A 57671-nucleotide genomic window follows, 5' to 3' on the forward strand; every position below is an offset into this window, starting at 1 on the left:
AATGCTTTTAAACTTTCTCTTAAACCATCTCTAATCAAGTAATGTCTGTGAATGGTATTGTTAAATCCTTCTTTTTTAATAAGTGCAGCATAAGCGTTAACCGCTCTAAATAATCCAACATTTGGTGTGAATGGAGTAGAATTTTGTTCAATAGAATCAAAGTACTTATTTAAATTTAAATAAAAACGTGGTGTTTTAACTGCTTTAAATCGCTCTTGTGCACGATGATTATAAGCAACAAAAGATAGGCCAGGCGGTAACATTAAAGCTTTCTGGCTACCTGACACGAGTACATCAATATTGTCTCTTTCTAAATCGACATCAACGGCACCAATACAACTTACGCCATCGACAACGAAGTAAATGTCTTGATTGAATGCTTTAATCACTTTTCCTAATTTGTGTATAGGGTGAAGTACAGCAGTAGAAGTCTCGCAAAATTGGGTGAATACAGCAGTAATATCATGTTTAAGTGAATGTAAATATGTTTCAAATGCTTCAATGTCGACCGCTTTTCCCCATTCAACATCATAAACATGTACATTCTTATAATATGTTTCAGCAATTTGTTTAAAACGATTGCCAAATGCACCTGATACAATGACTACAAAATGATCCTCGGGATTGACTATATTTAACATACTAGCTTCTAAGACGCTAGTACCACTTGAAGTAAGAATCATTACTTTATTTTTAGTTCCAAAAATAGGTTTTAAATGATTAAATGCTTCTTCTGCGATAGCTTCAAAATCTGAAGAACGATGGCCTACCATTGATAAATTAAGTGCATGTGTGATTTCATCAGGTACAGGGGTTGGTCCAGGTGTTAATAATAAGGGTTCATAATAATACATCGTAAATCTTCCTCCTGATATAAGATTTTTTAATTTTACCAAATATTCTGAAAATTTAAAAGTCTAAAATAAAAAGCGGCAGTTAAATCGACCGCTTTTAGTTCTAATCTTGAATGGTTGCTTGAATTTCTATTTTAACGTTGTTTCGAATTGAGTTAGATATCATACAATGATGATCAGCAATATCTAATAGTTTAGGAAGTCGTTTATTAAGATGCGTTTTTTCTTCTTCTGTAAGAGATATTGTTGGATAATGAGTGATTTTTTCCATTTTAAATTTTCCATTTTCAAACACTGCGCTTCCAATTGACTTAATTTCTAAATGAATATTAGTAAATTTAGCTCTTTCAAGTGTAGCAGCTAAAGAGATAATATAACATGATGAGGCTGCTGCAACTAACATTTCATCGGGATTTGTCCCAGTTCCATTACCACCAAGTGAAGAGGGAATAGAAATTTGCTCAGAAATTACATCGCCATTAACTTTACCGATTTCTTCACGACCTCCACGCCATGACGTATGAACTACAAAATCGTGTTTAACCATTATTATTGACCTCCTATATCATTATGGTAATTTAAGTGTAGTTGAACATATAATTAATTTAAAGGATGGTATTTAAAAATGAAAATACAAAAGCCTAATACATCATTTCAAATCGTTGCACACCGTGGATTATCGCAGAAATATCCTGAAAATACGGTAGAAGGTTTTAAAGCAGCCCTTATGCAACATATTGATATGTTAGAAATTGATGTACATTTTACAAAAGATAAACAATTAGTAGTCATTCATGACGATTCCATTGACCGCACATCGAATCAAAAGGGTAAAGTAAAAGATTTTACTTTAGAAGAATTAAAACAATTTGATTTTGGAATCAGACATGGTGAAACTTTTAAAAATACTCGTATTTCTACTTTTAGCGAAGTACTTTCTTTATTTAAAAATTACTCTAAAACATTACTTATTGAAATAAAAAAACCAGAACAGTATCCTGGCATTGAAAAAGCGTTACTTGAGGAACTCGATAAATTTCAAATTCCCTCTCATAGAGTCATTATTCAGTCATTTGATGTGGAAAGTGTTAAAAGAATGTCTGAATACACAAAGAAATATGCACTGGGTGTTTTAATAAGTAAAAAGCAATACTGGTACAAACAACCTGATTTTGAAAATATAGCTTCTTTTGCACAATTTATAAATCCTAACTATAAATTAATAAATAAAAAATTTATCAAGCGTGCTCATGAACATCATCTTAAAGTAATACCTTATACAGTAAATAACATGAAAGATGTGAAAAAATTGATTCATTTAGGAGTAGATGGAATTATCTCAGATATACCAGATGATATATTTAAATTATAAATAAAAAACCACCCTGACCAAAATGGAAAGGGTGGTAGAATATTAATCAACTTATCTTGAGTAGTACTCAACGATTAATTGTTCATTAATTTCAGCTGGTAATTCACTACGTTCTGGTAAGCGAACGAAAGTACCTTTTAAGCTGTCAGCATCGAAATCTAAATATTCTGGTACGAAATTGTTGATTTCAACAGATTCTTTAATGATATCTAAGTTTTGTGATTTTTCACGAACTGAGATAACTTGACCAGGTTTTAAAGTGTATGATGGGATGTCAACACGTTTACCATCAACTTCAATGTGACCATGGCCAACTAATTGACGAGCTTGACGACGTGTACGTGCTAAACCTAATGAGTAAACTACTGCATCTAAACGGCTAGCTAATAAAATCATGAAGTTTTCACCGTGTACACCGTGTTGTTTACCAGCAATATCAAATGTGTTACGGAATTGTCTTTCAGTCATTCCATATAAATAACGTAATTTTTGTTTTTCACGTAATTGTAAACCATATTCTGATAATTTTTTACGTTGATTTGGACCATGTTGTCCTGGTGCGTAAGGACGTTTTTCTAATTCTTTACCAGTACCACTTAATGAGATACCTAAACGACGAGATTTTTTCCAGTTAGAACCTCTGAAACGAGCCATAATAAGACTCCTCCTTTTTCTTTTTTGTTGGAATGAATAAACAAAAAAGAGTGTTGTATGCTCATTAAGATATATTGTTTTATGTGTCTTCACCTTATAGCTACAGTTACATGACACGTCCACATCGGGAACAACATAGAGCTTAATAATATACAACTGCTATTTTCGTTAATTCACACAAAATTCATTGTACCATTATTTTTTAAAGTGTCAAGGAATCATTTAAATTTATTATTTTGATAATTGGTGTTCTAAGATAGAAACTATCTCTTCAAGTCCTTGTTGATCGCCTTTACTAAATCGTTGTGTAATAGGCGCATCTATATCTAACACGCCGATTATTTCATTATCAACATGAATTGGAACGACAATTTCAGATTTACTATTAGCATCGCAAGCGATGTGACCAGGAAATGTATTTACATCATCGACAAGTTGTGTTTGGTTATTTGCAACAGCAGTTCCACATACACCTTTTCCTATAGAGATATGCACGCAAGCAGGATGCCCTTGGAAAGGACCTAAAATAAGTTCATTATTTTCAATTAAATAAAATCCTACCCAATTGATTTGATCTAAGTTGTCATTGAGTAAAGCTGAAGTATTACTTAAAATTGCAATTAGATTTGTTTCATCTTCAATAAGACTTGCAAGTTGTTTACCTAATAAGTTGTAATTTGTTTCTTTAATTGTCGTCATATAAAAACCTCTCTATGTAATATTTTGATTATTAGTATAAATGTAAAAATTTTTTCAATCAATTCTTTGAATTTTATTTTAATGACGGGATAAGATACGTTATAATAATGATAATATAGGAGGAGAATGAGATGGTTTTATACATTATATTAGCAATTATTATTATTATATTGATTGCTGTCGGTATTATGTTTTATTTACGTTCTAACAAACGTAAAATGGTTGAGCAAGCAGAAGAACGTAAATTAAAAGTTCAACAGTTACCTTTTGAAGATAATTTAGAAAAGTTATCAGCTTTAAACCTTAAAGGTGAAACGAGAACAAAATACGACGCGTTAAAACAAGATACATTAGATCACACTAATAACTATTTAGCACCAGTAGAAGAAAAAATTCATGACGCTGAGCTTCAACTTGATAAATTCCAATTTGCAGGAGCTCAAACTGAAATTGATGACGCTCATGAATTAATGGATAGATATGAAGCTGGTTATCAGTCACAAGTAGATGAAGTAAATGAAATTCTTTCTCTACATAAAGATAACGAAGCAATCTATGAAAAATGTAAAACAGAGTATCGTGAAATGAAAAGAGATGTTTTAGCAAATAGACATCAATTTGGAGAAGCGGCAGCTCCTCTTGAAAAACGTATTGAGGCTTTTGAACCAGAACTTGATCAGTATGACATGCTGAAAGAAGAAGGTAACTATGTACAAGCTCATAATCATATTAATGGATTAAATGACTCTATTAATGAAACAAAAGGATACATGGATGAAATTCCAGATTTAATTAGAGAAACTCAAAAAGAGTTACCAGGACAATTCCAAGATTTAAAATATGGTTGTAGAGATTTAAAAGTAAATGGTTATGACTTGGATCATGTAAAAATTGATGGAACATTACAAAGCTTAAAAACTGAATTAAATTTTGTAGAACCTATGATTAGTCGTCTTGAATTACAGGAAGCTAATGATAAATTGCAACAAATTAATGATAAGCTTGATGAAATGTATGATTTAATTGAGCATGAAGTAAAAGCTAAAAATGAAGTTGAAGAAACAAAAGAAGATATTACAAATGAATTATTCAAAGCGAGAGAAATGAACTATACGCTTAGAACAGAAATCGACTATATACGAGAAAACTATTTCATTAATGAAAGTGATGTTCATAGTATTAGACAACATGAAAATGAAATTCAAAATCTAGTTGTAGTATATGATGATATTTTAAAAGAAATGTCTAAATCTGCTGTGAGATACAGTGAAGTAAAAGATAATTTAGAATACTTAGATGAACATGTAAAAGTGATTAATGAAGAACAAGAAAAATTACAAAATCATCTGATTCAACTTCGAGAAGATGAAGCTGAGGCTGAAGATAATCTATTAAAAATTCAATCGAAAAAAGAAGAGATTTATCGTCGACTTCTTGCTTCAAACCTAACAAGTGTGCCAGAGCGATTTGTTATTATGAAAAATGAAATCGACCATGAAGTAAGAGCGGTCAGCGAACAATTTAACGAACGTCCACTTCATGTTAAACAACTTAAAGATAAAGTTTCAAAAATCGTAATTCAAATGAATACGTTTGAAGATGAAGCGAATGATATATTAGTCAATGCAGTCTATGCAGAACGATTAATTCAATATGGAAACAGATATCGTAAAGATCATCATAGTGTAGATAAAAGTTTAAACGAAGCAGAACGTTTATTTAAAAATAACCGTTATAAGCGCTCAATTGAAGTATCAGAGCAAGCACTTGAAAGTGTAGAACCTGGTATAACAAAACATATTGAAAATGAAGTGATTAAAGGATAATACATTTTTATAGTTAGAGAATGACCTAGACATCCACATATTTCTAGGTTGTTCTCTTTTATTTTTTTAAAAAAATAGTATAATGCTTGAGTGTCTATTTTTAAGTCGAGAAATCTAAAATATGTTTTAGATATGTTATTGATGAAAGTGAGTGTTCTATATATGATTTATTTAGATAATGCTGCCACAACAAAACCGAACCAAGCGGTTTTAGATTCATTTCTAAAAGTAAGTGAGAAAGCTTATTATAATGCTAATAGTCCTCATCAAATGGGTTTACAATCAGAAAAAATATTATTACAGGCTAAGTCGCGTGTAAAAGAGATGTTAAACCTCAATAAAAATGCTGATATCATTTTCACAAGTGGTGCTACTGAGTCTAATAATATTGCACTCAAAGGTATTGCATTAAGAAAAAAACAGTTTGCGAATGTAATCATTACCTCAGTCTTAGAACATCCATCAGTATTAGAAGTGATGCGTTATTTAGAAACACAAGGATTTATATTGAAATATGTGAATGTGACTCCAAATGGTCAAATAGATATTAATCATTTAGAACAATTAATGACGGATAATGTGGGCTTAGTTACATGTATGTATGTCAATAATGTTATGGGACAAATACAACCGATAAAAGAAATTGGATCATTATTAAAACAATATCCTAAGGCACATTTTCACGTAGATGGCGTACAGGCTTTAGGGAAAATTCCAATGCAATTAGAGAATGTAAATAGTGTAAGTTTTAGTGGTCATAAATTTAATGGTTTAAAAGGTCAAGGCATATTAATTATCGATAATAAGGAAAAAATTGAACCGACAGTATTTGGCGGTGGCCAGGAATATGGAATTAGAAGTGGCACTGTAAATTTAGCAATGAATGTTTCACTTGTGAAAGCAATGGAAATTGCAATTCAAAATTTAAATGAGCTTAATCATCGTCTATCACGTTATAATAAAGTAATTAGAGAAAGTTTAAGTCAATATAAAGGAGTGTATATTAATTCTCCAGAAAATAGTGCTCCGCATATTTTAAATATTGCTTTTCCAGGAGTAAAAGGAGAAGTGCTTGTTAATGCGTTCTCAAAATTGGATATTATGGTGTCGACTACAAGTGCATGTTCGTCTAAAAGAGAAAAATTAAATGAAGTTTTGTTAGCAATGGACATCGAGGACAACAGAATAGAGGGAAGCGTTCGCTTATCCATGGGTGAAACTACAACAGAAAAAGATATCGAACAATTTAAAGATAAATTTAAATTAATCTATGCTCAAATAAAGGAGTTGTTGAAATAAATGAAATATGATCATATTTTGGTAAGATATGGAGAACTTACGTTAAAAGGAACAAATAGAAAAAGATTCACAAATGTATTAAAAGAAAATGTGATTCAGTCATTACGTTCATTAGAAGGTACACGAGTTAAATGCGAGAGAGATCGCATGTTTATCTCGCTTTTTGAGGAAGCAAATGTAAATGAAGTCATGAATCGTTTAACAAAGATATTTGGCATAAAATCTATTAGTCCAGTATTTAAAACAACACAAAATCTTGAAGATATAAAACAACTTTGTGTTTCGTTAGCTAAAGACTTTGCAAATGGAGATACTTTTAAAATTGATGTAAAACGTGTAGATAAATCATTTTCATTAGATACGTATCAACTACAAAGAGAACTAGGTGGCGTCATTTTAAAATCAGTTGATCATTTAAAAGTAGATGTTAAACGTCCGACACATAATATTAAAGTGGAAGTACGTAAAGAAGGCGTATATATCTATACTAAAGTTATCGATGGTGCTGGCGGATTACCTACAGGTACAGGTGGTAAAACACTTCTTCAGTTATCAGGTGGGATTGATTCACCAGTAGCTGGTATGGAAATGATGAAACGTGGCGTAAAAATAGAAGCTATTCATTTTCACAGTCCACCATTTACAAGTGAAAAAGCGAAAGACAAAGTGATTGAATTGACACGCATACTATCTGAACGTGTAGGACCCATTAAATTACACATTGTTCCTTTCACAGCACTTCAAAAACAAATCAATAAGTCTGTGCATCCACGATATACCATGACTACTACTAGACGCATGATGTTACGAGTGACAGATATTATCTTAGAACGTATTGGAGCGAACGCCATCGTAAATGGTGAAAATTTAGGTCAAGTAGCTAGTCAAACATTAAAGAGCATGTACGCAATCAATGATGTTACATCTACTCCTATTTTAAGACCACTTATTTCTTTAGATAAAGAAGACATTATAAAAAAAGCAAAAGAAATAGGAACATTTGAAGTTTCAATACAGCCTTATGAGGATTGCTGTACGATTTTTACCCCTAAAAACCCTGTAACTGAACCAGATTTTGATAAAGTTGTTAAATATGAAAGTGTGTTTAACTTTGATGATCTTGTTCAAGAAGCAGCAGACAATGTAGAAACAATAGAGATTAATAAAGATTATAAAACTGAAAAAGATAAAAGTACTGATGCACTCATTGATGAATTATTTTAATATGAAAGTATTAAAGTAATTTAATAAGGGGTGGGCGTTATAGAACTAAGTTTTCATATTATTTTCATTATTATTAGTTTTGGTTTCTTGGCAGCATTTATAGATGCTGTTGTAGGTGGCGGTGGCTTAATATCAATTCCTGCACTCTTAGCTATAGGAATGCCGCCATCATTAGCATTAGGTACAAACAAATTAGCAAGTGCGTTTGGCTCCTTAACGAGTGCAATCAAATTTTTAAAATCTGGAAATGTGGATAAAAAAATAGTATTTAGATTATTTCCGTTTGTATTTATATTTGCAGTTGGTGGAGCAAGTTTAGCAACTTTCTTACCATCAGAAGTTTTGAAACCACTCGTTATAGTCATATTGACACTTGTTTTAATTTACACCATTTTTAAGAAAGATTGGGGTAATGTCAGAACGTTTTCTAAACTTACTATTAGTAAAGCGATTGCCTTTATATCACTCCTGCTTTTAATTGGATTTTATGACGGATTTTTAGGCGGTGGTACTGGATCATTTATGTTATTTGTATTATTAATGTTTGGATTTGATTTTTTAAGTGCAGCTGGAAATGCAAAAGTACTAAACTTTGCTTCAAACGTTGGTGCATTAACATTATTTATTATTCTTGGCCAAGTAAATATAACATATGGATTAATTATGGCAGTCAGTATGGTGATTGGGTCGTATACTGGTGCACATTTTGCAATCAAAAAAGGTGTAGGATATGTCAAAATTGTATTTATAATAGTCACCATTTTACTCATTTTAAAAAATACCTTTGATTATATTATGCAAATCATTTCAAATTAAAATAATAGTTAGCGTTTTAAATGATTGAAATAAGTTTAAATACTATCGTATCATTAAACTATAATTTAAATAACTAATGGGAGGTCATATAATATGACAGAAATTACTTTTAAAAATAACCCTATACATTTAGAAGGAACTGAGGTTTCAAAAGGAGATGTGGCTCCTAATTTTAAAGTTTTGGATAATAGTTTAAATGAAGTTACTTTAGATAATTTTAAAGGGCAAAAGAAATTGATTAGTGTCGTTCCTTCTATTGATACTGGTGTATGTGATCAACAAACTCGCAAATTTAATGAAGAGGCTTCTCAAGAAAATGGTGTAGTACTTACAATTTCAGCGGATTTACCTTTCGCTCAAAAAAGATGGTGTGCATCAAATGGTCTAGAAAATGTAATTACGTTAAGTGACCATAAAGATTTATCATTTGGTGAACATTATGGTGTTGTTATGAAAGAAATGAGATTATTAGCGCGTTCTGTTTTCGTATTGGATGAAAACAATCATGTAGTTTATAAAGAGTTAGTTCAAGAAGGTACTGATTTTCCAAATTTCGAGGCTGCTTTAGAAGCATATCGTAATATTTAAGTCACTACTAAACGATTAAATTAAAGATATAATACTAATATTGTCCATATGTATTTTAAAATGAATGATTTCGTTTTAAGACATTTGCATTATGGACATTTTTTTATTGGAAAGGAATTGAATATGGCAGAAGAACAAACTATTATGGAAAGATTATTCCGAACTTTAGATGATAAAGCTAAGTCGTTAAATGAAGAAAATGGTCAAAGCTTTATAGAAAATTTAGGCTTAGCAATGGAAGATGTATATCGTAATCAACGTACACTGTTAGAACAAGCAACGTTCCAAGATCGTCGAAAAGCATTTCAATTTGCTTACTTGAGCTTATTACAAGAAGAAAATATTCAAGCAAATCATCAAATTACACCAGATTCTATTGGTTTGATTTTAGGTTTTTTAGTACAAAAATTTACAGAAAATAATAAAGAATTACAGATTGTTGATATTGCAAGTGGAGCAGGTCATTTAAGCGCTACAGTGAATGAAGTATTAAAAGATAGCGAAGTTATGCATCACTTAATTGAAGTAGATCCCGTTTTATCGAGAGTTAGTGTGCATCTAGCGAATTTTTTAGAAATACCATTCGATGTGTATCCTCAAGATGCAATTATGCCATTACCATTGGAAGAAGCTGATGTTGTTATTGGAGATTTTCCTATTGGATATTATCCTTTAGATGGACGTAGTAAAGAAATGAAACTTGGATTTGAAGAAGGTCATAGTTATTCACACTTTTTACTTATCGAACAAGCTGTCTATGCTTTAAAACAAAGTGGCTATGCTTTTTTAGTAGTACCTAGTAATATTTTTGAAGATGAACATGTGAAACAGCTACAAAATTTTATTACTACAGAAACTGAAATGCAAGCATTTTTAAACCTTCCTAAAACATTGTTTAAAAATGAAAATGCACGTAAATCAATTTTAATACTACAAAAGAAAAAAGCAAATGAAACTAAGCCTGTAGAAGTGTTATTAGCTAATATTCCGGATTTTAAAAATCCTAATCAATTCCATGGTTTTATTAACGAATTAAATGAATGGATGGACGCAAATCATTCACAAAAATAAACTGTGATATTCTTGAATTACTTCTGTATTAGTGGTTAAATAGATATGGATATTTAATATATAAATTGGAGGACAATGAATCATGTCTAAATTAGTTTTAGCGATTAATGCGGGAAGTTCTTCTTTAAAGTTCCAACTTATCAGAATGCCTGAAGAAGAATTAGTTACAAAGGGCTTAATTGAGCGTATTGGTATTAAAGATTCAATATTTACTATTGAAGTAAATGGTGAAAAAATAAAAAGAGTTAAAGATATTAAAGATCATGAAGAAGCAATTAATATCATGTTAGATAGCTTCAAAAAACATGGTATTATTAATGATATTAATGATATTGCTGGTACAGGGCATCGCGTTGTTCATGGTGGAGAATTATTCCCTAAATCTGCTTTAGTCACTGATGAAGTAGAAGAAAAAATTGAGTCATTAAGTGAATTAGCGCCATTACATAATCCTGCAAACTTAATGGGAGTTCGTGCCTTTAGAAAGTTATTACCTAATATTCCACATGTTGTAGTTTTTGATACTTCATTCCATCAAACTATGCCAGAAAGTTCTTATTTGTATAGTTTACCATATAACTATTACGAAGATTTTGGTATTCGTAAATATGGTTTCCATGGTACAAGCCATAAATATGTATCACGACGTGCGGCTGATATTTTAGAAAAACCTATTGAAGAATTACGTATTATTTCTTGTCATATTGGTAATGGTGCGTCAATTGCTGCAATTGATGGTGGGAAATCTATCGATACATCAATGGGCTTCACTCCATTAGCAGGTGTAACAATGGGTACACGTTCAGGAGATATTGATCCAGCTTTAATTCCATTTATTATGGAAAAAACAGGTAAAACTGCTGAGGAAGTTTTAACAGTTTTAAACAAAGAATCTGGATTATTAGGTATCTCTGGTACTTCAAGTGATTTACGTGATTTATTAGGTGAAGCTGCAAATGGCGATGAACGAGCTGAACTTGCTTTAGATATTTTTGCTTCTAGAATTCACAAATATATTGGTTCTTATGCTGCTAGAATGCATGGCGTTGATGTTATTGTCTTCACAGCAGGTGTCGGTGAAAATTCATCACCAATACGTGCTAAAATTTTAGAAGGCTTAGAGTTTATGGGTGTTTATTGGGATCCTAAGAAAAATGAATCTACTCACGGTGAAGAAGCTTTCATAAATTATCCACACTCTCCAGTTAAAGTAATTGTTGTTCCAACTAATGAAGAAGTCATGATTGCAAGAGACACAGTAAAATTCGGTGAATTATAAGATATATTAAAAAAACGATGAGATTAAACTTATCTCATCGTTTTTTTAGAACATAGCAGGGAAATAGGACAAAAGTCATGTTGAATTTGTTGTCCTACCCTGATGATGTATCTCTAACATATTAAAGAGACCTGAGACAATTCCTTATGTCTCAGGCCTTTTTATTTAAATACATTACTTTATTAAGAAAATTGTTTTCTAAATTCAGGAGTTGCAACTTCAGGTTGGAAATCATCTGGAATTTCTTCAGTACGCACGACAAGTACGTCACACGGTGCATGACGAACGATTGCTTCTGAAACAGAACCAACGATAAATCGTTCTACTGCATTTAATCCTGAAGTACCACACATTATTAAGTCGACACCTAATTCATTTGCTAATTTTTTAGGTATAATTGCTTTAGGTGAGCCAAATTCTAAACGAGTTTCTACATTTGTAACACCAGCACGTGAAGCAACTTCTTTATAGCCTTTTAAAAGTTCATCAGAAAAACCTTTAGATTTTTCTGTGAATTGAGCATCGTACACTTCATAAGAAGAGTAAGTTCTTGAATCGATAATATTAACAATAGTTAATTGAGCATCATTACGTTTAGCAACGTCTAAAGCTTTGTTGAAAGCCCATTCTGCTTCATGTGAACCATCAACTGCGATTAAAATATTTTTATAAGTTAACATCTTAAGTCCCCCTTAACTTTTCTTAATTCAATTTTAACATAAATTTCTGAATATTTAATATTTATAATTCAACAATTATGTGGACGTTGTGCACCTTTGATGATTGCGCTTTCATTACTTTAGCGTTACCATAAGGAGTGGAGGTGGATGGAATGAAAATCGGTATTCCAAAAGAAATAAAAAATAATGAGAACAGAGTAGGTTTATCACCAAGTGGTATACATGCATTAGTTGAACAAGGACATACAGTACTTGTTGAAACAAACGCAGGTTCTGGTTCATATTTTGAAGACGAAGATTATAAACAAGCCGGTGCAGAAATAGTTAACGATGCAAAAACAACTTGGGATGTAGACATGGTGATTAAAGTAAAAGAACCATTAGAAGAAGAATATAAATATTTCAGAGAAGGTCTTATCTTATTCACATACTTGCATCTTGCTAATGAGGAAAAACTTACTCAAGCATTAGTTGATAATAAAGTAGTAAGTATTGCCTACGAAACAGTTCAATTACCAGATCGTTCTTTACCTTTATTAACACCAATGAGTGAAGTTGCAGGACGTATGTCAGCTCAAATTGGTGCAGAATTCTTACAAAAAATTAACGGTGGAATGGGTATTCTACTTGGTGGCGTGCCAGGTGTACCAAAAGGCAAAGTTACCATTATTGGTGGCGGACAAGCAGGTACAAATGCTGCTAAAATTGCTTTAGGATTAGGTGCAGATGTAACTATTTTAGATGTAAATCCTAAACGTTTAGCGGAATTAGAAGATTTGTTTGACGGTCGTGTTAATACAATAATGTCTAACCCACTTAATATTGAAAATGCAGTTAAAGAAAGTGACTTAGTTATTGGTGCAGTATTAATTCCTGGAGCGAAAGCACCAAGTTTAGTTACTGAAGATATGATTAAACAAATGAAAGACGGTTCAGTAGTAGTCGACATTGCTATTGACCAAGGTGGTATCTTTGAAACTACTGATAAAATCACGACACATGATGATCCAACTTATGTTAAACATGGTGTTGTACATTATGCAGTAGCGAATATGCCTGGCGCAGTTCCACGTACGTCTACTATTGCTCTTAATAATGCTACTTTACCTTATGCACAGTTACTTGCTAATAAAGGTTATAAAGAGGCATTTAAAGCAAATGAGCCTCTTTCATTAGGTTTAAATACGTATAAAGGTTATGTAACTAATAAAGGTGTTGCAGAAGCCTTTGATTTAACTTATACATCTATTGAAGATGCATTAAAAGAATAATCTAAATTAATTCAATAAAAAGCGGAATAGCATTCTTTATGAGTGTCTATTCCGCTTTTTTGATATAAAAGAGAGATTTAACTTTTAAATTACTTATTATAATGTGTAAGTACTTCAAACCCAGTATCAGTGACTAAAATATCATCTTCAATTCGGACGCCAGCGACATTAGGCACATAAATGCCAGGTTCAATTGTAATCACCATACCTGCTTCAAGTAAATTTGTATTTGTACTTGATACATCTTGATATTCATGTTCTTCTAAGCCGAGTCCATGTCCCAATCGATGAGGGAAGAAATCACCGTAACCCGCTTCTGAAATAATGTCTCTAGCAATTTTATCAATATTTTGTAAAGGGATACCTGGTTTAATTGCTTCAATAGCACTTTGTTCAGCTTTTAATACAATATCATAAATTGTTCTTGCTTCTTTACTTGGTTCACCAAATTTTACAGTTCTTGTCATGTCACTACAATAATGATTATAGACTACACCTAAATCAAATAGTACATATTCATTCTTAACTAATGTTCGATCTCCAGGTGTACCATGTGGAGATGCAGCATGGTCACCAAATAGTACCATTGTATCGAAACTCATTTCACTGACACCATATTTTTTAATTTCATTTTCAATATGATTTACAACTTCTCTTTCAGTTACGCCTTCAGATAAAAATGAAACACCAATATCTATACATTTATCTGCAAGTTCAGCTGCTTTTTTTATATTTTTAACTTCATTTTCATCTTTAATATTTCTTAGCTTTTTAATAGTTAAATCGATATCTTCATACGCTTTAACGTTAAAGTTATTCGTAAGTTCTCTTTGACGTTTAACAGTGAGGTGTTCACTTTCAATTAATAAAGTATTAAATCTATGGGGTGCTAAATCGAAAGGACTCTCAGTATCTAAATAGCCAACAATATTTCCATTAAAAGGTGAATGCTTAACTTCTTCAACTTCCATTTTAGGACAATATAATGTGCATTCACCATTTGAAGTTATAAGTAATGCAAACAATCTTTCATGAGGTTCACTTCTATAACCTGTAAAGTAGAATATATTAAGTGGAGTAGTAATCCATGCTGCATCAGCATTTTTTTCTTTTAATGTTGCAATAATTTCATCTGTTTTAATCATAATACGTATCCTCCTATAGTTTAATCAATTTAATTTTACGTCTAAATAGAAATGAATTCAAAGTGTTTCAAGTTATAAATATAATTATCAGGGTATAATAATAATATTAAAATATAGGAGGTTCTATATATGAAACTTTCATTTCATGGACAGTCAACGATTTATTTTGAAAGTAATGGTAAAAAAGTAATTGTTGATCCATTTATTTCTGGTAATGATAAAAGTGATTTAGATGAGCAGACATTAGATGTGGATTATATTATTTTAACGCATGGACATGGTGATCATTTTGGTGATGTAGTTGAATTAGCTAATCGTAATCATGCTACAGTGATTGGTTCTGCAGAAGTCCAAGGCTATTTAACAACGTATCATGGAATTGAACATGCACATGGTATGAATATTGGAGGTAAATACAAATTTGATTTCGGTACAGTAAAATTTGTTCAAGCCTTCCACAGTTCAAGTTATACTAATGAAGATGGAATACCTATTTATTTGGGTATGCCAATGGGTGTTATCATTGAAGCAGAAGGTAAAACGATTTACCATGCAGGAGATACTGGTTTATTTAGCGATATGAAATTAATTGCTGAACGTCATCCGGTAGATGTATGTTTTATTCCTATTGGTGATAATTTTACTATGGGTATTGAAGATGCAAGTTATGCAATAAATGAATTCATTAAACCTAAAATTTCAGTGCCTATTCATTACAATACATTCCCATTAATTGAACAAGATCCAGAGAAATTTAAAGAAGCAGTATCTCAAGGAGAAGTACAAATTTTACAACCTGGTGATGAAGTGACATTTTAACGATATATAGAAAAGACGGCAAATATAGCATTTACCGTCTTTTTTTATAAGATTAAAATTATTTAACTATTAAAACAGGGATAGTAGCACGTTTAGCAACTTTATGACTAACACTACCTAAAACAAATTTCTTTTGTTGTTCAGCTTTACGGTTACTTAATACGACAATGTCATATTTACCACTATTTGCATGTTTCACTAATTCGTCTTTTGGATTTCCACGAACGATAATTTGATCATAATTAATACCATAATCATCTAAAGTATGACGTGTGTGTTCAAGACCTTGATCACGACGATGTGTCAATTGTTCGATGTGAGTACCTCCTTTAATAGAGGCTTGGATGTCTTGTTCACCAATCGCATTCATGATTGTAACAACGGTATCTGGGCCAGCTAATTTTGAAATTTCTTTCAATGCTTTGTCATTTTTTAATTGAGTATCTACACCTAGTAATATGTTTTTATACATAGGTCATCCCTCCTTATATTTAATTATATAATTAGTGATTTAATATTTCCATCAAATTTATATTTTTATTATTTAAATTAACTTCATTTATATACATTAAAAACAAAATGATACCGATATATCAGTTTTTGATACTTTTGTCGCCTTCAAATCGATTTTTATAAATAAAAAAGTTATAATATATTAGACATTGTCTAAAAATGAAGAGGGTTGAAAATGACTAAACATGAACAAATTGTATCCTATATAGAATCATTAAATATAGGACAAAAAATTTCAGTTAGAAAAATAGCCAAAGTAATGAATGTTTCTGAAGGGACTGCTTATAGAGCAATTAAAGATGCTAGTCAACTTGGCTTTGTAACTACCATCGATAGAGTAGGTACGGTTCGGATAGATAAAAAGAGTCGTGAACAAATTGAACATCTTACTTTTCAAGAAATTGTGAATATTATTGAAGGTGACATCATAAGTGGCAAAAGTGGTTTAAATAAAACTGTTAGTAAATTTGCAATAGGAGCTATGGAACTAAAAGATGTAGTAAAGTATATTGGAAATCAAACGTTATTAATTGTAGGTAACCGTCCTGAAGTTCAGATGGAAGCATTAAAAAGAGGAAGCGGTATACTTATTACCGGTGGATTTAGTACAGCTCAAAATATTATTGATTATGCAAATAAACAAGAACTACCTATTATTTCTTCAAATTATGATACATTTTTAGTAGCTAATATCATTAATAGAGCCATGTATAATCAAATGATAAGAAAAGAAATACTTATTGTTGAAGATATCGTAAAACCTATCAATGATATGACGGTAGTGTTCGATGATATGGGTTTAGACGACTATATTTCTCGTGCAAAAGTCACAGGACATTCTCGTTTTCCAGTAGTAAATAAAGATTGGAAACTTGTGGGAATTGTAACGAGTAAAGAAATTATTCACATGAATGAAGATGATAGGATTAATAAAGTCATGACAAGACGACCTATCAATGTTGAATTAACAACTACAGTAGCGAGTTGTGCTCATATAATGATTTGGGAAGGAATTGAAATTTTACCTGTCACAACAAGAAATAAAAAAGCAATAGGTGTTATTACACGAAATGATGTGTTAAAAGCAATGCAATTAATTGGAAGACAACCTCAAATTGGAGAAACCATTATCGATCAAATTGCCAAACACATCTCAATAAATCATAATGAGACGTCTGTTAAAATTTCACCAGTTTTAACCAACCAATATGGTACGTTGAGTAAAGCAATATGTGTCGCAATTATTGAAGAAACAATTAAACATGAATTGCGTAAGTATAAAAAAGTAGATGTTATGATTGAAAGCTTGAATATTATTTATATTAAAAATGTCGCAATTGAAAGTACGCTTGATGTAAAGTATAACATGTTAGATGTAGGAAGAAATTTTGCTAAATTAGAGGTCACTATGACTTGCAAAAATGAGAAAGTTGCAAATGCAATGATCATATGTCAAATGTTTGAAGATATTTAAAATAGTTTTTGAAATTAAAGGAGAAAAGAAATGGTAGAAATTTTTAATAAAATAATGAATGAAATTGATAAATATGAAACTGTTATTATTCATAGACACGTTCGACCTGATCCAGATGCATATGGTTCACAGTTAGGCTTAAAATATTATTTGCAACGTAAATTTCCAGAAAAGTCTATTTATGCAGTTGGACAACCAGAATCTTCTTTAGCATTTATAGGGGACTTAGACAGAGTTAGAGATGATATGTATCAAAACGCTCTAGTGATTGTTTGTGACACAGCAAATGCACCTCGTATTGATGATCAGAGATTTAATCAAGGCAAAGATTTAATTAAAATTGATCACCATCCTGCTACTGATCAATATGGCAGAATAAATTATGTCGATACCAATGCAAGTTCAACCAGTGAAATTATTTTTGATTTTATTACACATTTTAATGATATTAATATTATCGATGAATCTGTCGCACGTGTTCTATATTTAGGAATTGTCGGAGATACAGGTCGTTTTTTATTTAGTAATACCACACCACATACTATGAATGTTGCTAGTCGTTTGCTAGAATTTCCATTTAATCATAATGAGGTATTAAATCAATTGGGTGAGAAAGATCCAAAACTTATGCCATTTCAAGGTTATATTTTGCAAAATTTCCAATTAAGTGAAAATCATCAATATTGTCAAATAAAGATTACTAAAGATGTCCTAAACAGATTTCAAATTGCACCTAACGAAGCATCTCAGTTTGTTAACACTGTAGCCGATATCAAAGGTCTAAAAATATGGATGTTTGGTGTTGATGAAGGTGATCAAATTAGATGTCGATTACGTTCTAAAGGAATTACTATCAATGATATAGCTAATCAATTTGGCGGTGGAGGACATCCAAATGCATCTGGAGTCTCTGTTGAAAATTGGGAACAATTTGAGATTTTAGGTGAAGCCTTGCGCCAAAAACTATAAATTACGAAAGGAAGTCATACATGTTTGTACATTTGAATATTCATTCAACATATGATTTATTATATTCAAGTTTAAAAATTAACGATGTCGTATCAAAGGCAAAAGCAAATGGATATCAAGCACTTGCAATTACGGATACGAACGTATTATATGGCTTCCCTAAGTTTTATGACGCATGTATTAATGAGGGAATTAAGCCAATATTTGGAATGACTGTAATGGTTTCTGATGAAATTAGCACAATTGAAACCGTATTATTCGCAAAGAATAATGAAGGTCTCCATGCTCTGTATCAACTTTCTTTTGCAATTAATATGAAACAAAAGACTACGATACGCCTAAAATGGCTACAAAAATATAGTTACCATCTTGCTATTGTTTTTAAAGATGCTAATGCGTCTCATCAATCGTTAATTCAAACACTAAAGAATAATGAGTCAGTATTTATAAATCATACAAGTCAATTAGATTTTTCAGACGATAAAATTGTCTTTCTTAATAATGCAAGATATTTAAATCCTGAAGATGCAGATACAATACTTGCATTAAAAGCAATAAAAAACAATACAAAATTGGATTTAGTAAATGATATCAAGGATGCTCATGAATATTTTCCAACTAGTGAAAATATTAAAGAACTTCAGTTGTCTGAAAAAATAATAGCTAATACAAAGGCTTTAGCTGATGAGTGTAACGCAGAAATTCAATACCATCAAAATCTATTGCCTAACTTTAAAACACCCAATCAACAAAGTGCTAAATCCTATCTTTTAGAAAAGTTAAAATATAATCTTAAAGAATTTAAATTAGATAAAGATCAGCGATATATTGACCGATTACATCATGAATATTCAATAATAACGAATATGGGATTCGAAGATTATTTTTTGATAGTGAGCGACTTAATACATTTTGCTAAAACGCATGATGTGATGGTTGGACCTGGACGTGGTTCATCTGCAGGATCTTTAGTTAGTTACTTATTAGGTATCACGACTATTGATCCAATTAAATTTGATTTATTATTCGAGCGCTTTTTAAATCCAGAACGTGTCACTATGCCAGACATTGATATTGATTTTGAGGATACGAGAAGAGAAAAAGTGATTCAGTACGTACAAGAAAAGTATGGTCAATATCACGTATCGGGCATCGTCACTTTTGGTCACTTATTAGCAAGGGCTGTAGCGAGAGATGTAGGCCGTATTATTGGTTTTGACGAAAAAACGTTAAATGAAATATCGAATTTAATCCCACATCAATTAGGTATTACACTAGAAGAAGCCTATCAAAATGAAAAATTTAAAGCATTTGTTCATAAAAGTTATCGTCATGAAAAATGGTTTGAAATTAGTAAAAAACTAGAGGGCTTACCACGTCATACATCTACCCATGCTGCAGGAATAATTATTAATGATAAACCATTGTATCATTTTGCTCCTTTAACAATGGGGGATACAGGTATATTGACTCAATGGACAATGACTGAAGCAGAACGATTAGGTTTATTAAAAATTGATTTTCTTGGTCTTAGAAATTTATCAATTATTCATCAAATTATCACTCAAGTAAAAAAAGATTTAAATATTGATATCGATATAGAACGAATCCCTTTTAATGATCAAAAAGTATTTAAATTATTGTCTCTAGGAAACACTACAGGTATATTTCAATTAGAATCAGAAGGTGTTAGAAAAGTATTGATGGAATTACAGCCTGAACACTTTGAAGATATCGTTGCTGTAACATCATTGTATAGACCCGGTCCAATGCAAGAAATACCTACATACATATCAAGAAGACATCGTCAAAGTGACATTAAATACTTACATCCTGATTTGGAGCCTATTTTAAAGAAGACATATGGCGTCATTATTTATCAAGAACAAATCATGCAAATTGCTAGTCAATTCGCTAATTTTAGTTATGGTCAAGCAGATATATTAAGACGTGCAATGAGTAAAAAAAATAGAGCTATCCTAGAAAGTGAACGTCAACACTTTATTGAAGGGGCTGTAAGTAATAATTATGATGCATCAATTAGTGAACGTATTTTCGAACTAATATTAAAATTTGCGGATTATGGTTTTCCTAGAGCTCATGCGGTGAGTTATTCTAAAATTGCGTATATCATGGCTTATTTAAAAGTGCATTATCCTAATTATTTCTACGCGAATATTCTTAGTAATGTTATAGGTAATGAAACAAAAACGGCAATAATAATAGAAGAAGCTAAAACTCAAAGTTTAAATATTTTACCTCCAGATATTAATAAAAGTCATTGGTTTTACAAAGCGACAGAAAAAAATATTTATTTATCGTTGGGCGCAATAAAAGGTGTCGGATATCAAAGCGTCAAATCTATAGTAGACGAACGAATTGAAAATGGATTGTATAAAGACTTTTTTGATTTCACCAGAAGAATTCCTAAAAGAATTAAAACTAGAAAATTATTAGAAGCATTAATATGTGTGGGCGCATTTGATTCATTTGGTAAAACTAGATCAACACTATTATCTACAATTGACGAAGTTATTGATCAAGTTTCGAATGTTGAACAAGATGAATTTTTATTTAATATGTTAACACCGAAGCAAGCCTATGAAGATAAAGAGGAATTCAGTGATCAAATCATTAGTGATTATGAAAAAGAATACTTAGGATTTTATATTTCTAACCATCCAGTTGAAAAATTATTTTATATCAAACAATATTTAGGTATTTTTACGATTAAGAATAGTTTAGATTATCAACCTATACTTGTTCAGGTTAATCAATTTAAGCAAATAAGAACAAAAACTGGACAACATATGGCGTTCTTAGTTCTAGATGATGGTAGAACCACTATTGATGGTGTTTTGTTTCCAGATAAGTACAAACAATATGAGACAATGAGTCAACAACAAAATGATATTCTAGTCGTTCATGGCAAATTTGAAGAACGAAATCAAAAGAGACAAATTATCATTCAAAATATGGATACAATTAACGACTTTGAAAATAACAAATTATCTCAAGCCAAACAAATAGTGATTAGAAACGTCAATCAATTAGAAGATATTAAATCATTTTTAATAGATCAGACTACACATAACGATTTAGAAGTAGTTTTATTTAATGAAATGCAACAACAAACTCAATCTTTAGGATTTTTACAAAAAGAAATGGAACAAGTCGAAAGGTTTATAAAGATGTTCAAGCCAAGTGACATCAGAATTATATAACTTTTATATGCAAAAAAATTATGATATAGTTAGTTGATGGTTATAAATAAAGAAGAATTAATAATTTTATTGATTTTTTTATCTCTTGATTTAATAACATGTAGCATATAAAAATGGTTTTTAAAATTGAACTTAATTGTTACAAAAATCCTTCTTTTCAAAAGTAATTTAATTATAAATCAATTAGAGATTGATTAAATGTTTTTAAGAGACGATGCATTACAAATGCATAAAGAGAATCAAGGTAAATTAAAAACTACACCTTATGTTAAAGTAACCAATATAGAAGAGCTAAGTTTAGCATACTCTATAGAGGCAGTAGAATCGTGTAAAGAAAGCTATGAAGAATCAAGGAAGTAGTGCTAAAGTAGTAGGAACGAGACGACCTTATTTTCGAAATCAAATTAATAAGATATTAGCTTATCTAGGTGTTTTTAGAGTTGTTTTAGATATTGAATCTACTCCTTTCGATTAAAGAGTGACACCATCAGCGACACAAGATTTAACACAATCTGCTATGGAATTAGGTGTTGCATGTATTGAAGTAGATTTCCATGACGTATATGATAAAACAATGAAGTTAACAGATTTAAAATAAAGTAAGCGAATTTAAAAGTAACTATTTAAAATAACGAAATTATTGAGTGAGTTATGCGGAGGTTTACGCATGTTTAAAGATTTTTTTAATAGAAGTAGTAAAAAAAAGAAATATTTAACGGTACCGGATTCTAAACAAAATGACGTACCAGCGGGTATCATGACTAAATGTCCTAATTGTAAAAAAATAATGTATACAAAAGAACTAACTGAAAATTTAAATGTATGCTTTAATTGTGATCATCATATCGCACTTCCTGCATACAAAAGAATAGAAGCTATTTCAGATGAAAATTCGTTCAAAGAATTCGATAAAGAAATGACATCTTCTAATCCTTTAGATTTTCCTGGTTATCAAGAAAAGGTGGAAAAAGATCAAAAGAAAACGGGTTTAAATGAAGCCATCGTAACTGGTACAGCAGAATTAGATAGCGTGAAATATGGCATTGCAGTTATGGACTCACGATTTAGAATGGGAAGTATGGGTTCAGTCGTAGGGGAAAAAATCTGTAGAATCGTTGATTATTGTACTGAACATCGGTTACCATTTGTATTATTTTCTGCAAGTGGTGGTGCCAGAATGCAAGAAGGTATTATTTCATTAATGCAAATGGGAAAAACAAGTGTATCATTAAAACGACATTCTGATGCTGGATTATTATATGTTTCTTATTTAACACATCCTACTACTGGTGGTGTATCAGCTAGTTTTGCTTCTGTGGGTGATATTAACCTAAGCGAACCTAAGGCTTTAATCGGTTTTGCTGGACGTAGAGTTATAGAACAAACAATTAACGAAAAATTGCCGGAAGATTTTCAAACTGCTGAGTTTTTATTAGAACATGGTCAATTAGATAAAGTTGTGCATAGAAAAGACATGAAAGCAACACTTTCTGAAATTTTAAAACTACATCAAGAGGTGAAGACGAATGCTTGATTTCGAGAAATCTTTATATGAGATTAAAGAAAAGATTAATTCATTGAAGGAATCTCAAGAAAAAAATGACGTCGACTTACAAGATGAAATTGATTTGTTAGAAGCCTCTTTGGAAAGAGAAAGAAAAAAAATATACACCAATTTAAAACCTTGGGATCGAGTACAAATTGCAAGACTTCAAGAAAGACCTACAACACTTGATTATATTCCATATATCTTTGATTCATTCATTGAATTACATGGAGATCGTAATTTTAGAGATGATCCTGCGATGATTGGTGGAATAGGATATCTCAACAATCAACCGGTAACTATCATAGGTCAGCAACGAGGGAAAGATACTAAAGATAATATTTATCGTAATTTTGGAATGGCTCATCCTGAAGGTTACCGTAAAGCTTTACGCTTAATGAAACAAGCTGAAAAATTTAATCGTCCTATTTTTACGTTTATTGATACAAAAGGTGCATATCCGGGAAAAGCAGCTGAAGAACGAGGGCAAAGTGAATCAATTGCGAAAAATTTAATTGAGATGGCTTCTCTTAAAGTACCTGTGATTGGTGTTGTAATCGGTGAAGGTGGAAGCGGTGGTGCGCTTGGTATTGGTATAACTAATAAATTATTAATGCTTGAAAATAGTACTTATTCTGTTATTTCTCCAGAAGGGGCGGCAGCATTACTTTGGAAAGATAGCTCTTTAGCAAAAATGGCTGCTGAAACGATGAAAATTACTGCAAAAGATTTACTGGAACTAAACGTGGTAGATGAAGTTATTAATGAACCACAAGGCGGCGCTCACAGAGACGTCGTTTTTCAAGCAAAACAAATTAAACAATCTTTTATTCATCAGCTTAATGAATTAAATAAATTAGATGGACAAGCTTTAGCGAATCATCGATTTAATAAATTTAGAAATATTGGTACCTTTATTAATTAACACAGAATGACTAGAAATTTAATTAAAATTTCTAGTCATTTTTTTATATAAATTAAATTAAAAATTTAAAACGTTTACATATATATAATCTATCAATATTAATGGAATAGATAATAAAATTATGGTAATTTATACATGAAGATTATTATAGTTAGGAAAGGGTATGTCGCTATGAAGAGAATTGCGGTATTAACAAGTGGTGGAGATTCACCAGGCATGAATGCTGCTGTTAGAGCAGTCGTACGAAAAGCAATTTATAATAATATCGAAGTTTTTGGTGTTTATCAGGGTTATCAAGGTTTACTTGATGATAATATCCACAAACTTGAATTAGGAAGTGTTGGAGATACGATTCAACGAGGAGGAACTTTTCTATATTCTGCTAGATGTCCTCAGTTTAAAGATGAGAGTGTAAGACAAAAAGGGATTGAGAACTTACACAAGCATGGTATTGAAGGACTTGTAGTAGTCGGTGGAGATGGCAGTTATAGAGGTGCTCAACGTATTAGCGAAGAAACAACCGATATAAAAACAATTGGTATCCCTGGAACAATTGATAATGATATTAATGGTACTGATTTCACTATTGGTTTCGATACAGCATTAAATACGATTATTGACTGTGTCGATAAAATCAGAGATACTGCTTCAAGTCATGCGAGAACTTTTGTTGTAGAAGTAATGGGACGTGATTGTGGTGATTTAGCACTGTGGGCTGGATTGTCAGTAGGTGCTGAAACAATCTTAGTTCCAGAAGAGCACACAGATATTAAAGATGTTGCTGAAAAAATTGAAAGTGGTATTAAACGTGGAAAAAAACATTCTATCGTTATGGTAGCAGAAGGTTGTATGAGTGGCCATGAATGTGCAGAACAATTAACTAAATATATCAATGTTGATGCACGTGTATCTGTTCTTGGTCACATCCAACGTGGTGGTAGTCCATCTGGTGTAGATCGAGTACTTGCTTCAAGATTAGGCGGTTATGCTGTAGAATTGTTAATGCAAGGTCAAACAGGATTCGGTGTAGGTATACAAAATAACCAACTTACAGCAACACCATTTGATGAAATTTTCAATAATGAAAGCCATAAATTCAACACTCGTATTTATGACTTAGCAAAAGAATTATCTATATAATTTAGGAGGCTTTTATAATGAGAAAGACTAAAATTGTATGTACTATAGGACCTGCTTCAGAGTCTGAGGAAATGTTAGAAAAATTAATGAATGCTGGAATGAACGTTGCACGTTTAAATTTCTCTCATGGTAGTCATGAAGAACATAAAGCACGTATTGATTCAATTCGTAAAGTATCTAAAAAATTAGGTAAAACTATTGGTATTTTATTAGATACTAAAGGACCTGAAATTCGTACACATGATATGAAAGACGGCTTGATTGTACTTGAAAAAGGTAAAGAAGTTATTGTGAGTATGTCTCAAGTTGAAGGTACACCTGAAAAATTCTCAGTCACATATGAAGATTTAATTAATGATGTTCAAATTGGATCATACATTTTATTAGATGATGGTTTAGTAGAATTACAAGTTAAAGATATTGATAAAGATAAAGGCGAAGTTAAATGTGATATCTTAAATACTGGTGAATTAAAAAATAAAAAAGGTGTAAACTTACCTGGTGTTAAAGTAAACTTACCTGGTATCACTGATAAAGATGCTGCAGATATTAAATTTGGTATTAAAGAAGATATTGATTACATTGCAGCAAGCTTTGTACGTCGTCCTAGTGATGTATTAGATATTCGCGAAATTTTAGAACAAGAAAATAATGATAATATTACGATCTTCCCTAAAATTGAAAACCAAGAAGGTATTGACAATATCGAAGAGATTTTAGAAGTATCTGATGGTTTAATGGTTGCGCGTGGTGACATGGGTGTTGAAATTCCACCTGAATCTGTGCCAATCGTTCAAAAAGATTTAATTAGAAAATGTAATAAATTAGGAAAACCTGTCATTACTGCAACTCAAATGCTTGATTCAATGCAACGTAATCCACGTGCAACAAGAGCTGAAGCAAGTGACGTTGCTAATGCAATCTATGATGGTACAGATGCAGTTATGTTATCTGGTGAAACAGCTGCAGGACAATATCCTGAAGAAGCAGTTAAAACAATGAGAAATATCGCAATTTCAGCTGAAGCTGCTCAAGATTACAAAAAATTATTATCTGATCGTACTAAATTAGTAGAAACATCATTAGTAAATGCGATTGGTGTATCTGTAGCACATACTGCTCTAAACTTAAATGTTAAAGCAATTGTAGCTGCAACTGAAAGTGGTTCAACAGCGATTACAATTTCTAAATATCGTCCACATTCAGATATTATTGCAGTAACACCTAGTGAACATACTGCAAGACAATTAGCACTAGTATGGGGTGCATATCCAGTTGTTAAAAAAGGACGTAAAACAACAGATGATTTATTAAATAATGCAGTAGCAACAGCTGTTGCTACTGAAAAAGTTGGTAATGGTGATTTAATTATCATTACTGCTGGCGTTCCAACTGGTGAAAAAGGTACGACTAATATGATGAAATTACATTTAGTAGGTGATGAAATTGCTAAAGGTCAAGGTGTTGGTCGTGGATCAACAACTGGTAAAACAGTGATTTCTAAAACTGCTAGTGATTTAGAAGGAAAAGACCTAAGTGAATCAATTATTGTGACTAATTCAGTAGACGAAAGTTATGTTCCATATGTTGAAAAAGCTGCAGGTTTAATTACTGAAGAAAACGGTATAACATCACCAAGTGCAATCGTTGGACTTGAACAAGGTATCCCAACTATTATTGGTGTTGAAAATGCAACTAAAGAATTGAAAAATGACTTATTAATTACTGTTGATGCAAATCAAGGTAGAATTTTTGAAGGGTATGCGAATGTCCTTTAATTAAACAACTGTATAAGTATGTTTAATTAAAATGCTAGAAGAGCGAGAATAACCACATTAGTGGATAAAATTCTCGCTCTTTTTTATATTATTTAAACATATTAAAAAAGTGGAATAGAGCCGTATTCGTCGTCCCACCTTGCGTTGAACGTAGATTTTCATTAAGAAAATCTCTATGTTGGGGATAGTAGTGTTTAAAAATGCTTATTACAAGAGTATTTCAATTCAGACATCGACTGCATTAACATAAAAATGACTGGAACATTATCAATTGTTCCAGTCATTTTTTATATTGATATTTTAATGTTAATTTGCTACTTTTTTATATCTTAAATACATAATACCTAAAATAATAAACCAAATGGGTGTTAAGAAAATAGCGTTTCTTGTTGTTGCATTTACAAATAGTAAACAAAACACAAATATGAAGAATGCTAAAATAATATAGGCCATATATTTTCCACCAGGAAGTTTGAATTTTGCTTTTTTATGTAATTCAGGATTTTTTCTATGATAATTAATATAAGCCCAAATAATTAAAGCCCACACGATAATAAATAATACTGTTGAAATTGTTGTAACATATGTAAATACTAGCGTTGCATTTGGAAAAATATAGTTTAATAATGCTGTCACCAATAATAACGCAGATGATACTATAATTGCGATATGTGGTACACCTTGTTTGTTAGTACTTTTAAATATAGAAGGCGCTTGTTTTTGTTCAGATAATCCAAATAACATACGACTATTTGAGAAGATACCACTATTACAAGATGAAGCAGCAGCAGTTAAAACTACAAAGTTAATTAATCCAGCTGCAAACGGAATACCAATTAATGAGAACAATCTAACAAATGGGCTCTCATTTGGATCCACTTTGTCCCAAGGAATAATAGACATAATGACTGCTAAAGCACCTACATAGAAAATTAAAATTCTAATTGGTACTGCATCTATAGCTTTAGGTATTGTTTTTTCTGGATCTTTAGTTTCACCAGCGGTTACCCCAATCATTTCAATACCAACAAATGAGAATAAAGCCATTTGGAATGACATAAAGAAACCAGAGGTTCCATTGGTAAAAATACCATGTTTATAAAGATTAGTTAAACTTGCATGTCCAAATTGAGTTTTATAAGCAAATAAAATCATTATTGCACCAATGACGATTAAAGCTATAATAGTTATAATTTTAATAATAGCAAACCAGAATTCTAATTCTCCAAATAATTTTGCACTTAATAAGTTAAAAACCATTAATATTAATACGCAAAACAGAGCAGTAATCCAGTTTGGTATAGTTGGAAACCAGAAACTAACATATTTAGCAACTGCAGTTACTTCTGCCATTCCCGTTATAATCCAGCATAACCAATATGTCCATCCAGTAACGAATCCTGCAAACGGTCCAATATACTCGTTTGTTACATCAGCAAATGATTTAAAACGAGTATTTTGAATGATGATTTCTCCAAGACCTCTCATAAACATAAATAGCATGAATCCAATAATGATATAGGTTAATAGAATAGAAGGTCCAGTCATAGCTATAGTTTGACCTGCACCTAAGAATAATCCAGTTCCGATAGCGCCACCAAGAGCAATCAATTGTACATGACGATTACTTAATCCTCTTTGTAATTTTTCTTCTGCCATAAGACAACTCCCTTACATTTAATTAATATTAATTATGCACTTATATATTAAATTCGACAATTATTTTTCTAAATTTTTTCTAAAAATTTTATTAACATTGAGTTAATAAAAAATAATCATTGTTGATAAATAATTAAAATATTCATTATTTTCATATAAGTCAACCTTGTCTTACTATTCATAAATAGCTTTATAACGATTTTTACTATCATTATAATTAAAATTAATATATAAATAATTTACCAATGAAAATTTAAACCACATATATAATTATTCACAAAACTTATAATTTTAGATATACTATTTTATGAAAGCCATTACATTATGTAAAAGAAAAGGGGAATTACTTATGGCAGAATTACAAAAAGGTTTAGAAGGGGTTATCGCAGCAGAAACTAAAATTAGTTCAATTATTGACAGTCAATTAACTTATTCAGGATATGATATTGATGATTTAGCTGAAAATGCTCAATTTGAAGAAATCATGTTCTTATTATGGAATTATAGATTACCAACACAAGAAGAACTTGAAGAATTAAAAGAGAAACTTAAACAATATATGACATTAAATCCAAGGGTATATAAGCATTTTGAAGAATATGCTACGGATGATGTACATCCAATGACTGCATTACGTACCTCTGTTTCTTATATTGCACACTTTGATCCAGATGCTGAAGAGGAAACAGATGAAAGTCGAAAAAATCGAGCTATTCGTATCCAAGCAAAGATTGCATCATTAGTTACAGCGTTTTCACGCGTGCGAGAAGGAAAGGAACCTGTTAAGCCCAATTCTGATTTAAGCTATGCAGCAAACTTCTTGTATATGTTAAAAGGGGAATTGCCATCTGATACTGAAGTTGAAGCTTTTAATAAAGCTTTAATATTACATGCTGATCATGAACTTAATGCTTCAGCATTTACAGCAAGATGCGCAGTATCATCTTTATCTGATATGTATTCAGGTATTGTAGCAGCAATTGGTTCATTAAAAGGCCCTTTACATGGTGGAGCAAATGAACAAGTTATGAAAATGCTATCAGAAGTTAAATCACTTGATGAAGTAGATAATTATTTAGATAAGAAACTCGCTAACAAAGAAAAAATCATGGGATTCGGTCATCGTGTATATAAAGAGGGAGATCCACGTGCCAAGTACTTAAAAGAAATGAGTCGAAAAATAACTTCTGAAACTGGACATAACGAATTATATGAAATTTCTCTTGCAATTGAAAAGCGTATGCATGATGAAAAAGGTTTAATTCCAAATGTAGACTTCTTTAGTGCAACTGTTTATCATAGCATGGAAATTCCACACGATATTTTTACACCTATCTTTGCTGTAAGTCGTACTGCAGGATGGACCGCGCATATTTTAGAACAATATCGTGATAATCGAATTATTCGTCCGCGTGCAAAATATGTTGGAGAAACAAATCGTAAATATGTAGCAGTAGAAGAAAGATAAAATATTTCAAAATTTAATTTATGGAGGCTTTTATAATGGCAGCTGAAAAAATTACTAGAGCAAATGATGAATTATTAAATGTACCTAATGAACCAATTATTCCATTTATTATTGGGGATGGTATCGGTCCTGATATTTGGAAAGCAGCTAGTCGTGTTGTTGATGCGGCGGTTGAAAAAGCATATAACGGTGAAAAGCGTATTGAGTGGAAAGAGGTATTAGCTGGTCAAAAAGCGTACGATGAAACTGGTGAATGGTTACCACAAGAAACTTTAGATACCATCAAAGAATACTTAATCGCAATTAAAGGGCCATTAACTACACCAATTGGCGGAGGCATTCGTTCTTTAAATGTAGCATTAAGACAAGAATTGGATTTGTTTACTTGTCTTCGTCCAGTACGTTGGTTTAAAGGTGTACCTTCACCAGTAAAACGTCCTCAAGATGTTGATATGGTTATCTTCCGTGAAAATACTGAGGATATTTATGCTGGAATTGAATTTAAAGAAGGAACAGAAGAAGTTAAAAAAGTTATTGACTTCTTACAAAATGAAATGGGTGCTACAAATATTCGTTTTCCCGAAACTTCTGGTATTGGTATTAAACCAGTTTCTAAAGAAGGAACCGAACGTTTAGTAAGATCAGCTATTCAATATGCAATTGATAATAACCGTAAATCAGTAACATTAGTTCACAAAGGTAATATTATGAAGTTTACAGAAGGATCATTTAAACAATGGGGTTATGATTTAGCTCATAACGAATTTTCTGATAAAGTATTTACTTGGCAACAATATGATGACATTGCTGAAAAAGATGGTAAAGATGCTGCAAATGACGCACAACAACAAGCTGAAAAAGACGGTAAAATTATTATTAAAGATTCAATAGCAGATATTTTCTTACAACAAATTTTAACACGTCCAGCAGAACATGATGTAGTAGCTACAATGAACTTAAATGGCGACTATATCTCAGATGCACTTGCTGCACAAGTAGGAGGAATCGGTATTGCTCCTGGTGCTAATATTAACTATGAGACAGGGCATGCTATTTTTGAAGCAACACATGGTACAGCACCAAAGTATGCTAACTTAAATAAAGTGAATCCATCATCTGAATTATTAAGTTCTGTATTAATGTTAGAACATTTAGGATGGCAAGAAGCGGCTGATAAAATTACTGATGCTATTGAAGCTACAATTGCTTCTAAAATTGTGACATATGATTTTGCTCGCTTAATGGACAGAGCTACTGAAGTATCAACTTCAGAATTTGCCGATGAATTGATTAAAAACTTAAAATAATATTTATTTTGATAAAACAGTCTAAGATGGATTTTGATGTCTTAGACTGTTTTTGTTCATTATTAATAAATATCAAAACAAGATTAACGAAAAATATTCTTAACAAATTGAAAATAATAAGTAAATGTTAAGTTTATGTAAATTCAATATGTTGTATGTTATTTTTATTTAAATTTCAGTTATAATAAAATTGAAATTGTTAATTCTATTTAGGGAGGCAAATCATGTCACAAAAAGTATTAGTGGTTGATGACGAGCAATCAATAGTAACGTTACTAAAATATAACTTAGAAACAGCAGGTTATATTGTAGATGTAGCGTATGATGGTGAAGAAGCACTCAAAAAAGTTAAAGAGGTTAAACCTGAACTGATTGTATTAGATGTCATGTTACCTAAAAAAGATGGAATAGAAGTATGTAAAACGATTCGATCTGATAAAAATCTTGTACCTATTTTAATGTTAACGGCTAAAGATGATGAGTTTGATCGTGTTTTAGGCTTAGAATTAGGTGCTGATGATTACATGACTAAACCTTTCTCTCCAAGAGAAGTTGTAGCAAGAGTAAAAGCTATTTTAAGACGCTCTCAAATTGCTAATGAAGTCGTAAAAGATGACGTGGAGGATGAAGATATTGTAATTGATAATATTAGAATTCGTCCTGAATTCTTTGAAGTCTATAGAGATGATACCTTGCTTGAACTTACTCCTAAAGAATTTGAGTTATTACTTTATCTTATTGAACGTCAAGGACGCGTAATTACTAGAGAACATATGTTAAATTCAGTGTGGAATTACGAGTTTGCAGGAGATTCAAGAATTGTAGATGTTCATATTAGTCATTTAAGAGATAAATTAGAAGAAAATCCTAAACAACCTAAGTTGATAAAAACAGTTCGTGGATTGGGTTATAAATTAGAAAGACCTAAAGCTTAATGATTAAATTTCATCATAGATTATTACTTCTACTATGTACAATCACAATTATTAGTTTTATAGGCTTAGGTGCAATTCTTCATCATACGATTTATCAGATATTATCAGATACTCAAACTAGAGAATTAAATCATTTATCAGAAAATATCGTAAATTTAAATAAGCGAAATAAACAAGCAGACATTCAGCGTATAGCACAAAATCAAAATTTGGTTGTTAAAATTTCTGAAAATGAACATGTGTTATATCAAACTGGCAATCAACATCAAATTAATCATACTATTGATAATGCAGCTAATCCTTCGAATATTATATATCATAAAAATAAGGATAAGGTGGATTACACATTTAAAAATACTGTAAGTAATCAAACAATATACATAAGTGGTATTAATACTGAAATTTTAGATTTACAAAAAAATATGTGGAAGTACTTATCATTAATTGGAATCATTGTGTTATTTGCTATTTATTTAGCTGTAAGAAGCATTAATCGCACCTATATACGACCAATCAACGAAGTTACTTATGCGACATCTTTAATTGCAGATGGATATTATCATGTTAGAGTACCTGAAAGTAATGTGAAAGAAACAAAAGCATTATTTGTTACTACCAATGATTTAGCAAGACGATTGCAAAAATTAAATAATAAACAAAAAATGCAATCTAATCGCCTTAAAACAACATTAGAAAATATTCCTAGTTCGGTATTAATGATAGATAAACAAGGTGAAATTGTTATTGCAAACCATGCTTATTACGAGGTGTTCAAACCAGATAGTAAAGTCGAAAATAAAGATTATACTGTACATTTAGATAAAGAAATTCAACATCTTATTATTGAAAGCTTTAAAACTGAAAAACCGTTGCATGAACAAATTGAGTTATACATTAATGATGTTCATCAAAAATATTTTGATGTTTCTTGTATTCCCATTTTAAGTAAATCAAAAAAGAAACTTCAAGGTATGGTTGTAGTATTACATGATATCACTAATCTAAAAAAATTAGAGAATTTGAGACGTGAGTTTGTTGCAAATGTTTCACATGAACTTAAAACTCCAATCACTTCAATTAAAGGATTTGCAGAAACCTTAATTGAAGGTGCAAAGAATGATGAACAATCTCTTGATATGTTTTTAAATATTATTTTAAAAGAATCAAATCGTATAGAATCACTTGTCATGGATTTATTGGATTTATCTCATATTGAACAACAAACTGAGATTGAGACTACTTATGTTAATCTTTCAGATTTAGCACATAATACAATCCATAATCTACAAACTCAAGCTAAGTATAAAAATATCGCTATTAAATCTGAAATAGAAAATGATGTTATTATTGAAGCGCATGAAGGAAAATTGTCTCAAGTTATCACGAATTTACTTTCAAATGCCATTAACTATTCATATGAAAATAATAAAGTTATTGTTAGAGTTTACAGAGAAGATATAAAAGTTAATCTAGAAATCCAAGATTATGGCATTGGGATAGACAAAAAAGATCAAAAGCATATTTTTGAGAGATTTTATAGAGTAGATAAAGCAAGAAGTCGTGACTCTGGTGGAACAGGTTTAGGATTATCGATTACAAAACATATTGTAGAAGCACTTCACGGTACCATTATGGTCGAAAGTGAACTGAATAAAGGATCGCTATTTAGAGTCTCATTTATAGATAAAATCGAATAACTATTTTGTCCTACAAGTTTAGGTCATCCACACTTTAAAATACTTTTTTATGTTTTTAGGATTTTAAAGGGACCTAAACTTGTAGGATTTTATTTTTTGACATTCGTAAAATATCGTTCAGTCGTTATGACCAAAGGTTTATGCTAAAATATAATTAAACTCATTCTGGAGGTTTAAAATTTGAATAAATTAGTATTGATAGATGGCAATAGTTTAAGTTTTAGAGCTTTTTACGCATTGCCACTTTTATCTAATAAAGCAGGTATTCATACAAATGCGATTCTTGGGTTTGCCAAATTACTCGAAAAAATTATCAGAGAAGAACAACCTACACATTTCTTAGTAGCCTTTGACGCAGGTAAGACTACTTTTAGACATTCTAAATATAGTGAATACAAAGGTGGACGTCAAAAAACACCACCCGAATTAAGCGAACAATTCCCCTATATTCGACAATTGTTAGATGCTTATCATATTAAACATTATGAATTAGAAAACTACGAAGCAGATGACATTATTGGTACATTAAGTAAAGAAGCAGATCAAAATGATTTTGAAACTATTATTGTAACTGGAGATAGAGACTTAACACAGTTAGCAACTCAAAATGTGACTATTTATTATACTAAAAAAGGGGTCACAGACGTTGATCACTATACTCCAGAATTTATAGCAGAAAAATATAATGGTTTAAAACCAATACAAATTATTGATATGAAAGGTTTAATGGGAGATAGTTCAGACAATATACCCGGTGTAGCTGGAGTAGGAGAAAAAACAGCAATTAAACTTTTAAATCAATTTGATTCTGTAGAAGGTGTCTATGAGAATATTGATAAAGTATCTGGTAAAAAATTAAAAGAAAAGCTCGAACTTAGTCATGAAGATGCATTAATGAGTAAAGAGCTTGCTACAATTAATCGACATAGTCCAATAGAAGTCACTTTAAGTGATACGAAATTAAGTGATATCAAGGATAATCATGAAAAAATTGAACTTTTTAAGAAATTAGAATTTAAACAATTATTAGCAGATATAGATAATGAAGCATCTGAATTTGAGCAAGAACAAAAACAAGTTTCTTTTGATATTTTGCCTACATTTGAATATGTTGATTTTAATCATCTTGATGAAGCAGTGATTCATTTCGAAATAGATGGTTCTAATTATTTAAAAGATGATATTTTAAAGTTTGGATTTTATGATAAAGAACGTTATATCGTAGTTGATGCAGATAATATTAAAGATTATCCAGAACTTATTAAATGGTTGGAAAATGAAAATTCTAAAAAGGTAGTTTATGACGCAAAGAAAACATTTGTTATAGCACACAGATTAAATATTACCATTCAAAATATCGTTTTTGATGCGATGTTAGCAAGCTACATTATTGATCCATCACGAACGATTGATGATGTCTATTCGGTTGTAACAAATTATCATCAAACGTATGTTAAAGAAGATGTCTCTATTTATGGGAAAGGTAAAAAGCGACAAGTTCCTAATGCTGAAATTTTAAATACGCATATTGCATCTATTACTAAATCTATTGATGCTGTTAAACCGTTAATGGAAAAAGAACTAGAATCACATCAACAAATGAATTTACTAAAAGATTTAGAACTTCCGCTAGCACGTATTTTAAGTAAAATGGAAGAAATTGGTATTTATACAGATATAAATGATTTACAACGCATGCAACAAGAATTACAAGAGAAGTTAGAATTGTTAGTTCAGCGTATTCATGATGCAGCAGGTGAAGCATTTAACATTAATTCGCCTAAACAACTCGGTGTTGTTTTATTTGAAACATTAAAACTACCTGTCATTAAAAAAACAAAAACAGGTTATTCTACAGCGGTCGATGTCCTAGAACAGTTACAGAATGAACATCCTATCATTAATGATATTTTAGAATATCGTCAATTAGCTAAATTACAATCTACTTATGTGGAAGGTTTACAAAAAGTCATTAGTAATGATAAGCGTATACACACTCGTTTTAATCAAACATTAGCACAAACTGGACGATTATCTTCAGTTGATCCTAATTTACAAAATATACCGATTCGACTTGAAGAAGGGCGTAAAATACGTAAAGCATTTAAACCTTCATCTGAAGACAGTGTTATTTTATCTGCTGATTATTCTCAAATTGAATTACGTGTCTTAGCACATATTACACAAGATGACAGTTTAAAAGAAGCATTTATTCATGGACAGGATATTCATACTGCTACAGCACGAAAAGTATTCGGTGTTGAAGCGGAGGAAGTCACTGATTTAATGCGTAGACAAGCCAAAGCTGTAAATTTTGGAATCGTTTATGGTATTAGTGATTATGGCTTAAGTCAAAGCTTAAATATAACTCGTAAAGAGGCAAAAATATTTATTGATGATTATTTAGCAAGTTTCCCTGGAGTTAAGCAATATATGAGTGACATTGTAAAGGATGCTAAAGCAAATGGCTACGTTGAAACATTATTGCATCGTAGACGTTATATTCCTGACATTACTAGTCGTAATTTTAATTTAAGAGGTTTTGCAGAACGTACAGCAATGAACACTCCAATTCAAGGAAGTGCAGCAGATATTATTAAACTTGCTATGGTGGAATTTGATAAGCAAGTTCAACATACGTCTTACAAAGCTAAATTACTTTTACAAGTACACGATGAATTAATATTTGAAGTGCCTAAGTCTGAAGTTGAAGAATTTAGTTTATTTGTTGAAGATATCATGGAGCATGCATTAGACCTAGATGTTCCATTAAAAGTAGACTCTAATTATGGTCCTACTTGGTATGATGCGAAATAGAAAGAGGAATGAATAATGCCAGAATTACCAGAAGTTGAACATGTTAAAAGGGGAATAGAACCTTTTATTGTAAATACTACAATTAAAAGTATTTCATTTTCTAAAAAAGTAATTGAAGGTAAAAGTCAGAATAAAGAAACGATTATCAAAGGAATGAATTTAGATGGTTTTCGTTTGAATTGCGAAGGCTATAAGATAATTAAAGTCGAACGAAGAAGTAAATATATTGTTTTTCATATTGAAAAGCATAATCGTAAACGTGTGTTACTTAGTCATTTAGGTATGGCTGGGGGATTTTTCATTGTCAATCACCTATCTGAGATAGCAATTCCCAACTATCGTAAACATTGGCACGTGATTTTTCATTTAAATAATGGAAAAAAATTAGTGTTTTCAGATATACGTCGATTTGGTGAGATTAGAAATTTAAATTCATTTGAAGATTATCCTTCATTTTTAGAAATAGCGCCTGAGCCTTTTGACGAAGAAGCGTTACAACATTTTAATCACTATTTATCTCAAAAAAAAGTAGCCAATAAACCTATTAAACAGATGTTATTGGATCATAAAATCGTAGCAGGATGTGGAAATATCTATGCTTGTGAAGCGTTATTTAGAGCAGGTATCCATCCTGCTAGAAAAGTAAAAGATACGTCTCATCAAGAAAGACAAATGCTCTTTTATTATGTACAAGAAGTTTTAAAAGAGGGTATTGATAATGGTGGAACCAGTATTTCAGATTATCGTCATGCAGACGGAAAAACTGGACAAATGCAATTACATTTAAATGTATACAAACAAAAGACATGTAAAGTATGTGGCCATGATATTGAACAAAAGGTTATAGCATCTAGAAACAGTCATTTTTGCCCATATTGTCAGAAATAAATAAAGTGAGCGGTGATATAAATGCCTAAAGTAATTGGATTAACAGGTGGAATAGCTACCGGAAAGTCAACAGTTTCTAAATTATTATCAGAATATGGATTTAAAATTGTCGATGCAGATATAGCTTCAAGAAAAGCAGTAGAGAAAGGATCAACTGCTTTGGAACGAATAAAAGAAACGTTTGGCGATGAAGCAATCACAAGTGACGGAGAAATGAATCGAGAATACATTGGAGAATTAGTATTTAATCATCCAGAAAAACGATTAGAACTTAATGAAATTATTCATCCTATTGTAAGAACGATTATGGAACAAGAAAAGCAACACTATGTACAACAGGGATATGATGTGATTATGGATATTCCGCTTCTGTTTGAGAATGATTTACAAGATACTGTGGATGAAGTTTGGCTCGTCTACACATCAGAAAGTGTACAAATTGAACGTTTAATGAAACGTAACAATTTAGACTTGGATCAAGCAAAAGCGAGAGTTCATAGTCAAATATCAATTGATAAAAAAAGCAGAATGGCTGATCATGTTATAGATAACTTAGGAAGTAAATCTGAATTAGAAACCATTCTTAAACAACTATTGATTGAAAAAGGATACATTCATGAATAATATAAAAAAGAGTTTAGGGCTTTATTTTAAGTCTTAAACTCTTTTTATTTATACAATAAAATATATTAGTTATATAAACTTAAAATGTAAAAGTAAAAAAATATTACATTATTTTCGGTAAACGCTTTCAATCGAAATCTATTATGTTATACTAATTTTATAAAGTATAACATATAAAACAAGGGGTGCTTTAAATGTCAACAAATATTGCAATTAATGGAATGGGTAGAATAGGAAGAATGGTTTTAAGAATTGCATTACATAATGAAAATTTTAATGTGGTTGCGATTAATGCAAGCTATCCACCTGAAACAATTGCACATCTAATTAACTATGATACAACGCATGGACGTTATGATAAAAAAGTAGAACCAATTGATGATGGTATACGTGTTGACAACCATGACATTAAGTTAGTGTCAGATAGAAATCCTGAAAATTTACCATGGAAAGATTTAAATATAGATATCGTAATTGAAGCAACTGGAAAATTTAATCATGGTGATAAAGCAGTTGGACATATTCGTGCTGGAGCTAAAAAAGTATTACTAACTGGTCCATCTAAAGGTGGAGAAGTTCAAATGATTGTTAAAGGGGTAAATGATGACAAATTAGATGTTGAAAAGTATGACATTTTCAGTAATGCTTCATGTACGACAAATTGTATAGGACCAGTTGCTAAAGTTTTAAATGATCAATTTGGTATTGTCAATGGATTAATGACTACTGTTCATGCAATTACTAATGATCAAAAAAATATTGATAATCCTCATAAAGATTTACGTAGAGCACGTTCATGTAATGAAAGTATTATTCCAACTTCTACTGGAGCAGCAAAAGCATTGAAAGAAGTTTTACCAGAATTAGAAGGTAAACTTCATGGGTTAGCTTTACGTGTGCCTACAAAAAATGTTTCTTTAGTTGATTTGGTTGTAGATTTAGAAAAACCGGTAACTGTTGACGAAATTAATAATGCATTTCGTCATTCAGATTTAGATGGTGTTTTAGAAGTAGAACATGCACCTTTAGTGTCTGTCGATTTTAATACAAATCCACATTCAGCTATTATCGATGCTGAGAATACAATTGTAATGGATGATCATAAGGTGAAAGTGATTGCTTGGTATGATAATGAATGGGGTTATTCTAATAGAGTAGTAGAAGTAGCTGAAATGATTGGTGAACAACTAGTAGAAAAGTCTACTGTGACTGCAGTTTAAGCTTTTAATAAATAAAAGATTGTTAATTTTAGAGTTGATAGCCTAATCTAATGTCCTTGATTTTATAGATTAAAACATTATAAAAACATTAAATAATTTTTTAATGAGTCATATATAGGAAAGTGAAAAAAGAATTTATATTGAATTCTATTTCACTTTCTTTTTATATTCTATATAGGTTTAGACAGCTAAGTTGTATCAATTTATTATTAATACATATGAGTTCTTTTGTCATAAATCGTTTTTATAGTATAATGGAGCATAATCTATTCAAGAGGGTGACAGATATGAAATGCCCAAAATGTAGTGCCACACATTCACGTGTGGTAGATTCAAGACATGCTGATGAAGCTAACGCAATACGTAGAAGACGTGAATGTGAGAATTGTGGGACAAGATTTACAACATTTGAACATATTGAAGTGAGTCCACTTATTGTGGTCAAAAAAGATGGAACACGTGAACAATTTTTAAGAGAAAAAATATTAAATGGCCTTGTAAGATCTTGTGAAAAAAGACCAGTTAGATATCAACAATTGGAAGACATTACTAATAAAGTAGAGTGGCAATTACGCGATAAAGGTCATACAGAAATTTCATCTAGAGATATAGGTGAACATGTAATGAATTTGCTCATGCATGTAGATCAAGTCTCTTATGTACGATTTGCGTCAGTATATAAAGAGTTTAAAGATGTGGATCAATTACTAGCATCGATGCAAGGTATTTTGGATGATAACAAACGGAGTGATTCATAAATGAGTTTTAAATCTTATGAGTATGGTTTAAGTCCACACGATGGATTTAAAGTATATCGACATTTTTTCTTTAATCATCAACAATTAGAGATATTAAATCGATTGTACATACCGTTAATTGGCTTTAAAGCTATTGGTGTATATCATTTCATGAACCAATTTATCGATGAAGTTGAAGATACTATTCTCACACATTACACTATTATGAATGAGCTTAAAATAAATTTATTAGAATTCCGTGAATATATGGATTTACTTGAAGGCATTGGGTTAATTAAAACATTTGTAAAACATGATAGTAATCAGTCTATGTTTATATATGAATTGATTCAACCTCCAACTGCATACCAATTTTTTAATGATCCAATGTTATCTATATACCTATACAATGAAGTTGATAATCGAAGATATAAAGATTTAAAAGCGTATTTTGAAAAAAATGAACCAGATTTAAACGCATTTCAACAAGTAACGCGCAAATTTACTGATGTATTCAAAGTTCCACATAAAAATATATCTATTGATGCTTCAACAATTCAAAAGGAAAATCATTCAGCTACTATAGATTTAGATAATGAATCATTTGACTTTGATATGTTGAGAGATATGTTACAACATCATTTTATAAGTGGAGAAATTATCACTAAAGAGGCAAAACAATTAATTTTACAATTGGCTACTTTATATGGGTTAACGCCTACTTCTATGAAACGAATCATTCTTAACTCTATCACACAAAATCAAACGTTATCATTTGAAGAGATGAGAAAACAAGCAAGGTCTCATTACTTAATTGAGCATCAACAACAGCTTCCTAAGTTACAAACTAAAGCTAATCCTTCTAATCATTTAGAACAATCACAGAGTCCAAATGAGACTACTGATGATATAAAGGAAAGTGATAGTTGGTTTAAGTTATTAGAAGACACAAGTCCTATCGATATGTTAGCGTCTTGGTCAGAATCAGAACCAACTTTACAACAAAAAAGAATGGTAGAAGAGTTAATAGAGCGTGAAAAATTGTCATTTGGTGTAATTAATATTTTATTACAATTTGTAATGCTTAAGAATGAAATGAAACTTCCTAAATCCTATATATTTGAAATCGCTTCAAATTGGAAAAAGTTAGGTATTAAAACTGCACAACAAGCATACGATTATGCGCTGAAAACAAATCAACAAATCAATGATAGTATAACTAAAAAAACAAAACGTCAGTATAAACAACGTGACGTTGCATCGATAGAAAAAACACCAAAGTGGTTAAAAAATAAAAATCAACAAGATGAAAAACCAAACAATAATGATGCGCAATTTGAAAAAGATAGAGAAGCGTTTCGTGCTCAATTAGAACAAGATTGGGAGGATTAGATGAAACCATTTAGTAAACTTATAAAAAATCAAGATAATTTAAACAAAAGAATTGCTAAAATAAAAAATCAAGTCATTAATGATTCTGATGTTAAGCAATTTTTAAATCAACACCAGTCAGAACTTACTAATGAAATGATTGATAAAGATTTAAATGTACTTCAAGAATATAAAGATCAACAAAAACACTACGATGGTCACGATTATGCACATTGTCCAAACTTTGTTAAAGGTCATATTCCAGAATTATATATAGAAAATGAGTGTATTAAAGTTCGTTATCGATTATGTCCTTGCAAAATTAAATACGATGAAGAACGTTTAAGTTCACAACTCATTACTGCCCATCACATGCAACGAGATACGTTGAATGCAAAAGTTAAAGATATCTATACCAACGATAGAAGTCGACTTGAAATAGCGATGGAAGTTAACGATATTTGTAAAAAGTTAGTTAACGGTGAACGCGTTAAGGGTCTTTATATACATGGCCCATTTGGAACAGGTAAATCTTTTATTTTAGGAGCGATCGCAAACCAGCTTAAGTCAAAACATGTGCCATCTACAATAGTATATTTACCTGAATACATTCGTATACTCAAAGGTGGTTTTAAAGATGGAAGTTATAATGAAAAGTTAGAGCGTATACGAGAAGCAAATATATTAATGTTAGATGATATCGGAGCTGAGGATGTCACAACTTGGGTAAGGGATGAGGTAATAGGTCCCTTATTACATTATCGTATGGTTCATGAATTACCAACATTCTTTAGTTCAAATCTAAATTTGGAAGAATTAGAACATCATTTATCTATTTCAAACAAAGGGGCAGAAATAACGAAAGCTGCTCGAATTATCGAACGTATCAAAAGTTTAGCAAATGAATTTTATTTAGATGGGAAAAATTTACGAAATAATTGAAATTTACAATGTGTGATGTATAATAAAGATAAATCTAAATCGTTGAAATAAATGAAGATATGGTAATTTAATCTCTATCATACAGCAAGCCAACAATTGATGAGAATTTGGTTGATATATTAAATTATTACTCCTTCATATTTAGATGCTGGTAATCAGTATCCGGCTCAAGACCGTTATCTTATGAAGAGATATCTAGAATACATCTAGATAACTAGGGTGGTACCGCGACGAACTCGTCCCTTTTATAGGGAGGAGTTTTTTTATTTTCTTCAGCGATCATAGAATAAAATTTATGGAGGGTTTCGATATGGAACAAATTAATATTAAGTTTCCAGATGGCAATTCAAAATCATTTGACAAAGGAACTACTACAGAAGACATTGCACAATCAATTAGTCCTGGACTTCGAAAAAAAGCAGTAGCAGGAAAATTTAATAATCAACTCGTTGATTTAACTCGTCCACTTGAAGAAGATGGGGCAATTGAAATTGTTACACCTGGTAGTGATGAAGCTCTAGAGGTATTACGTCATTCAACTGCTCATTTAATGGCTCAAGCATTAAAACGAATTTATGGAGATGTTAAATTCGGCGTTGGCCCAGTGATTGAAGGTGGTTTTTACTACGACTTTGATATGGATGAAAAAGTATCATCAGATGACTTTGAAAAGATCGAAAAAACAATGAAACAAATTGTTAACGAAAATTATAAAATTGAACGTAAAGTGGTTTCTCGTGAAGAAGCAAAAGATTTCTTTAAAGATGATCCATATAAATTAGAATTAATTGATGCAATTCCTGAAGATGAGAATGTAACATTATACAGTCAAGGTGAATTTACAGATTTATGCCGTGGTGTTCATGTACCATCAACTTCAAAAATTAAAGAATTTAAACTGCTTTCTACTGCAGGTGCATATTGGCGTGGAGATAGTGACAATAAAATGTTACAACGTATATATGGTACTGCTTTCTTTGATAAAAAAGATTTAAAAGCACATTTAGAAATGTTAGAGGAACGTCGTGAACGTGATCATCGTCGTATTGGTAAAGACTTAGAATTATTTACAAATAATCAACTTGTTGGTGCTGGTCTTCCACTATGGTTACCAAATGGTGCAACAATTCGCCGTGAAATTGAACGTTATATTGTAGATAAGGAAGTAAGCATGGGATATGATCATGTATATACTCCAGTTTTAGCTAATGTTGAACTTTATAAAACTTCAGGTCATTGGGATCACTATAGAGATGATATGTTCCCACCAATGAAATTAGATGAAACTGAAGAAATGGTATTACGTCCAATGAACTGTCCACATCATATGATGGTTTATAATAATAAACCACATTCTTATCGTGAATTACCAATTCGTATTGCTGAATTAGGTACTATGCATAGATATGAAGCAAGTGGTGCAGTATCAGGCTTACAACGTGTAAGAGGTATGACTTTAAATGATTCTCATATCTTTGTGCGTCCTGACCAAATTAAAGATGAATTCAAACGCGTTGTTCATATGATACAAGATGTCTATGAAGACTTTGGTTTTGAAGATTACACTTTCAGATTAAGTTACAGAGATCCTGAAGATAAAAAAAAATATATGGACGATGATGACATGTGGAATAAAGCTGAGTCTATGCTTAAAGAAGCAGTAGATGAAATGGGCTTACCATATGTTGAAGCCATTGGAGAAGCAGCATTCTATGGCCCTAAATTAGATGTTCAGGTTAAAACTGCAATGGGTAAAGAAGAAACCCTTTCAACTGCACAACTTGATTTCTTACTACCTGAACGATTTGATCTTTCTTATATTGGTAGTGATGGTGAAAATCACCGCCCTGTTGTTATTCATCGTGGCGTAGTTTCAACTATGGAACGTTTTGTAGCTTTCTTAACTGAAGAAACTAAAGGTGCTTTCCCAACATGGTTAGCTCCAAAACAAGTTGAGATTATTCCAGTAAATGTAGATTTACATTATGACTATGCGAGAAATTTACAAGATGAATTAAAATCTCAAGGTGTTCGTGTAGAAATTGATGATCGTAACGAAAAAATGGGCTATAAAATTCGAGAGGCACAAATGCAAAAAATTCCTTATCAAATTGTAGTAGGAGATAAAGAAGTTGAAAACAACGAAGTAAATGTTCGTAAGTATGGCTCACAAGATCAAGAAACAATAGAAAGAGATGAATTTATCTGGAACTTAGTAGATGAAATTCGTCTAAAAAAACGTAGATAGTCTTGATAAAATAATATTCTTAATGTATATTACAAAGTAGTTAAATAAAAATGAGTTAGAGGTTGCATCTTTAAAAAGTAATACTTCAGAAGTTGATATGGAACGTATGTTGAAAGTATGAAAGGTAAAGATGCCGAAACAAATGATAACCATACTTATGATTTGTTGGGACAGTTATCGAATAGAAACTGTACTGTCACAGTTTGTGATGTGCTACCGATATAGATTAAGTAATGGGTGCATATCTTAACGGTATGTACCTATTTTTTAATTTGTAATTTGATTTACATATCATTTATAAAAATTAAATATGTTAATTATCTTCACATAACAAATAAATACTTAGCTAACCTCTACATTAAGAAAGGGAGCTTATATGAGTAAAGTTGAAAATCAAGATAGTGGTATGAAGAGAGGGTTAAAAGATCGTCACATCTCCATGATTGCAATGGGAGGCTGTATTGGTACAGGCCTATTTATGACCTCAGGTGGTGCTATTCACGATGCCGGTGCATTAGGTGCGCTTATTGCATATGCAATTATTGGAGCTATGGTATTCTTTTTAATGACTTCTTTAGGAGAAATGGCTACGTATTTACCTGTTTCGGGTTCATTTAGTACCTATGCAACACGATTTGTAGATCCATCATTAGGATTCGCATTAGGCTGGAACTATTGGTTTAACTGGGTAATTACTGTAGCGGCAGATGTAACTATTGCAGCGCAAGTCATTCAGTATTGGACACCTATGGCAGGGATACCAGCATGGGTATGGAGTTGTATCTTTATAGTTATTATTTTCGCATTAAACTCTTTATCTGTCAGAGTATATGGTGAAAGTGAATATTGGTTTGCACTTATAAAAGTGATTACAGTAATTATTTTTATAATTATTGGTATTTTAACTATATTAGGAATTATGGGTGGACATTTTGTAGGATTTGAGACATTTACTAAAGGTGATGGGCCAATCCTAGGTGGAAATCTTGGCGGTAGTTTACTTTCAATTCTAGGTGTATTCTTAGTTGCTGGTTTCTCCTTCCAAGGTACTGAATTAATAGGCATTACTGCTGGAGAATCTGAGAATCCAGAACGTGCTGTTCCAAAAGCAATTAAACAAGTTTTCTGGAGAATATTATTATTTTACATTTTAGCCATCTTTGTTATTGGTATGTTAATTCCTTACAATAGTAATGCATTAATGGGTGGAGATAACGATGTTGCAACATCTCCATTTACGCTTGTCTTTAAAAATGCAGGGTTAGCATTCGCTGCTTCATTTATGAATGCAGTTATTTTAACCTCAGTATTATCAGCTGGTAATTCAGGGATGTATGCATCAACACGTATGTTATATTCAATGAGTAAAGATAAATTAGCTTTCGCTTCATTTGGTAAAACGAATAAACATGGCGTGCCATATTTATCATTGATTGCTACTGGTGTACTTGTAGTCGTTATTTTCTTAGTACAAAAATTAAGCGGAAATGCTTATGAATATATTGTAGCTGCCAGTGGTATGACAGGGTTTATTGCTTGGGTAGGTATTGCAGTAAGTCATTATCGCTTTAGACGAGCATTTAATGTTCAGCATCATCGTAAATCAGAATTGAAATATAAAGCGAAATGGTTCCCATTCGGTCCAATATTTGCAGGTATATTGTGTGTGATTGTGATTGTTGGACAAGATGTAGATTTCATTAAAACAGGGCACTTTGATCTTAATCGATTTATTATTACGTATATGGGTATTCCAGTATTTTTAGTATTCTTTATTTATCATAAATTAAGATATAAAACTAAAAAAATACCTCTTGAAGAAGTTGATTTAAGCCAAGATGTCTCAATGAATGAAGTAAAACATCACTAATTTTAAAAAACAATTGACATGCTTAATAAAACTTGATATGATTAGTATCGTTGATTACGAAACGAACCAAGTAGAAACACCCGTTTCTCACCTGTAGCGACGCAAAAAGCTGTTGGCAGGTTAATCATGTCACACAATTATCGTGTATGAGTGAAGAGCGGGCAAATATTGTCCGCTCTTTTTGCTTGGGAAAATTTCGTAAAATTTTGGGAGGTGTCAACCATAGCAAAAGATCAAACGCAAGTTAACGAAAAAATTCGCGCAAAAGAATTACGTTTAATTGGCCAAAATGGTGACCAAATTGGTGTTAAATCTAAAAGAGAAGCTCTTGAGATGGCTGAAAGAGTTGAATTAGATTTAGTAGTTGTTGCACCAAATGCTAAACCACCTGTTGCAAGAATTATGGATTATGGTAAATATAAATTCGAACAACAGAAAAAAGAAAAAGAAATGAAGAAAAAACAAAAAGTTATCAATGTTAAAGAAATTCGTTTAAGTCCAACTATTGAGGAACACGATTTCCAAACTAAGTTGAAAAATGGACGTAAATTCTTAACTAAAGGTGACAAATGTAAAGTTTCTATTCGTTTCAGAGGTCGTGCAATTACACACAAAGAAATTGGTCAACGTGTTTTAGAAAAATTTGCAGACGAATGTAAAGATATTGCCACTGTTGAACAAAAACCTAAAATGGAAGGGCGCCAAATGTTTATTATGTTAGCGCCTATAAACGAAAAATAATTTACTTTTATTAGGAGGAAATGAATCATGCCAAAAATGAAAACTCACCGTGGAGCAGCTAAACGTGTTAAAAGAACTGGTTCAGGTCAATTAAAACGTTCTAGAGCTTTCACATCTCACTTATTTGCAAATAAAAATACTAAACAAAAACGTAAATTACGTAAAGCTAAACTAGTATCTAAAAGCGATATGAAACGCGTAAAACAATTATTAGCTTACAAAAAATAATTAATATTACTTTCGAACGATGATAAAGCGATATATTTAAGGAGGAATTTAACATGCCACGAGTTAAAGGTGGAACAGTAACAAGAGCACGTCGTAAAAAAACGATTAAATTAGCTAAAGGTTACTTCGGTTCAAAACATACATTATATAAAGTAGCAAAACAACAAGTGATGAAATCAGGTCAATACGCATTCCGTGACCGTCGTCAACGTAAACGTGATTTCCGTAAATTATGGATTACACGTATTAATGCAGCTGCACGTCAACATGACATCAGCTATTCTCGTTTAATGAACGGTTTGAAAAAGGCTGACATTAACATTAACCGTAAAATGCTTTCTGAAATTGCTATTTCAGACGATAAAGCTTTCGGTGAATTAGTATCAAAAGCTAAAGATGCTTTAAAATAATTAATATTTAAAAGCCAATAAGGTAACTATAAAACCTTATTGGCTTTTTTATTTACTTTTATTCATCAAATATTCTTTAATAGAATTATGATAAGTAAACGAACCAGTTAAATATCATTGTGATTTAAATCATTGGTTTGTTAAACTATTAAAAAAGAATATTAATTTCAAGGAGTTAACTATGTCTAAATTTGATGAACAAATCATCGTCGTATCAAGAGAATTATTATTTGATAATGAAAAAAATGCATTTAATGGATTCTTATCGAAAAACGATGTTCAAGGTGAAGAAATATTTAATACGTTTAAAAACTATGAAGTAAAAAGACGTGGAGATATGGAAGAAGATCCATCTTATAAACAACTTATTTCATATTGTCTTTTAGAAAATGAAAATGATGAAATCTTAGTATATCAACGTTTAAGTGGTGGCGGAGAAGAACGCTTACACGGACAGTCTTCAGTGGGTGTTGGTGGACATATGAATAATGTTGTTGGTGCCGATTCAATTAATGAAGTTTTAAGAGTGAATGCACAAAGAGAACTTAATGAAGAAGTAGGATTATCTGAAGATAGATCTCAAAATATGGAATATATTGGTTTTATTAATGATGATACTAATGCAGTAGGTAAAGTTCATATAGGTGTTGTTTTCAAAATTAAGGTGAAATCTAGTGATGTAGAAGTTAGAGAAACTGACACTTTAAAAATTAATTGGGTATCACAAGATGAAATAAATGATTTAAATCATTTTGAATCATGGAGTGCGTTAATTTTAAAAGATTTAAAATAAAGGGGGCTCAATATGTCTGATATTATCCCTTTTCCTCAATCAAAGCAAAAATTATATCATAATATTTTAAATGCACAACAACAAAATAAATATAAAGAAATGTATCAATTGTTTGATATATATGAAGCCTCATTCGAGTTAGATAATCAATTATCTTTGATTAAATGTGACATGTTAAATGAATTAGGGTTATATTTAGAATTAAGAGAAGAAGCAATTATTTTCTTAAAAAAAGGTATACCTCATTACGACGAACTAATTATTTTCTATATTAAAGCATTAATAGGTTTAAATCAGAATTATGAAGCAATTGAAGTCATTAATCAAATCATTAACGAAGTGAAAGAACATAAAACTAGAATGGCACTCTTTCCATTAAAAGAATATGCCCAATCTAAATTAGATGAAGACAAGAAACTTTCTAGTCAATTATTATCAGAATTTACTAGTTTAGATTTAAATCGTCAAACTAAATTAATGATTAAACTCATTGATAACGGACATTATGAATTCAGAAAGACGGTTGCTTTTTTATTATCTAATCAAGTAGAATCTTATAATTTAAAAAGTCTCATGCTTGAGTATTTACGTTTTTCAAATTATGATAGTGAAATAAAAATTGAGAAGTATGGTTATGAAGTCAACATCCTCCCTACAACATTAAAAGGTTTAGAACACACAGATATGAAAACTACTGTTATTCCCAAAGTTCTCGATAGATTAGAAAATGGAGCTTTGAATATACAAAATGAAGCTCAGTATGTGATGAATAATCATTCAATAAAACTATATCCACTTGATATATTTTCACTTTTTAATGAAGAAGATTGGATAATAGCTTATGATGTTTATTTTAAGTCAATGATTGGTATAGAAGTAAGTGAAGCAAATCAAGAATTATTAACATTAATTTATCAGTTAGATAATTAAATGTGAGCAAATCATTTTAGTTTACTTAAATGATTCTGTAAAGTTGAATTACTATTTAAAATCCCCTATAAAACATTGTTTGTGTCCATATTGGACCTATGATATAATAGGGAAGTTGAAAAAATTAAAAATGTAAGCATGGAGGTATTTATACATGACAGCAACTTGGGAAAAAAAAGAAGGTAACGAAGGTTTATTAAAAGTTACTGTTCCAGCAGAAAAAGTAAATAAAGCATTAGATCAAGCATTTAAAAAAGTGGTTAAACAAATTAACGTGCCTGGTTTCCGTAAAGGTAAAGTGCCTCGTCCAATTTTCGAACAACGTTTTGGCGTTGAAGCATTATATCAAGATGCAGTAGATATTCTTTTACCTGAAGCTTATGGTGAAGCCATTGAAGAAACTAAAATCAATCCAGTCGCTCAACCTGAAATTAATGTAACTCAAATTGAAAAAGGTAAAGATTTCGAATTTGAAGCAACAGTGACTGTTGAACCTGAAGTTAAATTAGGAGATTATAAAGGTCTTGAAATTGAAAAACAAGATTCTGAATTAACTGATCAAGATTTACAAGATGAAATTGATCATAGTTTAGGTCATTTAGCTGATATGGTTGTTAAAGAAGATGGTGCAGTTGAAGAAGGAGACACTGTAAATATTGACTTTGATGGTTATGTAGATGGCGAACAATTTGAAGGTGGCCAAGCTGATGGTTATGATTTAGAAATCGGTTCAGGTTCATTTATTCCAGGATTTGAAGATCAATTAGTAGGCGTTAAAACTGGAGAAGAAAAAGACGTTGTTGTAACATTCCCAGAAGAATATCACGCTGAAGAATTAGCTGGTAAAGAAGCTACATTCAAAACTAAAGTAAATGAAATTAAATACAAAGAAGTACCCGAATTAACTGATGAAATTGCAAATGAATTAGATTCAGATGCTAATTCAGTAGATGAGTATAAAGAAAACTTACGCAAACGTTTATCAGAACAAAAAGCACAAGATGCTGAAAATGTGGAAAAAGAAGAAGCAATTAATAAAGTAACTGAAAATACAACAATTGATATTCCACAAGCTATGATTGACACTGAATTAGATCGTATGGTTCAAGAATTTGGTCAAAGAATCCAACAACAAGGTTTAGACTTACAAACTTACTTCCAAATTTCTGGTCAAGATGAATCTCAATTAAGAGAACAAATGAAAGATGATGCAGAGCAACGTGTTAAAACAAACTTAACATTATCAGCAATTGCAGATGAAGAAAATATCGAAGTCACAGATGAAGATATTGATAAAGAATTAGAAAAAATGAGCAGTCAATTTAATATCTCAGTAGAAGATATTAAACAAACTCTTGGTAATACTGATATCATTAAAAATGATGTACGTATTCAAAAAGTAATTGACTTATTAAGAGACAATGCTAAATATGTTGATTCAGCTAAAGAAGATAAAAAAGAAGACAAATAATAAACTTTTAAATTGATATAAAGTTTAAAAATAAGTAGCAGGTGCATCATTATATGTATCTGCTACTATATGTTTTAAGCATTTTAGTTGTTAACTATCAATTTGCATTGTAGAATGCTATCTAGTATAGTCGTTTAAGGATAGAGGTGTAAATGAATGTTTAAATTTAATGAAGATGAAGAAAATTTAAAATGTTCTTTCTGTGGTAAGGACCAAGATCAAGTTAAAAAATTAGTAGCAGGTAGTGGTGTATACATTTGTAATGAATGTATCGAACTATGTTCTGAAATTGTTGAAGAAGAATTAGCTCAAGCTACTTCAGAAGAATTTACTGAATTACCGACGCCTAAAGAAATTATGGACCATTTAAATGAATATGTTATTGGCCAAGAAAAAGCTAAAAAATCTTTAGCAGTGGCAGTTTACAATCATTACAAACGTATTCAACAATTGGGTCCAAATGAAGATGATGTTGAGTTACAAAAAAGTAATATCGCCTTAATTGGACCAACGGGTAGCGGTAAAACATTACTTGCACAAACACTTGCTAAAACATTGAATGTACCATTTGCTATTGCAGATGCAACAAGTTTAACTGAAGCAGGTTATGTTGGTGATGATGTTGAAAATATTTTATTACGTTTGATTCAAGCTGCTGATTTTGACATTGATAAAGCAGAAAAAGGAATTATTTATGTAGACGAAATTGATAAAATTGCTAGAAAATCTGAAAATACATCAATTACGCGTGATGTTTCTGGTGAAGGTGTACAACAAGCATTACTTAAAATCTTAGAAGGTACAACAGCAAGTGTACCACCTCAAGGTGGCCGTAAACATCCTAACCAAGAATTGATTCAAATTGACACAACTAATATTCTATTTATATTAGGTGGTGCGTTTGATGGTATTGATGAAGTCATTAAACGCCGTTTAGGTGAAAAAGTTATCGGTTTTGCTAGCAATGAAGCAGATAAGTATGATGAAGAAGCTTTATTAGCACAAATTCGTCCTGAAGATTTACAAGCATATGGTTTAATTCCAGAATTTATTGGACGTGTACCAATAGTTGCTAATTTAGAAACATTAGATGTTGAAGCGCTTAAAAATATTTTAACGAAACCTAAAAACGCGTTAGTTAAGCAATATACAAAAATGTTAGCTCTTGATAACGTTGAATTAGAATTTACTGAAGAAGCTTTGGCAGCAGTCAGTGAAAAAGCAATTGAACGAAAAACTGGAGCACGTGGATTACGATCAATTATAGAAGAATCTTTAATTGATATTATGTATGATGTACCTTCAACAAGTGATGTTGCTAAAGTTGTAGTAACTGCTCAAACAATTAATGAGGAAATCGAGCCTGAAATGTATGATTCAGAAGGTAATTTATTGAACGGTACTAAAACTTCAGCTTAATTATCAACCATATAATAAGGAAGTGGTGATAGAATTCATTTGAGTTCGAAACTGCTTCCTTATTTTTATACATATCATTTTTTTAAAATTTTAGATTTTTAAACATTTATATTATAATAAAGCAGCTATAATAATGAAGAGGTGTTTGAATATGAATATTAACCCAAATAATATAGAATTAATGATTAGTGCAGTGAAAGAAGAACAATATCCTGAAACCAATTTAACTGAAATCGCTTTAAGTGGACGTTCTAATGTGGGTAAGTCCTCTTTTATTAATAGTATGATTGGTAGAAAAAATATGGCTCGTACTTCACAACAGCCTGGAAAAACGCAAACTCTAAACTTCTATAATATTGATGAACAACTTATTTTTGTTGATGTTCCTGGATATGGATATGCAAAAGTAAGTAAATCACAGCGTGAAAAATTTGGGAAAATGATAGAAGAGTATTTAACTAAACGAGAAAATCTAGGTTTAGTCATTCAACTTGTAGATTTACGACATAATCCTACCGAAGATGATGTATTAATGTATAATTATTTAAAACATTTCGATCTGCCAACACTAGTCATTTGTACTAAGGAAGATAAAATTGCGAAAGGTAAAGTTCAAAAACATATAAAAAATATAAAACAAAAATTAGATTTAGATCCAAACGATACAATTATAAGTTACTCTTCTATTCAAAATTCTAAACAGCAATACATTTGGGATATTATTGCTAATTATATAAATTAAAAGAAATATCTTGTAATTAAGTGACGAAATTTTGACTTCACATTAGAATGTTTCTAATTTATTTGAGCATCAAACTTAAATTCATTCTAAAATGTGTTATACTAACGATATTGTTAGTATATGGAGGGCGTTATAAATGCATTTTATTGCTATTAGCATAAATCATCGTACTGCTGATGTAGCTTTAAGAGAGCAAGTTGCTTTTAGAGATGATGCCTTACGATTAGCCAATGAAGATTTATTCGAAACTAAAGCAATTTTAGAAAATGTAATATTATCGACATGTAATCGTACAGAAGTATATGCTGTAGTGGATCAAATTCATACAGGACGATATTATATTCAACGATTTTTAGCTCGTTCATTTGGATTTGAAGTAGATGATATTAAAGCAATGTCTGAAGTTAAAGTGGGGGACGAAGCAGTAGAACATCTATTGCGTGTAACTTCAGGTTTAGATTCAATTGTGTTAGGAGAAACACAAATTTTAGGCCAAATGCGTGATGCATTTTTCTTAGCGCAAGATTTAAAAACAACTGGAACTATCTTTAATCATCTATTTAAACAAGCAATTACTTTTGCTAAAAAAGCACATAATGAAACAGATATCGCAGATAATGCTGTAAGTGTTTCATATGCTGCTGTGGAATTATCAAAAAAAGTATTAGGTAAATTAAAAAATAAACATGCTGTTATTATTGGTGCAGGTGAAATGAGTGAATTGTCGTTATTAAATTTACTCGGCTCAGGCATTAATCATATTACAATTGTAAATCGAACAGAAAGTAAAGCTAGAATTTTAGCTGAAAAACATCAAGTTAGTTATGATAAGCTAGAATCTTTACCTAGTTTATTAACTTCAACTGATATTGTTATTAGTTCTACTAGTTCACCAGATTATATTATTACTAAAAGTATGATTAATCAGGCACTATCATATAGAAAATCTAAATTATTATTATTAGACATTGCAGTACCACGAGATATTGAACCATGTCATAATTTAAGTGATGACGTATTTAATTATGATGTAGATGATTTAAAAGGTTTAGTTGATGCTAATTTAAAAGAACGACAAATGGCGGCTGAAGCTATTTCTAATGAAATTCCTGCTGAAATTAAAGCACATAATGATTGGGTAAATATGTTGGGTGTAGTTCCTGTAATAAGAGCTTTACGTGAAAAAGCAATGACTATTCAAGCTGAAACAATGGATAGTATCGATAGAAAATTACCGAATCTATCTGAACGAGAACGAACAGTCATTTCTAAACATACTAAAAGTATTATTAATCAAATGTTGAAAGATCCAATTAAACAGGCTAAGGAATTGAGTAACGATAAAAAAAGTAATGAAAAATTAGAGCTATTTCAAAATATATTTGATATTGAAGCCGAAGATCCTTATAAAGCAGTGAAAGAACGAAAAAAAGAAAAGGAACTTTCAGTACGACATATCTTTAGTTTTGAATAAGCATATTAAAATGGTGATAATATGCAAGAAACGCTATTTATTAGATTTCATGAAATTATATTAATTGTATATTTAATTAGCATTCTTTGTTATTTTATAGACTTTGTTCGGAAGAGTCATAAGATTAGAGTACTTGGAATTTATGCCTTAGGGATTGTTTGGTTTTTACAAACAATCTCTTTGTCTATGTATATTACTTCGCATAGTGATGTATTGTTTAATTCCATATTTGATGTTTTTTTCTTCTTGTCATGGATGATTATTTCTATTTCTCTAGTTTTAAATATTATTAAAGTTCTAAGTTTTTCTGTGTTTTTTTTGAATGTAATTGGATTTATCTTATTAACGATGAATACATTTAGACCTGAACACTATACAAACAGTATACAAAAAGTACAAGTTATAAATGAATTATTACTTGTACATGTAGGGCTTGCAGTATTGAGTTATGCTTTTTTTGCACTTGCATTTGTAAATGCATTGCTATATATCATTCAATATAAAAACCTTAAAGAAAAAAACTTTAATCAGAAATATTTTAGAATTGGCAGTGTAGCAACTCTTGAAAAAATTATATTTTTTTCAACTTTGGGCGGTTTAGTAATATTAATATTGAGTGTAATTTTAATTGCTCAATGGGGAATCTATGCGGTTGGTATAGCAATATTTAAAGATCCGAAGGTTATGTTGTCTGTCATTATTACGCTTCTTTATACAGTATATATCGTTATGTATTTAAAAAAGAAAATCATCTCAATTAATTTAATTTATTTTAATATTATGATATTTTGCCTATGTATGGTGAATTTATTCTTCACTACTCATTTTAATTAAAAGAAAACTTATGTAGGAGGCCTTGTTTATGCGTAAATTAGTTGTGGGTTCACGTAGAAGTAAACTTGCTTTAACACAAAGTAAACAATTCATTGATAAATTAAAAGCCATTGATCCATCTTTAGAAATCGAAATTAAAGAGATTGTCACAAAGGGAGATCGAATTGTGAATCAACAACTATCTAAAGTTGGAGGAAAAGGCCTATTTGTTAAAGAGATTCAAAATGAACTATTTAACAACGATATCGATATGGCAATACACTCATTAAAAGATGTTCCTAGTATTATTCCAGAAGGTTTAACATTAGGTTGTATTCCTGATAGAGAAATACCATTTGATGCCTATATTGCCAAAAATCACGTACCATTAGAAGAACTTCCTAAGAATAGTATAGTTGGTACAAGTTCATTAAGAAGAGGTGCACAAATATTATCTAAATATCCTCATCTAAAAATTAAATGGATTCGTGGTAATATTGATACACGTTTAAATAAATTAGAAACAGAAGATTATGATGCGATTATTTTAGCAGCAGCAGGACTCAAACGTATGGGTTGGTCTGATGACGTAGTAACAACTTATTTAGATAAAGACACATTACTACCTGCAATCGGTCAAGGTGCTCTTGGCATTGAGTGCCGTAGTAACGATATTGAACTTCTCGAGTTACTTCAAAAAGTTCACAATAATGAAGTTGCAAATTGTGTAACGGCCGAACGAACATTTTTAGCTGCAATGGATGGAAGTTGTCAAGTTCCAATTGGTGGATATGCGAATTATAACAATAACAATGAAATTGAGTTTACAGGCTTAATCATGACACCAGATGGTAAGGAACGTTATGAACATACTGAAGTAGGAACTGACCCTGTAAAATTAGGGAACAGAGTAAGTGAGATACTTAAAGAACAAGGTGCGTATGAAATTATAAGAAAATTAAACGAAGAAGCATCACATTAATACTAAATCTTAGTAGAGGTGTTACAGTTAGATGAAACCAGTGATAGTTATGACGCAAACGAGTAAAGTACAGAGTGATATGGTAGAAGTCATTCATAAGCCATTTATTAAAATTCAATCACTTGAATTTGATACTCAACTCTTGCATGATAATTATGACTGGCTTATTTTTTCTTCAAAAAATGCCGTACATTTATTTTATAAATATTTAGAGTACGTGAATGTAAAACATATTGCAGTAGTAGGAGCTAAAACTGCGCAGTTATGTAAACAATTAGGTATAAATATAGATTTTATACCTAACGATTATTCTCAAGAAGGTTTATTAGAAGGATTAAATCTAGAAAAATCTTCTATTTTAATTCCGAGCAGTGCACAGGCAAGACCAAAATTGCAACAAACTCTCGCTGAACATAATAATGTTGTGAAAATTGACTTGTATACACCTATAGCGGATAGAGAGAATATTATTGCAGTTATCAATCTAATTCAACATAATCAAGTTGAAGCATTAACATTTTCAAGTTCATCTGCAGTGCGTTATTATTTTAGTGAGGCATTTCCTAAGCATTTTAAAAATTACTATGCTATAGGTCAACAAACTGCAAATAGCATTAGAGCCTATGGTTATGAACCTTATATTGCAGATAAACAAACTTCTGAAGCATTAATAAACACATTTTTAGAAAGTAGGAATAAATAATGAAATTCGATAGACA

General features: G+C 31.0%; 52 protein-coding genes, 1 pseudogene, 1 riboswitch and 1 other annotated feature (1 of these 55 cut by a window edge). Of the genes and pseudogenes, 45 read left to right on the plus strand and 8 right to left on the minus strand.

All coding sequences use genetic code 11. From position 1 onward, the window contains the following. Positions 1-854 (minus strand): pyridoxal-phosphate-dependent aminotransferase family protein (locus tag HMPREF2930_RS02525; RefSeq protein WP_070597229.1); only part of this gene is annotated, 854 nt, incomplete at its 3' end. A gap of 103 nt (positions 855-957) precedes the next feature. Further along, a complete protein-coding gene (locus HMPREF2930_RS02530) occupies positions 958-1401 on the minus strand; it encodes an OsmC family protein (RefSeq protein ID WP_017176107.1) in 444 nt (147 codons plus the stop codon). A gap of 78 nt (positions 1402-1479) precedes the next feature. Here HMPREF2930_RS02530 and HMPREF2930_RS02535 point away from each other — a divergent pair, with 78 nt between their 5' ends. Beyond that, positions 1480-2226: a glycerophosphodiester phosphodiesterase gene (locus tag HMPREF2930_RS02535; protein ID WP_017176108.1), complete on the plus strand. Its 747-nt coding sequence runs from the start codon at positions 1480-1482 to the stop codon at positions 2224-2226. 51 nt (positions 2227-2277) lie between these two features. Here HMPREF2930_RS02535 and rpsD read toward each other — a convergent pair whose 3' ends face one another. Further along, positions 2278-2880, minus strand: a complete 603-nt coding sequence (gene rpsD / locus HMPREF2930_RS02540; protein WP_017176109.1) for a 30S ribosomal protein S4 — start codon at positions 2878-2880, stop codon at positions 2278-2280. 231 nt (positions 2881-3111) lie between these two features. After that, on the minus strand, positions 3112-3579 hold the full coding sequence (locus HMPREF2930_RS02545) for a GAF domain-containing protein (protein ID WP_017176110.1): 468 nt from the start codon (positions 3577-3579) through the stop codon (positions 3112-3114). Between the two features lie 131 nt (positions 3580-3710). On the opposite strand from HMPREF2930_RS02545, the gene ezrA reads away from it, so the two are divergent. The 7 genes from ezrA to HMPREF2930_RS02580 all read left to right on the plus strand — a co-directional run bounded on the left by ezrA (position 3711) and on the right by HMPREF2930_RS02580 (position 11682). Beyond that, positions 3711-5405 carry a septation ring formation regulator EzrA gene (gene ezrA, locus HMPREF2930_RS02550; RefSeq protein WP_017176111.1) on the plus strand — a complete coding sequence of 565 codons (1695 nt, stop codon included), beginning with the start codon at positions 3711-3713 and terminating at the stop codon, positions 5403-5405. 162 nt (positions 5406-5567) lie between these two features. Then, a complete protein-coding gene (locus tag HMPREF2930_RS02555; protein WP_017176112.1) occupies positions 5568-6704 on the plus strand; it encodes a cysteine desulfurase family protein in 1137 nt (378 codons plus the stop codon). Continuing rightward, positions 6705-7928 (plus strand): tRNA uracil 4-sulfurtransferase ThiI, encoded by a 1224-nt coding sequence (thiI, locus tag HMPREF2930_RS02560; protein ID WP_017176113.1) that lies wholly within the window; start codon positions 6705-6707, stop codon positions 7926-7928. Positions 7929-7958: 30 nt separating this feature from the next. Further along, positions 7959-8744, plus strand: coding sequence for a sulfite exporter TauE/SafE family protein (locus HMPREF2930_RS02565; RefSeq protein WP_017176114.1), 786 nt, complete (start codon positions 7959-7961; stop codon positions 8742-8744). A 93-nt stretch (positions 8745-8837) separates the two neighbouring features. Next, a complete protein-coding gene (gene tpx, locus HMPREF2930_RS02570) occupies positions 8838-9332 on the plus strand; it encodes a thiol peroxidase (RefSeq protein ID WP_002448307.1) in 495 nt (164 codons plus the stop codon). A 123-nt stretch (positions 9333-9455) separates the two neighbouring features. Continuing rightward, positions 9456-10403, plus strand: a complete 948-nt coding sequence (locus HMPREF2930_RS02575) for a class I SAM-dependent methyltransferase (RefSeq protein WP_002487979.1) — start codon at positions 9456-9458, stop codon at positions 10401-10403. 82 nt (positions 10404-10485) lie between these two features. Beyond that, entirely contained in the window at positions 10486-11682 is a 1197-nt protein-coding gene (locus HMPREF2930_RS02580) for an acetate kinase (RefSeq protein ID WP_017176115.1), read from the plus strand. A 182-nt stretch (positions 11683-11864) separates the two neighbouring features. On the opposite strand, the gene HMPREF2930_RS02585 is transcribed toward HMPREF2930_RS02580, so the two are convergent. Beyond that, positions 11865-12362 carry a universal stress protein gene (locus tag HMPREF2930_RS02585; RefSeq protein ID WP_002448964.1) on the minus strand — a complete coding sequence of 166 codons (498 nt, stop codon included), beginning with the start codon at positions 12360-12362 and terminating at the stop codon, positions 11865-11867. A 152-nt stretch (positions 12363-12514) separates the two neighbouring features. Here HMPREF2930_RS02585 and ald point away from each other — a divergent pair, with 152 nt between their 5' ends. Next, positions 12515-13633: an alanine dehydrogenase gene (gene ald, locus HMPREF2930_RS02590; RefSeq protein WP_017176116.1), complete on the plus strand. Its 1119-nt coding sequence runs from the start codon at positions 12515-12517 to the stop codon at positions 13631-13633. Positions 13634-13722: 89 nt separating this feature from the next. Here the strand turns inward: ald and HMPREF2930_RS02595 are convergent, their stop codons facing one another. Next, positions 13723-14778 (minus strand): M24 family metallopeptidase, encoded by a 1056-nt coding sequence (locus HMPREF2930_RS02595; protein ID WP_017176117.1) that lies wholly within the window; start codon positions 14776-14778, stop codon positions 13723-13725. Between the two features lie 129 nt (positions 14779-14907). Here HMPREF2930_RS02595 and HMPREF2930_RS02600 point away from each other — a divergent pair, with 129 nt between their 5' ends. Further along, entirely contained in the window at positions 14908-15597 is a 690-nt protein-coding gene (locus HMPREF2930_RS02600) for a metal-dependent hydrolase (RefSeq protein ID WP_002448970.1), read from the plus strand. Between the two features lie 58 nt (positions 15598-15655). On the opposite strand, the gene HMPREF2930_RS02605 is transcribed toward HMPREF2930_RS02600, so the two are convergent. After that, positions 15656-16069: a universal stress protein gene (locus HMPREF2930_RS02605; protein ID WP_017176118.1), complete on the minus strand. Its 414-nt coding sequence runs from the start codon at positions 16067-16069 to the stop codon at positions 15656-15658. Positions 16070-16285: 216 nt separating this feature from the next. Between HMPREF2930_RS02605 and HMPREF2930_RS02610 the strand changes: the two genes are divergently transcribed. The 9 genes and pseudogenes from HMPREF2930_RS02610 (at position 16286) to pyk (ending at position 27166) form a co-directional block, all read left to right on the plus strand. Then, the gene (locus tag HMPREF2930_RS02610) at positions 16286-17584 is read left to right on the plus strand and encodes a DRTGG domain-containing protein (RefSeq protein ID WP_017176119.1); all 1299 of its coding nucleotides are present in this window, start codon (positions 16286-16288) and stop codon (positions 17582-17584) included. A gap of 30 nt (positions 17585-17614) precedes the next feature. Then, positions 17615-18553 (plus strand): DHH family phosphoesterase, encoded by a 939-nt coding sequence (locus HMPREF2930_RS02615; protein ID WP_017176120.1) that lies wholly within the window; start codon positions 17615-17617, stop codon positions 18551-18553. Between the two features lie 20 nt (positions 18554-18573). Further along, positions 18574-21777 carry a DNA polymerase III subunit alpha gene (locus HMPREF2930_RS02620; protein WP_070597231.1) on the plus strand — a complete coding sequence of 1068 codons (3204 nt, stop codon included), beginning with the start codon at positions 18574-18576 and terminating at the stop codon, positions 21775-21777. Between the two features lie 198 nt (positions 21778-21975). Further along, positions 21976-22134: pseudogene (locus HMPREF2930_RS11510) on the plus strand (NAD-dependent malic enzyme); the annotation flags it as partial. Then, positions 22118-22252, plus strand: coding sequence for a hypothetical protein (locus HMPREF2930_RS11735; protein ID WP_256217926.1), 135 nt, complete (start codon positions 22118-22120; stop codon positions 22250-22252). The pseudogene HMPREF2930_RS11510 and the gene HMPREF2930_RS11735, both read left to right, overlap by 17 nt. A gap of 192 nt (positions 22253-22444) precedes the next feature. Beyond that, entirely contained in the window at positions 22445-23311 is an 867-nt protein-coding gene (gene accD / locus HMPREF2930_RS02625; RefSeq protein WP_017176124.1) for an acetyl-CoA carboxylase, carboxyltransferase subunit beta, read from the plus strand. Next, entirely contained in the window at positions 23304-24248 is a 945-nt protein-coding gene (locus tag HMPREF2930_RS02630) for an acetyl-CoA carboxylase carboxyltransferase subunit alpha (RefSeq protein WP_017176125.1), read from the plus strand. Before accD ends, HMPREF2930_RS02630 begins: the two co-directional genes overlap by 8 nt. A 171-nt stretch (positions 24249-24419) precedes the next feature. After that, complete coding sequence (gene pfkA, locus HMPREF2930_RS02635) at positions 24420-25388, plus strand: 6-phosphofructokinase (RefSeq protein ID WP_017176126.1); 969 nt, start codon at positions 24420-24422, stop codon at positions 25386-25388. Between the two features lie 17 nt (positions 25389-25405). Continuing rightward, complete coding sequence (gene pyk, locus HMPREF2930_RS02640; protein ID WP_017176127.1) at positions 25406-27166, plus strand: pyruvate kinase; 1761 nt, start codon at positions 25406-25408, stop codon at positions 27164-27166. Positions 27167-27472: 306 nt separating this feature from the next. Here pyk and HMPREF2930_RS02645 read toward each other — a convergent pair whose 3' ends face one another. Further along, the gene (locus tag HMPREF2930_RS02645; RefSeq protein WP_017176128.1) at positions 27473-28825 is read right to left on the minus strand and encodes an amino acid permease; all 1353 of its coding nucleotides are present in this window, start codon (positions 28823-28825) and stop codon (positions 27473-27475) included. Positions 28826-29174: 349 nt separating this feature from the next. Here HMPREF2930_RS02645 and HMPREF2930_RS02650 point away from each other — a divergent pair, with 349 nt between their 5' ends. The 26 genes from HMPREF2930_RS02650 to hemB form a co-directional block, all read left to right on the plus strand. Beyond that, positions 29175-30293, plus strand: coding sequence for a citrate synthase (locus HMPREF2930_RS02650; RefSeq protein WP_017176129.1), 1119 nt, complete (start codon positions 29175-29177; stop codon positions 30291-30293). A 35-nt stretch (positions 30294-30328) separates the two neighbouring features. Further along, positions 30329-31600 carry an NADP-dependent isocitrate dehydrogenase gene (gene icd / locus HMPREF2930_RS02655; RefSeq protein WP_017176130.1) on the plus strand — a complete coding sequence of 424 codons (1272 nt, stop codon included), beginning with the start codon at positions 30329-30331 and terminating at the stop codon, positions 31598-31600. A gap of 224 nt (positions 31601-31824) precedes the next feature. Next, the gene (locus HMPREF2930_RS02660; RefSeq protein ID WP_017176131.1) at positions 31825-32535 is read left to right on the plus strand and encodes a response regulator transcription factor; all 711 of its coding nucleotides are present in this window, start codon (positions 31825-31827) and stop codon (positions 32533-32535) included. Continuing rightward, positions 32535-34232: a two-component system histidine kinase PnpS gene (gene pnpS, locus HMPREF2930_RS02665; RefSeq protein ID WP_017176132.1), complete on the plus strand. Its 1698-nt coding sequence runs from the start codon at positions 32535-32537 to the stop codon at positions 34230-34232. Before HMPREF2930_RS02660 ends, pnpS begins: the two co-directional genes overlap by 1 nt. A gap of 180 nt (positions 34233-34412) precedes the next feature. Then, positions 34413-37049, plus strand: coding sequence for a DNA polymerase I (polA, locus tag HMPREF2930_RS02670; protein WP_017176133.1), 2637 nt, complete (start codon positions 34413-34415; stop codon positions 37047-37049). A gap of 15 nt (positions 37050-37064) precedes the next feature. Beyond that, positions 37065-37937 (plus strand): bifunctional DNA-formamidopyrimidine glycosylase/DNA-(apurinic or apyrimidinic site) lyase, encoded by an 873-nt coding sequence (gene mutM / locus HMPREF2930_RS02675; RefSeq protein WP_017176134.1) that lies wholly within the window; start codon positions 37065-37067, stop codon positions 37935-37937. 21 nt (positions 37938-37958) lie between these two features. Beyond that, positions 37959-38561 carry a dephospho-CoA kinase gene (gene coaE / locus HMPREF2930_RS02680; RefSeq protein WP_017176135.1) on the plus strand — a complete coding sequence of 201 codons (603 nt, stop codon included), beginning with the start codon at positions 37959-37961 and terminating at the stop codon, positions 38559-38561. Between the two features lie 194 nt (positions 38562-38755). Beyond that, positions 38756-39781: a type I glyceraldehyde-3-phosphate dehydrogenase gene (gap, locus tag HMPREF2930_RS02685; protein ID WP_017176136.1), complete on the plus strand. Its 1026-nt coding sequence runs from the start codon at positions 38756-38758 to the stop codon at positions 39779-39781. 287 nt (positions 39782-40068) lie between these two features. Further along, positions 40069-40539 carry a transcriptional regulator NrdR gene (nrdR, locus tag HMPREF2930_RS02690; RefSeq protein WP_017176137.1) on the plus strand — a complete coding sequence of 157 codons (471 nt, stop codon included), beginning with the start codon at positions 40069-40071 and terminating at the stop codon, positions 40537-40539. Continuing rightward, positions 40540-41910, plus strand: a complete 1371-nt coding sequence (locus tag HMPREF2930_RS02695) for a replication initiation and membrane attachment family protein (RefSeq protein ID WP_017176138.1) — start codon at positions 40540-40542, stop codon at positions 41908-41910. It begins immediately after the preceding gene. After that, on the plus strand, positions 41911-42831 hold the full coding sequence (gene dnaI / locus HMPREF2930_RS02700; RefSeq protein WP_017176139.1) for a primosomal protein DnaI: 921 nt from the start codon (positions 41911-41913) through the stop codon (positions 42829-42831). 310 nt (positions 42832-43141) lie between these two features. Beyond that, positions 43142-45079, plus strand: a complete 1938-nt coding sequence (thrS, locus tag HMPREF2930_RS02705) for a threonine--tRNA ligase (RefSeq protein WP_070597233.1) — start codon at positions 43142-43144, stop codon at positions 45077-45079. Between the two features lie 48 nt (positions 45080-45127). Further along, positions 45128-45303, plus strand: a riboswitch (Lysine riboswitch). 152 nt (positions 45304-45455) lie between these two features. Further along, positions 45456-46949: an amino acid permease gene (locus HMPREF2930_RS02710; protein ID WP_002448996.1), complete on the plus strand. Its 1494-nt coding sequence runs from the start codon at positions 45456-45458 to the stop codon at positions 46947-46949. 62 nt (positions 46950-47011) lie between these two features. Then, positions 47012-47139, plus strand: a sequence feature (ribosomal protein L20 leader region). A 23-nt stretch (positions 47140-47162) separates the two neighbouring features. Next, on the plus strand, positions 47163-47690 hold the full coding sequence (gene infC / locus HMPREF2930_RS02715) for a translation initiation factor IF-3 (RefSeq protein ID WP_029376817.1): 528 nt from the start codon (positions 47163-47165) through the stop codon (positions 47688-47690). A gap of 27 nt (positions 47691-47717) precedes the next feature. Continuing rightward, entirely contained in the window at positions 47718-47918 is a 201-nt protein-coding gene (rpmI, locus tag HMPREF2930_RS02720; RefSeq protein WP_002448990.1) for a 50S ribosomal protein L35, read from the plus strand. A gap of 53 nt (positions 47919-47971) precedes the next feature. Continuing rightward, a complete protein-coding gene (rplT, locus tag HMPREF2930_RS02725; protein WP_002448983.1) occupies positions 47972-48328 on the plus strand; it encodes a 50S ribosomal protein L20 in 357 nt (118 codons plus the stop codon). Positions 48329-48509: 181 nt separating this feature from the next. Next, positions 48510-49121 (plus strand): NUDIX domain-containing protein, encoded by a 612-nt coding sequence (locus HMPREF2930_RS02730; protein WP_017176142.1) that lies wholly within the window; start codon positions 48510-48512, stop codon positions 49119-49121. Between the two features lie 12 nt (positions 49122-49133). Then, on the plus strand, positions 49134-50051 hold the full coding sequence (locus HMPREF2930_RS02735; protein WP_017176143.1) for a hypothetical protein: 918 nt from the start codon (positions 49134-49136) through the stop codon (positions 50049-50051). Between the two features lie 154 nt (positions 50052-50205). Beyond that, positions 50206-51522 (plus strand): trigger factor, encoded by a 1317-nt coding sequence (tig, locus tag HMPREF2930_RS02740; protein ID WP_017176144.1) that lies wholly within the window; start codon positions 50206-50208, stop codon positions 51520-51522. Between the two features lie 156 nt (positions 51523-51678). Then, positions 51679-52941: an ATP-dependent Clp protease ATP-binding subunit ClpX gene (gene clpX / locus HMPREF2930_RS02745; RefSeq protein ID WP_070597235.1), complete on the plus strand. Its 1263-nt coding sequence runs from the start codon at positions 51679-51681 to the stop codon at positions 52939-52941. A gap of 151 nt (positions 52942-53092) precedes the next feature. Further along, the gene (yihA, locus tag HMPREF2930_RS02750; RefSeq protein WP_002448982.1) at positions 53093-53683 is read left to right on the plus strand and encodes a ribosome biogenesis GTP-binding protein YihA/YsxC; all 591 of its coding nucleotides are present in this window, start codon (positions 53093-53095) and stop codon (positions 53681-53683) included. Between the two features lie 136 nt (positions 53684-53819). Next, positions 53820-55157, plus strand: coding sequence for a glutamyl-tRNA reductase (gene hemA, locus HMPREF2930_RS02755; RefSeq protein WP_002488006.1), 1338 nt, complete (start codon positions 53820-53822; stop codon positions 55155-55157). 21 nt (positions 55158-55178) lie between these two features. Beyond that, positions 55179-55991, plus strand: a complete 813-nt coding sequence (gene ccsA / locus HMPREF2930_RS02760) for a cytochrome c biogenesis protein CcsA (RefSeq protein WP_002448932.1) — start codon at positions 55179-55181, stop codon at positions 55989-55991. Between the two features lie 28 nt (positions 55992-56019). Then, a complete protein-coding gene (gene hemC / locus HMPREF2930_RS02765; protein WP_017176145.1) occupies positions 56020-56952 on the plus strand; it encodes a hydroxymethylbilane synthase in 933 nt (310 codons plus the stop codon). Positions 56953-56983: 31 nt separating this feature from the next. Further along, positions 56984-57655, plus strand: a complete 672-nt coding sequence (locus HMPREF2930_RS02770) for a uroporphyrinogen-III synthase (protein ID WP_017176146.1) — start codon at positions 56984-56986, stop codon at positions 57653-57655. Continuing rightward, on the plus strand, positions 57655-57671 hold the beginning of the coding sequence (gene hemB, locus HMPREF2930_RS02775; protein ID WP_002448944.1) for a porphobilinogen synthase. It continues 958 nt past the right edge of the window; 17 of the gene's 975 nt are visible here — the first part of the coding sequence; the start codon lies at positions 57655-57657; the stop codon falls past the right edge of the window. Before HMPREF2930_RS02770 ends, hemB begins: the two co-directional genes overlap by 1 nt.

The sequence above is a fragment of the Staphylococcus sp. HMSC068C09 genome (assembly GCF_001813735.1).
GTDB lineage: Bacteria > Bacillota > Bacilli > Staphylococcales > Staphylococcaceae > Staphylococcus > Staphylococcus hominis.

Excerpts from the sequence above, each read along its gene's own strand:
- thrS (WP_070597233.1), top strand. The coding sequence starts at position 43,142 with ATGGAACAAATTAATATTAAGTTTCCAGATGGCAATTCAAAATCATTT.
- ald (WP_017176116.1), top strand. The coding sequence starts at position 12,515 with ATGAAAATCGGTATTCCAAAAGAAATAAAAAATAATGAGAACAGAGTA.
- HMPREF2930_RS02695 (WP_017176138.1), top strand. The coding sequence starts at position 40,540 with ATGAGTTTTAAATCTTATGAGTATGGTTTAAGTCCACACGATGGATTT.
- tpx (WP_002448307.1), top strand. The coding sequence starts at position 8,838 with ATGACAGAAATTACTTTTAAAAATAACCCTATACATTTAGAAGGAACT.
- HMPREF2930_RS02545 (WP_017176110.1), bottom strand. The coding sequence starts at position 3,579 with ATGACGACAATTAAAGAAACAAATTACAACTTATTAGGTAAACAACTT.
- HMPREF2930_RS02555 (WP_017176112.1), top strand. The coding sequence starts at position 5,568 with ATGATTTATTTAGATAATGCTGCCACAACAAAACCGAACCAAGCGGTT.
- HMPREF2930_RS02585 (WP_002448964.1), bottom strand. The coding sequence starts at position 12,362 with ATGTTAACTTATAAAAATATTTTAATCGCAGTTGATGGTTCACATGAA.
- pnpS (WP_017176132.1), top strand. The coding sequence starts at position 32,535 with ATGATTAAATTTCATCATAGATTATTACTTCTACTATGTACAATCACA.
- HMPREF2930_RS02605 (WP_017176118.1), bottom strand. The coding sequence starts at position 16,069 with ATGTATAAAAACATATTACTAGGTGTAGATACTCAATTAAAAAATGAC.
- yihA (WP_002448982.1), top strand. The coding sequence starts at position 53,093 with ATGAATATTAACCCAAATAATATAGAATTAATGATTAGTGCAGTGAAA.
- mutM (WP_017176134.1), top strand. The coding sequence starts at position 37,065 with ATGCCAGAATTACCAGAAGTTGAACATGTTAAAAGGGGAATAGAACCT.
- HMPREF2930_RS02645 (WP_017176128.1), bottom strand. The coding sequence starts at position 28,825 with ATGGCAGAAGAAAAATTACAAAGAGGATTAAGTAATCGTCATGTACAA.
- hemA (WP_002488006.1), top strand. The coding sequence starts at position 53,820 with ATGCATTTTATTGCTATTAGCATAAATCATCGTACTGCTGATGTAGCT.
- rplT (WP_002448983.1), top strand. The coding sequence starts at position 47,972 with ATGCCACGAGTTAAAGGTGGAACAGTAACAAGAGCACGTCGTAAAAAA.
- thiI (WP_017176113.1), top strand. The coding sequence starts at position 6,705 with ATGAAATATGATCATATTTTGGTAAGATATGGAGAACTTACGTTAAAA.
- tig (WP_017176144.1), top strand. The coding sequence starts at position 50,206 with ATGACAGCAACTTGGGAAAAAAAAGAAGGTAACGAAGGTTTATTAAAA.
- HMPREF2930_RS02595 (WP_017176117.1), bottom strand. The coding sequence starts at position 14,778 with ATGATTAAAACAGATGAAATTATTGCAACATTAAAAGAAAAAAATGCT.
- HMPREF2930_RS02615 (WP_017176120.1), top strand. The coding sequence starts at position 17,615 with ATGGTAGAAATTTTTAATAAAATAATGAATGAAATTGATAAATATGAA.
- accD (WP_017176124.1), top strand. The coding sequence starts at position 22,445 with ATGTTTAAAGATTTTTTTAATAGAAGTAGTAAAAAAAAGAAATATTTA.
- nrdR (WP_017176137.1), top strand. The coding sequence starts at position 40,069 with ATGAAATGCCCAAAATGTAGTGCCACACATTCACGTGTGGTAGATTCA.
- HMPREF2930_RS02580 (WP_017176115.1), top strand. The coding sequence starts at position 10,486 with ATGTCTAAATTAGTTTTAGCGATTAATGCGGGAAGTTCTTCTTTAAAG.
- pyk (WP_017176127.1), top strand. The coding sequence starts at position 25,406 with ATGAGAAAGACTAAAATTGTATGTACTATAGGACCTGCTTCAGAGTCT.
- HMPREF2930_RS02530 (WP_017176107.1), bottom strand. The coding sequence starts at position 1,401 with ATGGTTAAACACGATTTTGTAGTTCATACGTCATGGCGTGGAGGTCGT.
- dnaI (WP_017176139.1), top strand. The coding sequence starts at position 41,911 with ATGAAACCATTTAGTAAACTTATAAAAAATCAAGATAATTTAAACAAA.
- rpmI (WP_002448990.1), top strand. The coding sequence starts at position 47,718 with ATGCCAAAAATGAAAACTCACCGTGGAGCAGCTAAACGTGTTAAAAGA.
- icd (WP_017176130.1), top strand. The coding sequence starts at position 30,329 with ATGGCAGCTGAAAAAATTACTAGAGCAAATGATGAATTATTAAATGTA.
- gap (WP_017176136.1), top strand. The coding sequence starts at position 38,756 with ATGTCAACAAATATTGCAATTAATGGAATGGGTAGAATAGGAAGAATG.
- HMPREF2930_RS02620 (WP_070597231.1), top strand. The coding sequence starts at position 18,574 with ATGTTTGTACATTTGAATATTCATTCAACATATGATTTATTATATTCA.
- rpsD (WP_017176109.1), bottom strand. The coding sequence starts at position 2,880 with ATGGCTCGTTTCAGAGGTTCTAACTGGAAAAAATCTCGTCGTTTAGGT.
- HMPREF2930_RS02610 (WP_017176119.1), top strand. The coding sequence starts at position 16,286 with ATGACTAAACATGAACAAATTGTATCCTATATAGAATCATTAAATATA.
- HMPREF2930_RS11735 (WP_256217926.1), top strand. The coding sequence starts at position 22,118 with ATGAAGAATCAAGGAAGTAGTGCTAAAGTAGTAGGAACGAGACGACCT.
- clpX (WP_070597235.1), top strand. The coding sequence starts at position 51,679 with ATGTTTAAATTTAATGAAGATGAAGAAAATTTAAAATGTTCTTTCTGT.
- HMPREF2930_RS02650 (WP_017176129.1), top strand. The coding sequence starts at position 29,175 with ATGGCAGAATTACAAAAAGGTTTAGAAGGGGTTATCGCAGCAGAAACT.
- HMPREF2930_RS02575 (WP_002487979.1), top strand. The coding sequence starts at position 9,456 with ATGGCAGAAGAACAAACTATTATGGAAAGATTATTCCGAACTTTAGAT.
- HMPREF2930_RS02600 (WP_002448970.1), top strand. The coding sequence starts at position 14,908 with ATGAAACTTTCATTTCATGGACAGTCAACGATTTATTTTGAAAGTAAT.
- HMPREF2930_RS02770 (WP_017176146.1), top strand. The coding sequence starts at position 56,984 with ATGAAACCAGTGATAGTTATGACGCAAACGAGTAAAGTACAGAGTGAT.
- ccsA (WP_002448932.1), top strand. The coding sequence starts at position 55,179 with ATGCAAGAAACGCTATTTATTAGATTTCATGAAATTATATTAATTGTA.
- HMPREF2930_RS02730 (WP_017176142.1), top strand. The coding sequence starts at position 48,510 with ATGTCTAAATTTGATGAACAAATCATCGTCGTATCAAGAGAATTATTA.
- HMPREF2930_RS02630 (WP_017176125.1), top strand. The coding sequence starts at position 23,304 with ATGCTTGATTTCGAGAAATCTTTATATGAGATTAAAGAAAAGATTAAT.
- HMPREF2930_RS02535 (WP_017176108.1), top strand. The coding sequence starts at position 1,480 with ATGAAAATACAAAAGCCTAATACATCATTTCAAATCGTTGCACACCGT.
- ezrA (WP_017176111.1), top strand. The coding sequence starts at position 3,711 with ATGGTTTTATACATTATATTAGCAATTATTATTATTATATTGATTGCT.
- HMPREF2930_RS02735 (WP_017176143.1), top strand. The coding sequence starts at position 49,134 with ATGTCTGATATTATCCCTTTTCCTCAATCAAAGCAAAAATTATATCAT.
- HMPREF2930_RS02660 (WP_017176131.1), top strand. The coding sequence starts at position 31,825 with ATGTCACAAAAAGTATTAGTGGTTGATGACGAGCAATCAATAGTAACG.
- pfkA (WP_017176126.1), top strand. The coding sequence starts at position 24,420 with ATGAAGAGAATTGCGGTATTAACAAGTGGTGGAGATTCACCAGGCATG.
- coaE (WP_017176135.1), top strand. The coding sequence starts at position 37,959 with ATGCCTAAAGTAATTGGATTAACAGGTGGAATAGCTACCGGAAAGTCA.
- hemC (WP_017176145.1), top strand. The coding sequence starts at position 56,020 with ATGCGTAAATTAGTTGTGGGTTCACGTAGAAGTAAACTTGCTTTAACA.
- HMPREF2930_RS02710 (WP_002448996.1), top strand. The coding sequence starts at position 45,456 with ATGAGTAAAGTTGAAAATCAAGATAGTGGTATGAAGAGAGGGTTAAAA.